The 56,879-nt window shown below is 68.6% G+C and carries 48 protein-coding genes and 1 tRNA gene (2 of these 49 running past the window's edge); 30 read left to right on the plus strand and 19 right to left on the minus strand.

The window, feature by feature from the left end; all coding sequences use genetic code 11:
* On the minus strand, positions 1 to 572 hold the 5' portion of the coding sequence (gene yaaA / locus E5P2_RS20565) for a peroxide stress protein YaaA (RefSeq protein WP_162568957.1). It extends 214 nt beyond the left edge of the window; 572 of the gene's 786 nt are visible here — the first part of the coding sequence; it begins with the start codon at positions 570 to 572; its stop codon lies beyond the left edge, outside the window.
* A gap of 95 nt (positions 573 to 667) precedes the next feature.
* On the opposite strand from yaaA, the gene E5P2_RS20570 reads away from it, so the two are divergent.
* Together E5P2_RS20570 and galU are read left to right on the plus strand one after the other, a co-directional pair.
* Positions 668 to 3,538 carry a valine--tRNA ligase gene (locus tag E5P2_RS20570; RefSeq protein ID WP_162568959.1) on the plus strand — a complete coding sequence of 957 codons (2,871 nt, stop codon included), beginning with the start codon at positions 668 to 670 and terminating at the stop codon, positions 3,536 to 3,538.
* 95 nt (positions 3,539 to 3,633) lie between these two features.
* Positions 3,634 to 4,524: a UTP--glucose-1-phosphate uridylyltransferase GalU gene (galU, locus tag E5P2_RS20575; protein WP_162568961.1), complete on the plus strand. Its 891-nt coding sequence runs from the start codon at positions 3,634 to 3,636 to the stop codon at positions 4,522 to 4,524.
* On the opposite strand, the gene E5P2_RS20580 is transcribed toward galU, so the two are convergent.
* The 4 genes from E5P2_RS20580 to cysM all read right to left on the minus strand — a co-directional run bounded on the left by E5P2_RS20580 (position 4,505) and on the right by cysM (position 7,347).
* A complete protein-coding gene (locus E5P2_RS20580; protein ID WP_232080778.1) occupies positions 4,505 to 5,530 on the minus strand; it encodes an SGNH/GDSL hydrolase family protein in 1,026 nt (341 codons plus the stop codon). The genes galU and E5P2_RS20580 overlap by 20 nt on opposite strands.
* A 100-nt stretch (positions 5,531 to 5,630) precedes the next feature.
* On the minus strand, positions 5,631 to 5,858 hold the full coding sequence (locus E5P2_RS20585; protein ID WP_162568965.1) for a sulfurtransferase TusA family protein: 228 nt from the start codon (positions 5,856 to 5,858) through the stop codon (positions 5,631 to 5,633).
* A gap of 24 nt (positions 5,859 to 5,882) precedes the next feature.
* Positions 5,883 to 6,440 (minus strand): NUDIX hydrolase, encoded by a 558-nt coding sequence (locus E5P2_RS20590; protein ID WP_162568967.1) that lies wholly within the window; start codon positions 6,438 to 6,440, stop codon positions 5,883 to 5,885.
* 4 nt (positions 6,441 to 6,444) lie between these two features.
* Positions 6,445 to 7,347: a cysteine synthase CysM gene (gene cysM, locus E5P2_RS20595; protein WP_162568969.1), complete on the minus strand. Its 903-nt coding sequence runs from the start codon at positions 7,345 to 7,347 to the stop codon at positions 6,445 to 6,447.
* Between the two features lie 41 nt (positions 7,348 to 7,388).
* Between cysM and E5P2_RS20600 the strand changes: the two genes are divergently transcribed.
* Positions 7,389 to 7,473 (plus strand) — tRNA-Leu (locus tag E5P2_RS20600).
* A gap of 19 nt (positions 7,474 to 7,492) precedes the next feature.
* Here E5P2_RS20600 and E5P2_RS20605 read toward each other — a convergent pair.
* Entirely contained in the window at positions 7,493 to 9,676 is a 2,184-nt protein-coding gene (locus E5P2_RS20605; RefSeq protein WP_162568971.1) for a PAS domain-containing hybrid sensor histidine kinase/response regulator, read from the minus strand.
* Positions 9,677 to 9,851: 175 nt separating this feature from the next.
* Between E5P2_RS20605 and E5P2_RS20610 the strand changes: the two genes are divergently transcribed.
* Positions 9,852 to 10,925 (plus strand): diguanylate cyclase domain-containing protein, encoded by a 1,074-nt coding sequence (locus tag E5P2_RS20610; RefSeq protein WP_162570581.1) that lies wholly within the window; start codon positions 9,852 to 9,854, stop codon positions 10,923 to 10,925.
* On the opposite strand, the gene E5P2_RS20615 is transcribed toward E5P2_RS20610, so the two are convergent.
* Both E5P2_RS20615 and E5P2_RS20620 read right to left on the minus strand, forming a co-directional pair.
* Positions 10,859 to 12,517 (minus strand): putative bifunctional diguanylate cyclase/phosphodiesterase, encoded by a 1,659-nt coding sequence (locus E5P2_RS20615; RefSeq protein ID WP_162568973.1) that lies wholly within the window; start codon positions 12,515 to 12,517, stop codon positions 10,859 to 10,861. The genes E5P2_RS20610 and E5P2_RS20615 overlap by 67 nt on opposite strands.
* Positions 12,518 to 12,619: 102 nt before the next feature.
* Positions 12,620 to 14,059 (minus strand): sensor domain-containing diguanylate cyclase, encoded by a 1,440-nt coding sequence (locus E5P2_RS20620; protein ID WP_232080779.1) that lies wholly within the window; start codon positions 14,057 to 14,059, stop codon positions 12,620 to 12,622.
* Positions 14,060 to 14,365: 306 nt separating this feature from the next.
* Between E5P2_RS20620 and E5P2_RS20625 the strand changes: the two genes are divergently transcribed.
* The 21 genes from E5P2_RS20625 to E5P2_RS20725 all read left to right on the plus strand — a co-directional run bounded on the left by E5P2_RS20625 (position 14,366) and on the right by E5P2_RS20725 (position 40,318).
* Positions 14,366 to 15,394, plus strand: a complete 1,029-nt coding sequence (locus E5P2_RS20625; protein ID WP_232080780.1) for a sigma 54-interacting transcriptional regulator — start codon at positions 14,366 to 14,368, stop codon at positions 15,392 to 15,394.
* A gap of 202 nt (positions 15,395 to 15,596) precedes the next feature.
* The gene (locus E5P2_RS20630) at positions 15,597 to 15,839 is read left to right on the plus strand and encodes a hypothetical protein (protein ID WP_162568975.1); all 243 of its coding nucleotides are present in this window, start codon (positions 15,597 to 15,599) and stop codon (positions 15,837 to 15,839) included.
* A gap of 40 nt (positions 15,840 to 15,879) precedes the next feature.
* Positions 15,880 to 17,403 carry a phage tail sheath family protein gene (locus E5P2_RS20635; protein WP_162568977.1) on the plus strand — a complete coding sequence of 508 codons (1,524 nt, stop codon included), beginning with the start codon at positions 15,880 to 15,882 and terminating at the stop codon, positions 17,401 to 17,403.
* Positions 17,404 to 17,413: 10 nt separating this feature from the next.
* Entirely contained in the window at positions 17,414 to 17,938 is a 525-nt protein-coding gene (locus E5P2_RS20640) for a phage tail protein (protein WP_162568979.1), read from the plus strand.
* A 12-nt stretch (positions 17,939 to 17,950) separates the two neighbouring features.
* On the plus strand, positions 17,951 to 18,634 hold the full coding sequence (locus E5P2_RS20645) for a hypothetical protein (protein ID WP_162568981.1): 684 nt from the start codon (positions 17,951 to 17,953) through the stop codon (positions 18,632 to 18,634).
* Positions 18,631 to 19,299, plus strand: a complete 669-nt coding sequence (locus E5P2_RS20650; RefSeq protein ID WP_162568983.1) for a hypothetical protein — start codon at positions 18,631 to 18,633, stop codon at positions 19,297 to 19,299. Before E5P2_RS20645 ends, E5P2_RS20650 begins: the two co-directional genes overlap by 4 nt.
* Before the next feature lie 9 nt (positions 19,300 to 19,308).
* Positions 19,309 to 20,613 carry a DUF4255 domain-containing protein gene (locus E5P2_RS20655; RefSeq protein ID WP_162568985.1) on the plus strand — a complete coding sequence of 435 codons (1,305 nt, stop codon included), beginning with the start codon at positions 19,309 to 19,311 and terminating at the stop codon, positions 20,611 to 20,613.
* Positions 20,610 to 22,508, plus strand: a complete 1,899-nt coding sequence (locus E5P2_RS20660) for an AAA family ATPase (RefSeq protein ID WP_162568987.1) — start codon at positions 20,610 to 20,612, stop codon at positions 22,506 to 22,508. Before E5P2_RS20655 ends, E5P2_RS20660 begins: the two co-directional genes overlap by 4 nt.
* Positions 22,505 to 22,750 (plus strand): hypothetical protein, encoded by a 246-nt coding sequence (locus E5P2_RS20665; RefSeq protein WP_162568989.1) that lies wholly within the window; start codon positions 22,505 to 22,507, stop codon positions 22,748 to 22,750. Before E5P2_RS20660 ends, E5P2_RS20665 begins: the two co-directional genes overlap by 4 nt.
* Entirely contained in the window at positions 22,747 to 25,305 is a 2,559-nt protein-coding gene (locus E5P2_RS20670) for an eCIS core domain-containing protein (RefSeq protein WP_197908532.1), read from the plus strand. The genes E5P2_RS20665 and E5P2_RS20670 overlap by 4 nt, the downstream gene beginning before the upstream one ends.
* A gap of 67 nt (positions 25,306 to 25,372) precedes the next feature.
* Complete coding sequence (locus tag E5P2_RS20675) at positions 25,373 to 26,035, plus strand: CIS tube protein (RefSeq protein WP_162568991.1); 663 nt, start codon at positions 25,373 to 25,375, stop codon at positions 26,033 to 26,035.
* A 13-nt stretch (positions 26,036 to 26,048) separates the two neighbouring features.
* Entirely contained in the window at positions 26,049 to 26,402 is a 354-nt protein-coding gene (locus tag E5P2_RS20680; RefSeq protein WP_162568993.1) for a Base plate wedge protein 53, read from the plus strand.
* Positions 26,403 to 26,413: 11 nt separating this feature from the next.
* Positions 26,414 to 27,544, plus strand: coding sequence for a hypothetical protein (locus tag E5P2_RS20685; protein ID WP_232080781.1), 1,131 nt, complete (start codon positions 26,414 to 26,416; stop codon positions 27,542 to 27,544).
* On the plus strand, positions 27,541 to 28,053 hold the full coding sequence (locus tag E5P2_RS20690) for a phage baseplate assembly protein V (RefSeq protein WP_162568995.1): 513 nt from the start codon (positions 27,541 to 27,543) through the stop codon (positions 28,051 to 28,053). Before E5P2_RS20685 ends, E5P2_RS20690 begins: the two co-directional genes overlap by 4 nt.
* Before the next feature lie 11 nt (positions 28,054 to 28,064).
* Entirely contained in the window at positions 28,065 to 28,382 is a 318-nt protein-coding gene (locus E5P2_RS20695; RefSeq protein WP_162568997.1) for a hypothetical protein, read from the plus strand.
* A gap of 19 nt (positions 28,383 to 28,401) precedes the next feature.
* Positions 28,402 to 28,770, plus strand: coding sequence for a GPW/gp25 family protein (locus E5P2_RS20700; RefSeq protein WP_162568999.1), 369 nt, complete (start codon positions 28,402 to 28,404; stop codon positions 28,768 to 28,770).
* A gap of 325 nt (positions 28,771 to 29,095) precedes the next feature.
* Positions 29,096 to 31,660 carry a putative baseplate assembly protein gene (locus tag E5P2_RS20705; protein ID WP_162569001.1) on the plus strand — a complete coding sequence of 855 codons (2,565 nt, stop codon included), beginning with the start codon at positions 29,096 to 29,098 and terminating at the stop codon, positions 31,658 to 31,660.
* Positions 31,657 to 34,290, plus strand: coding sequence for a baseplate J/gp47 family protein (locus E5P2_RS20710; protein ID WP_162569003.1), 2,634 nt, complete (start codon positions 31,657 to 31,659; stop codon positions 34,288 to 34,290). Before E5P2_RS20705 ends, E5P2_RS20710 begins: the two co-directional genes overlap by 4 nt.
* Before the next feature lie 82 nt (positions 34,291 to 34,372).
* Positions 34,373 to 36,490 (plus strand): hypothetical protein, encoded by a 2,118-nt coding sequence (locus E5P2_RS20715; RefSeq protein ID WP_162570586.1) that lies wholly within the window; start codon positions 34,373 to 34,375, stop codon positions 36,488 to 36,490.
* A gap of 21 nt (positions 36,491 to 36,511) precedes the next feature.
* Complete coding sequence (locus E5P2_RS20720) at positions 36,512 to 39,733, plus strand: DUF6519 domain-containing protein (protein WP_162569005.1); 3,222 nt, start codon at positions 36,512 to 36,514, stop codon at positions 39,731 to 39,733.
* A gap of 36 nt (positions 39,734 to 39,769) precedes the next feature.
* A complete protein-coding gene (locus E5P2_RS20725; protein WP_162569007.1) occupies positions 39,770 to 40,318 on the plus strand; it encodes a hypothetical protein in 549 nt (182 codons plus the stop codon).
* Between the two features lie 52 nt (positions 40,319 to 40,370).
* Here the strand turns inward: E5P2_RS20725 and E5P2_RS20730 are convergent, their stop codons facing one another.
* Entirely contained in the window at positions 40,371 to 41,327 is a 957-nt protein-coding gene (locus E5P2_RS20730; RefSeq protein WP_162569008.1) for an SDR family oxidoreductase, read from the minus strand.
* A 39-nt stretch (positions 41,328 to 41,366) separates the two neighbouring features.
* Here E5P2_RS20730 and E5P2_RS20735 point away from each other — a divergent pair, with 39 nt between their 5' ends.
* Both E5P2_RS20735 and E5P2_RS20740 read left to right on the plus strand, forming a co-directional pair.
* Positions 41,367 to 42,431, plus strand: a complete 1,065-nt coding sequence (locus E5P2_RS20735) for a CDP-6-deoxy-delta-3,4-glucoseen reductase (protein WP_162569010.1) — start codon at positions 41,367 to 41,369, stop codon at positions 42,429 to 42,431.
* Between the two features lie 75 nt (positions 42,432 to 42,506).
* The gene (locus tag E5P2_RS20740) at positions 42,507 to 43,481 is read left to right on the plus strand and encodes a Bug family tripartite tricarboxylate transporter substrate binding protein (RefSeq protein WP_162569011.1); all 975 of its coding nucleotides are present in this window, start codon (positions 42,507 to 42,509) and stop codon (positions 43,479 to 43,481) included.
* Positions 43,482 to 43,522: 41 nt separating this feature from the next.
* Here the strand turns inward: E5P2_RS20740 and E5P2_RS20745 are convergent, their stop codons facing one another.
* The 8 genes from E5P2_RS20745 to E5P2_RS20780 form a co-directional block, all read right to left on the minus strand.
* Complete coding sequence (locus E5P2_RS20745) at positions 43,523 to 44,239, minus strand: ABC transporter ATP-binding protein (RefSeq protein WP_162569013.1); 717 nt, start codon at positions 44,237 to 44,239, stop codon at positions 43,523 to 43,525.
* A gap of 1 nt (position 44,240) precedes the next feature.
* On the minus strand, positions 44,241 to 45,011 hold the full coding sequence (locus E5P2_RS20750) for an ABC transporter ATP-binding protein (protein ID WP_162569014.1): 771 nt from the start codon (positions 45,009 to 45,011) through the stop codon (positions 44,241 to 44,243).
* A 16-nt stretch (positions 45,012 to 45,027) separates the two neighbouring features.
* Entirely contained in the window at positions 45,028 to 46,215 is a 1,188-nt protein-coding gene (locus E5P2_RS20755) for an ABC transporter permease subunit (protein WP_162569016.1), read from the minus strand.
* A 10-nt stretch (positions 46,216 to 46,225) separates the two neighbouring features.
* Positions 46,226 to 47,155 carry a branched-chain amino acid ABC transporter permease gene (locus E5P2_RS20760; RefSeq protein ID WP_162569018.1) on the minus strand — a complete coding sequence of 310 codons (930 nt, stop codon included), beginning with the start codon at positions 47,153 to 47,155 and terminating at the stop codon, positions 46,226 to 46,228.
* A gap of 244 nt (positions 47,156 to 47,399) precedes the next feature.
* A complete protein-coding gene (locus E5P2_RS20765) occupies positions 47,400 to 48,701 on the minus strand; it encodes a replication-associated recombination protein A (protein WP_174262682.1) in 1,302 nt (433 codons plus the stop codon).
* Between the two features lie 31 nt (positions 48,702 to 48,732).
* A complete protein-coding gene (gene lolA, locus E5P2_RS20770) occupies positions 48,733 to 49,365 on the minus strand; it encodes an outer membrane lipoprotein chaperone LolA (protein WP_162570587.1) in 633 nt (210 codons plus the stop codon).
* A 13-nt stretch (positions 49,366 to 49,378) separates the two neighbouring features.
* Positions 49,379 to 51,766, minus strand: coding sequence for a DNA translocase FtsK (locus tag E5P2_RS20775; protein ID WP_162569022.1), 2,388 nt, complete (start codon positions 51,764 to 51,766; stop codon positions 49,379 to 49,381).
* Between the two features lie 130 nt (positions 51,767 to 51,896).
* Positions 51,897 to 52,571 (minus strand): Crp/Fnr family transcriptional regulator, encoded by a 675-nt coding sequence (locus E5P2_RS20780; RefSeq protein ID WP_162569024.1) that lies wholly within the window; start codon positions 52,569 to 52,571, stop codon positions 51,897 to 51,899.
* Positions 52,572 to 52,737: 166 nt separating this feature from the next.
* Here E5P2_RS20780 and trxB point away from each other — a divergent pair, with 166 nt between their 5' ends.
* The 3 genes from trxB to rpmG all read left to right on the plus strand — a co-directional run bounded on the left by trxB (position 52,738) and on the right by rpmG (position 54,401).
* Positions 52,738 to 53,688, plus strand: a complete 951-nt coding sequence (trxB, locus tag E5P2_RS20785; RefSeq protein ID WP_162569026.1) for a thioredoxin-disulfide reductase — start codon at positions 52,738 to 52,740, stop codon at positions 53,686 to 53,688.
* 294 nt (positions 53,689 to 53,982) lie between these two features.
* On the plus strand, positions 53,983 to 54,216 hold the full coding sequence (rpmB, locus tag E5P2_RS20790; protein ID WP_162569028.1) for a 50S ribosomal protein L28: 234 nt from the start codon (positions 53,983 to 53,985) through the stop codon (positions 54,214 to 54,216).
* An 11-nt stretch (positions 54,217 to 54,227) separates the two neighbouring features.
* The gene (gene rpmG / locus E5P2_RS20795) at positions 54,228 to 54,401 is read left to right on the plus strand and encodes a 50S ribosomal protein L33 (RefSeq protein WP_007830291.1); all 174 of its coding nucleotides are present in this window, start codon (positions 54,228 to 54,230) and stop codon (positions 54,399 to 54,401) included.
* 89 nt (positions 54,402 to 54,490) lie between these two features.
* Here the strand turns inward: rpmG and E5P2_RS20800 are convergent, their stop codons facing one another.
* Together E5P2_RS20800 and E5P2_RS20805 are read right to left on the minus strand one after the other, a co-directional pair.
* Positions 54,491 to 55,705, minus strand: a complete 1,215-nt coding sequence (locus E5P2_RS20800; RefSeq protein WP_162569030.1) for a DesA family fatty acid desaturase — start codon at positions 55,703 to 55,705, stop codon at positions 54,491 to 54,493.
* A gap of 131 nt (positions 55,706 to 55,836) precedes the next feature.
* Positions 55,837 to 56,879, minus strand: partial view of an RsmB/NOP family class I SAM-dependent RNA methyltransferase gene (locus E5P2_RS20805; protein WP_162569032.1) — the 3' portion only. 229 nt of this gene lie beyond the right edge of the window; 1,043 of the gene's 1,272 nt are visible here — the last part of the coding sequence; its start codon lies beyond the right edge, outside the window — the gene reads right to left on this strand; the stop codon is at positions 55,837 to 55,839.

The raw sequence follows: 56,879 nt of genomic DNA on the forward strand, positions 1-56,879 counted from the left end.
CGCGCCTTGAGCACCTTCCGGTCGACCGACTTGAAGTATTCCTGCGAAGCCAGGTTGATGACGACCGGCGTGCGGTCCGCCGCGAGGCGCTCGTTGAGATGTTCGGCGATCCGCGTGCCCCAGAAGGCATACAGGTCCTTGCCGCGGCGATTGGCCAGGGCCGTGCCCATTTCGAGCCGATACGGCTGGAGGCGGTCGAGCGGGCGAAGCACCCCGTAGAGTCCGCTCAGGATGCAGACATGGTCCTGCGCCCAGGCCAGCTGCGCCGCGCTCAGGGTCTTCGCGTCCAACCCGCCGTAGACGTCGCCGTCGAAGGCCAGCACCGCCTGTTTCGCGTTCTCCACCGTCCCCTTGGACGCCCAGGCCGCGTAGCGCGCCACGTTGAGCGCAGACAGCCTGTCCGACAAATGCATGAGCTCAGCAACCTGCTGCGGCGACTTCTCGCGCAGCAGCCTGATCAGTTCAGTCGATGGGCCTCTGGATCCCTCGAAGCGAGGCTGCGTGGCAGGTACCGCATCAGGTACCGGGGTGTCATAGTCGAGCGACTTGGCGGGAGACAGCAAAAAAAGCATCCACGAATTATCCGCGGGCTGCACTCGAATAAAATCCTTGGCTCATCCACCTCACGAGCGGCATCCTGCGGGATGCCGCTCGTCTTTGCACCGCCATGAGCGACACCTTGTCCCAACCCGGCCTCGAAAGCCTTTCAAAATCCTTCGAACCTGCCGCCATCGAGGCGCACTGGGGTCCCGAATGGGAGCGGCGCGGCTACGCGGTCGCGGGCTTTCGCGGCACGCAACAGCCGCAGGACGGCGCGCCCTCCTTCGCCATCCAGCTGCCGCCGCCGAACGTGACGGGCACGCTGCACATGGGCCATGCGTTCAACCAGACGATCATGGACAGCCTCGCGCGCTATCACCGCATGAAGGGCGACAACACGCTGTGGGTGCCGGGCACCGACCATGCCGGCATCGCGACGCAGATCGTGGTCGAGCGCCAGCTGCAGGAGCAGAAGATCAGCCGCCACGACCTCGGCCGCAAGAACTTCGTGGCCAAGGTGTGGGAGTGGAAGGAAAAATCCGGCAACACCATCACCAGCCAGATGCGCCGCATGGGCGACACCGTCGACTGGCGCCGCGAGTACTTCACGATGGACGAGAAGCTCTCCAAGGTCGTGACCCAGACCTTCGTGCAGCTCTACGAGGAAGGCCTGATCTACCGCGGCAAGCGGCTGGTGAACTGGGACCCGGTGCTCAAGACCGCGGTGAGCGACCTCGAGGTCGAGAGCGAAGAGGAGGACGGCTTCCTCTGGCACATCGCCTATCCCCTCGAAGACGGCTCGGGCTCGCTCACGGTGGCGACGACGCGGCCCGAAACCATGCTCGGCGACGTGGCGCTGATGGTGCACCCCGACGACGAACGCTACAGCCATCTGGTCGGCCGGCGAGTCAGGCTGCCGCTGGTGGACCGGCTGATTCCGGTCATCGCCGACGATTACGTCGACAAGGCATTCGGCACCGGCGTGGTCAAGGTCACGCCCGCGCACGACCCCAACGACTACGCTGTCGGCCAACGCCACGGACTGCCGATCATCGGCGTGCTGACGCTCGATGCCGCCATCAACGACAACGCGCCCGAAAAGTACCGCGGCCTCGACCGCTTCGTGGCGCGCAAGGCCGTGGTGGCCGATCTGCAGGCGCTCGGGCTCCTGACCGAAACCAAGAAGCACAAGCTCATGGTGCCGCGCTGCGCACGCACCGGCGCGGTGGTCGAACCGATGCTGACCGACCAATGGTTCGTCGCCATGACCAAGCCCGACGCCAGCGGCCAGTCGATCGCGCAGAAGGCCATCGACGCCGTCCGCTCGGGCGAGGTGAGCTTCGTGCCCGAGAACTGGATCAACACCTACAACCACTGGATGGAGAACATCCAGGACTGGACCATCTCGCGCCAGCTCTGGTGGGGCCATCAGATCCCGGCCTGGTACGACGAGGACGGCAAGGTCTACGTGGCACGCGACGAGGTGCAAGCACAGGCTCAGGCGCCGGGCAAGACCCTGGTGCGCGACGAGGACGTGCTCGACACCTGGTACTCGTCGGCCCTGGTTCCGTTCTCCTCCCTGGGATGGCCCGAGAAGACGCAGGATCTCGACCTCTACCTGCCGTCCAGCGTGCTGGTCACGGGCTACGACATCATCTTCTTCTGGGTCGCCCGGATGATCATGATGACCAAGCACTTCACCGGCCAGGTGCCCTTCAGGCACGTCTACATCCACGGCCTGGTGCGCGACTCGCACGGCAACAAGATGAGCAAGTCGGAGGGCAACGTGCTCGATCCGGTCGACCTGATCGACGGTATCGCACTGCCCGAGCTGCTCGACAAGCGCACGCAGGGCCTGCGCAGGCCCGAGACCGCGCCGGCGGTGCGCAAGAACACCCAGAAGGAATTCCCGGACGGCATCCCGGCCTTCGGCGCCGACGCGTTGCGCTTCACCTTCGCCTCTCTCGCATCGCTCGGGCGCAGCATCAACTTCGATGCCAAGCGCTGCGAGGGCTACCGCAACTTCTGCAACAAGCTCTGGAACGCGACGCGCTTCGTGCTGATGAACTGCGAAGGCCACGACTGCGGCCTGCGCGAACACACCAAGCAAGACTGCGAGGTCGGCGGTCCGGCCCATGGCTATCTCCAGTTCAGCCAGGCGGACCGCTGGATCGCCTCCCGGCTGCAGCGCGTCGAGGCCGACGTGGCGAAGGGCTTCGAGGACTATCGGCTCGACAACGTCGCGAACGCGATCTACCAGTTCGCATGGGACGAGTTCTGCGACTGGTACCTCGAGATCGCCAAGGTCCAGCTGCAGCAGGGCGACGACGCGCACCAGCGCGCCACGCGCCGCACGCTGATACGCACGCTCGAGACCCTGCTGCGCCTGGCGCACCCGGTGATCCCGTTCATCACCGAGGCCCTCTGGCAGAAGGTGGCGGCCGTGGCCGGCCGCGCGGGGGAATCCGTCATGATCGCGGCCTACCCGAAGAGCCAGCCCGAGAAGATCGACGAGGCGGCCGAAGCCCACGTGGCGCGGCTCAAGTCGCTCGTCGACGCCTGCCGCACGCTGCGCGGCGAGATGAACGTCTCGCCCGCAACCCGGCTGCCGCTCTATGCCGTGGCCGACGATGCCGCCGGGAGCGCCTTCCTGCGCGATGCGGCGCCCGTGCTCCAGGCGCTGGCCAAGCTCAAGGAAATGAAGGTCTTCGACGATGAGGCCGCGTGGGCCGCGGCCGCCGAAGCGGCGCCCGTTGCGGTGGTCGGCGGCGTGCGCCTGTGCCTGCACATGGAAGTCGACAAGGCTGCGGAAAAAGCCCGCATCGGCAAGGAATTGGCACGCGTCGAAGGCGAGATCGCCAAGGTCAACGGCAAACTCGGCAACGAAGCCTTTGTCGCCAAGGCGCCGGCCGCGGTGATCGATCAGGAACGCAAGCGGCTCGCCGACTTCAGCGCCACCCTCGATCGATTGCGCGATCAGCTTGTGCGCCTCGGCTGACAGACGTTCGCGGCGGCCGAGCCTTAGTATTGGACTCGGGCGGTCCCGCACACGTCCCTTCTCCGATCCATCCTCCTGACCCGACGCAAAAGCCCATGTCCATCTCCTCGACGCGCATTCGCAAGGCCGTGTTTCCCGTAGCAGGCTTTGGCACCCGTTTTCTGCCGGCCACCAAGGCACAGCCCAAGGAAATGCTTCCGGTGGTGGACAAGCCGCTGATCCAGTACGCAGTCGAAGAGGCCTACGCTGCCGGCATCCGCGACATGATCTTCGTGACAGGACGCAACAAGCGTGCGATCGAGGACCACTACGACACGGCCTACGAGCTCGAAAGCCAGCTCGAAACCAGCGGCAAGACGGAGTTGCTGCGCATCGCACGCTCGGTGATGCCCGACGACATGACCTGCTCCTACGTGCGCCAGCCGCGCATGCTGGGCCTGGGTCATGCCGTGCTGTGCGCCGAGCATCTGGTCGGCGACGAACCCTTCGCCGTGCTGCTGGCCGATGACCTGATGGTCGGCCCGGACAACGGCGAACCGGTGCTCGCGCAAATGACACGCACCTTCCAGCGCCTGGGCGGTTCGCTGCTCGCGGTGCAGGAAGTCCCGCTCGAGCAGGTCAAGCGCTATGGCATCGTCGCCGGCGACACGATCGAGGAGGGCCTGGTCAAGGTCAACCGCATGGTCGAGAAGCCGAAGCCCGAGGATGCGCCCTCCCGCCTCGGCGTGGCGGGCCGCTACATCCTCACGCCGGGCGTGTTCGACGAAATCCGCAACCAGCCCAAGGGCGCCGGCGGCGAGATCCAGTTGACCGACGGCATCGCCGCGCTCATGAAAAAGGAATCGGTCTACGCCTATGCCTACAAGGGCGTGCGCTACGACTGCGGCAGCAAGGAAGGTTTCCTGCAGGCCACGGTCGAGCTGGCACTGGCGCACCCCGAAGTGGGCGGGCAGTTCCGCAACTACCTCAAGAGCCTGGAGCTTTAGGCGGGTTCGACACCAGGGGTTCGACGAAGCGACGGATTTCGTCGTCGCTGATCGGCGTCAGCGGCAAACCGAAAGCCTCGCGCAGGCGCGCGACCAGCGATTGCGCCCACAGGGCGTTCCACACCAGCCCGGCATGGTGGTCGCCCACCAGGGCATTGTGGGGATCGTCTCCCGCCGTGTTGGTCACGCGCAGCGTCGGGCCGATCGCCACCGTCTTGTAGATCGGCTTGCCGTCGGCCGTGCGCGATCCCCAGAGCCGTTCGAACCAGGCGAGATCGTCGAAATACGCCAGGCGCGGATCCCCGACGGTGAGCTGGCGCAGCGCCGCGTTGAAATCGCCGAGCGCAATCCTGAGATTGACCGTTGCGGATGCCGATTGATAGCGGTCGAACTGCTCGGGATCATCCGTCTCGTTGGCGATGCCCACGACCAGGACGCGCGTCGTCGGGTGCGTCGCGTGGATCAATGCGATGGTGCGCTGAATTTCACCCGCACAGTAGTCGATGACGGCGCGCACACCGGGTGCCTTGGGATCGTGCGCCTGAAGGTCCAGCAGGGCGCTCCAGTTGTTGAGGCCCATGCGGATCACCACCACCCCGCGCTTCCAGCGCTCCGGCTCCTGGTCCATCAGCTCGACCAGCCGCGGCGCCTGGCGCATGCGGCTTTCCATGAGGTTGTTGCAGGTAGCGCCGGAATTGGCGAAGTTGTAGAGGTAGTCTTCCTTCTTCGGCGCCCGGGCGCCATTCAGGCCCAGCAGTTCGCGCCCGCGGGCCACGACGCCCGGCCGTCCCCAGCGCACCCACGGCCCGGAGTCCAGCTCCTTGCCGCGCAAACGCGCGAGCACCTCGGTCCACTGGAAGGTGTTGGGACGCAGAGCCCCGCCGCGGTCGGCCGACCCGGGCGGGAATGAAATGCTGTCCTGGTAGGAATGGCTGTTGGAATCACCCATGACCGCGATCGGAATCGCGGTCGGGGCAATGGGTCGATGCAGGGTGTTCGCAGGCATTCCGTCGCTCCACGTCGTCAGCGGGATCAACGTGGCCCCGACGGCCAGCGCGAGGCCCCATGCAGCAATGCGCGTGCTCCGCTTCACGGCGACACCATCGTCAGCGGCGACGCAGCACGTGGATGAAATCGCTGCCGACGGTCTGCTGCTCGACCAGGTCGTTGCCGGTCTGCCGGGCAAAGGCCTGGAAGTCGCGCACCGAGCCGGCATCCGTGGACACCACCTTCAGCAACTGGCCGCTCTGCATCTCGTTGAGCGACTTCTTGGCCTTCAGGATGGGCAGCGGACAGTTGAGTCCGCGGGTGTCGATTTCTTTGTGGATGTGCATCGCGTGTTCCTTGGCCACTCGATTCTAGGTCGTGGACACCGCATCGGACGGGGGATTCACCGGACGGGGCCACTCGACGAATTGCGGCTCGTGCCCGCGCGTGCGCAGCCAGTCGGCCAGTGCATAGCCGGTGCCCGCCGGCCAGCACTTGAGCGCCTCCAGGTCGTAGAGCTTGTAGTCGACGAGCTCGGGCGACAGCCTCACCTCGCCGTCGGCCACCGCATGGTAGGCAATGATCACCTGGTTCATGCGCTGGAAGTCGTAGACACCCACCAGCCCGAGCGCGCTCGCATCGAGGTTGGTCTCTTCCTTGATCTCGCGCGCGATGCCCTCCTCGGGCGTCTCGCCGGCTTCCATGAAGCCGGTGATCAGCGCATACATCTTGTGCTGCCACGCGGCATTGCGCGCCAGCAGCACCTGGCCGCGGTACTCGATGATCGCGGCCAGCACCGGCGTCGGGTTGTTCCAGTGCGTCCAGCCGCAGGCCGGACAGCGCAGGCGCGACTTCGGACCACCGTCCTCGGGCAGTTCGATGTGGGCGAGCGGCGTGGCGCAGGCCGGACAGAATCGATGCTCCGACATCGCGCTACGCCGGAAACACGCCGGTCGACAGATAGCGGTCGCCGCGGTCGCAGACCACGAAGACGATGGTCGCGTTCTCGACCGTCTTGGCGATCTCCAGCGCCGCCCACAGCGCGCCGGCCGCCGAGATGCCGCCGAAGATGCCCTCTTCGCGCGCCAGCCGCCGGCACATCTCCTCGGCGTTGTCCTGGCTCACGTTGACCGTTTCGTCGACGCGGCTCGGATCGTAGATCTTGGGCAGGTATTCCTTCGGCCACTTGCGGATGCCCGGAATGCGCGAGCCGTCCTCCGGCTGCGCGCCGACGATGCGCACCGCGGGGTTCTTCTCCTTGAGAAAGCGCGAGACGCCGGTGATGGTGCCGGTGGTGCCCATCGCGCTGACGAAATGCGTGATGCGTCCCTGCGTGTCGGCCCAGATCTCGGGGCCGGTGGTTTCGTAGTGGATGCGCGGGTTGTCGGGGTTGGCGAACTGGTCGAGCACGCGGCCTTTGCCCTGCGCCATCATCTGTTCGGCCAGGTCGCGCGCGTATTCCATGCCGCCGCTCTTGGGCGTCAGCATGAGCTCGGCACCGAAGGCCTTCATCGTCTGCGCGCGTTCGACGGAAAGATCCTCCGGCATGATCAGCACCATGCGATAGCCCTTGACGGCCGCCGCCATGGCGAGGGCGATGCCGGTGTTGCCCGAGGTGGCTTCGATGAGCGTGTCGCCGGGCTTGATCTCGCCGCGCTCCTCGGCGCGCTTGATCATCGAGAGGGCCGGCCGGTCTTTCACCGAACCGGCGGGATTGTTGCCTTCGAGCTTGCCGAGGATGACGTTGCCGCGTTCCGCGTTGGCGGCCGCATCGATACGCTGCAGCGCGACCAGCGGCGTTTTGCCGATCGCGTCTTCAATGGTCGGATATTGCATGGGCCCACTGTGCCATAATTTTCGGCTTCCTTCCCTTCCGTGCCCGGGTGGTGAAATTGGTAGACGCAGGGGACTCAAAATCCCCCGCCGCAAGGCGTGCCGGTTCGATTCCGGCCCCGGGCACCACCGCCGAGCGCCTGCTCGCTCAGGCCTCGTCGCCCTCGATCATCTGCGTCAGCGCCGTGTCGACGCGCTCGAGCTCGGGCTCCATCCGGCCGAAGCTGCGCTGCGCACCGGCCCAGTCATCGCGCCGCAAAGAGGCTTCCACATCCTTGGCCATCTTCGCGCCCTGGAGCGCGCCGATGGTCGAAAGCGCCCCCTTGAGGGCATGAACCTGTTCCTGCGCCGCCTTTGAATCGCCGCCGGCAATCGCATGCTGGATGGCGGGCCGGCGGAACGCCATGTCGGCGCGCATCGTGGCGGCGAGCTGGCGCACGGCATCCCAATCGCCGCCCATGGTCTGCAACAGCTGCTGCATGTCGATCGGCAACGATGGGTCGGATCCGCTGGCCGCAGGGGACGCGCCCGGCGCGCTGCCCGGCCAGGGTCCGAAATCGGTGTCGAGCAGGAATTCCCTGGGCGCCCCCGTCGCCGTCGCGCCGCGCATCGCATCGTGGATGGCTTGCGACAGCAGCGCCGGCGACACGGGCTTCGAGACATAGGCGTCCATGCCGGCGGCCAGGCACTTCTCGCGATCGCCCGCCATCGCGTGGGCCGTGAGCGCAACGATCGGCGTGCGCCCGCGGTCCGGCTCGGCCGCTTCCATCGCCCGGATCCGCGCCGTGGCGTCGAAGCCGCTGAGCACCGGCATCTGCACGTCCATCAGCACCAGGTCGAACTGCCTCGTCTTCCAGTGGCGCACGGCCTCCTCGCCATTGCGCGCGACGTTGAAGGTGCATCCCATCTCGGCGAGCAGCTTGCGCATGAGCAGTTCGTTGACCGCGTGGTCCTCCGCCAGCAGGACGTTGAGGCCGCGGGTCGCGACGGCCTCGAGCGGCGCCGGCTCGGTCAGGACGCTCATCTCGTCGGCGGCCTGTTCGAAGACTGCGGTGAAGCGAAAGGTGCTGCCCTCGCGCGGGCGGCTCGTGAGCTGGATCTCGCCGCCCATCATGCTCACCAGGCGCGCACAGATGGCCAGCCCCAACCCGGTTCCGCCGAAGCGGCGCGTGGTCGATGCATCCTCCTGCGTGAAGGCCTCGAAGATCTGCTGCTGCTTGTCGGCCGGAACGCCGACGCCGGTGTCGCGCACCACGAACAGCATCCGCAGCTGATCGCGCCGCAGGTCCGACTGCTGCGGCGCGAGACGCGCCGACACCGAGATGCGGCCGGCCTCGGTGAACTTCACGGCGTTGGACACCAGGTTGGAAATCACCTGGCGCAGCCGGCCCGGATCGCCGGCCACCTTCCACGGAACGTCGTCCGAAACATCGACCTCGAGCTGCAAGCCCTTCTTCTCGGCCGCCAGCTTGTGCAGCGCGACGGCCTCGCGCACCCAGCGCGCGATGTCGAAGCGGATCAGTTCGAACACCAGCTTGCCGGCCTCGATCTTCGACAGGTCGAGGATGTCGTTGAGCAAGGCCAGGAGCGACGCGGCCGAGTTGTCGATGAGTTCGAGATGCTGGCGCTGCTCGTCGTTCAGCGGCGACTGGTGAAGCAGCCGCGTCAGCCCCAGGACCGCGTTCAGCGGCGTGCGGACCTCGTGGCTCATGTTGGCAAGGAATTCGCTCTTGGCGCGACTGCTGGCCTCGGCCTGCGCGCGCGCCTGCTCGATCTCGTCGTGCATGCGGCGGCGGGCGGTGATGTCGGAGTTGAAGCCCGTCAGCCGCAGCGCTTTGCCGTCGGCATCGCGCTCGGTCACCATGCCGATGCTTTCGATCCAGATCCAGCCATCGGCCGCCGCGACGCGATGTTCGACCGAGTAGCGGTCGGCCTTGCCGCCGAGCGCATCGTCCAGCGCCTGCCGCACGGCCGGCACGTCGTCCGGGTGCACGCGGGCCAACAGGTCGCGCAGCGGCCAGCGGTTGTTCTCGGCGGCCGCACCGATCATTTCCTCCCATCGCGCACTGAGGAAGACGGAACCGCTGGCGATATCCCATTCCCATTGGGCCAGCCGCACCACGTCGGTCACCAGCAGATGGCGACGCGTGGCGTCCAGCGTCCTGCGCAAGCTGCCGATCTCCTCGGCCTGGCGATTCGCCTTGACCGTCAGCCGGTCGCGGTCGCGCGTGAGTTCAACCACACGCCGCAGGAGCTCGAGCTGCCGTTGATTGGCCGCCTCCAGCCGCGATTGCGCATCCTGCGGGGCCTCGTCGCCGGGCGCTTCGGTCATTTCAGCGACCGCGGGCAAGGCTTTTGCCGAACCGGCCGGCCGAGCCGCGATAATGCAGCCGCGTCGTACGGGCATCCGACCGGTTTCCGAATCCTTCCCGCACCCTGGCACGTCACCAGATCATGGCCAAACTTACCCATGCCCATTCCGTCCTCGCGTTCATCTGCCGATGAGTATGCACGTGAACGCCGGATTTGAAGAAGGTGGCGCCGATCGCCAGCAGGCCACCACCGTGCTGCTGGTGGACGACCAGCCGCTCATCGCGATGGTGGTCGGCAAGATGCTCTCCGTCGATTCTTCCATCGCCTTCCACGCCTGTGCGAACGCGAGCGAAGCCCTGGCCACGGCCTGCAAGGTGCACCCGACGGTGATCCTGCAGGACCTGGTCATGCCCGGCGCGGATGGGCTGGACCTCGTGCGGGCTTACCGGTCGACGCCGCAAACGCGCAACGTCCCGATCATCGTGCTGTCGTCCAACGACGAGCCGATCATGAAGAAATCGGCGTTCGCGATCGGCGCCAACGACTACCTGGTCAAGCTGCCCGAGCCGATCGAGCTGGTCGCACGCATCCGCTACCACTCGCGCTCCTACATGGCGCTGATCCAGCGCGACAACGCGTACCGCGCCCTGCGCCTGAGCGAGCAACAGCTGCTCGAGAGCAACCAGGAGCTGCGCCGGCTCACCAATTCCGACGGCCTCACGGGCCTGTCGAACCGCAGGTTCTTCGACGAGTACATGGCGCAGGAATGGAAGGCGTCGCTGGAGAACCAGTCGCCGTTGTCACTGCTGATGATCGATGTCGACTGCTTCAAGAACTACAACGACCGGCTCGGCCACCTTGCGGGCGACGACGCCCTGCGGCGCGTCGCGAGCGCGATCCGCGAGACGCCCTGCGCGCCGCCCGCCGTGGCCGCGCGCTTCGGCGGCGAGGAGTTCGCGCTGGTGCTGCCGTCCCTCTGCGCCGCGGACGCAGAGGCGGTCGCACAGAAATTGCGCGCCGATATCGAGGCCCTGGCGTTGCCGCATCCGGCGTCCGACGGCGGGCCCTGCCTCACGGTCAGCATCGGCGTCGCCACCACGACCGCGATGCCCGGCAGCGCGCCGGATCGATTGATCCAGATGGCCGACGCGCGGCTCTACGAAGCCAAGTCCGCAGGACGCAACCGGGTCGTCGGCGGCGGTCAGCAGCCGGGCGCCCTGCCCCAGGGCGGCGCGCGTTCGAAGCCGGCGATCCAGTCCGGCACCTGATCGGGCGGCAGCGGCCGCGCGATGCCGTAGCCCTGGCCCAGCGTGCAGCCCAGCGCCATCAGCGCGTCGCCATGGGCCACCGATTCGACGCCCTCGGCGATCGCCTTGCGTCCGAGACCATGCGCCATCACCAGGATGCCCTTGACGATCGCCTGGTCCTCCGCGTCCTCCAGCATGCCGCGCACGAAGGAATGGTCCAGCTTGAGCGCCGCGACCGGCAGCTGCCGCAGGTAGGTCAACGACGAATAGCCGGTGCCGAAATCGTCCATCGTGACCGGCACGCCCAGCTCCTTGCAGGCACCGATGAATTCGGCGACTGCGCTGAAGTCCTTGATCGCGGTGGTCTCGAGGATTTCCAGTTCGAGCACGCCGGCATGCAGTTGCGGGAAGCGCCCGAGATGGAAGGCCAGCCGCTCGATGAAATCCGGACGCAGCAGATGGCGCGGGCTGATGTTGACGCTGACCGAGGTCTGCACGCCGGCTGCAAGCCACTGCGCGGCCTGGCGCACCGACTCGCCGAGCGCCCAGTCGCCCAGGCGCTCCACCAGTTCGTGGTCCTCGATCATCGGCACGAACGCGGCCGGCTGCAGCAGGCCGCGCTCGGGATGCTGCCAGCGCACCAGCGCCTCGAAGCCGATGACGGTGCCGCAGCGCATGTCCACCTTGGGCTGATAAGCGAGGATGAACTCGTGCTGCGCCAGGCCTTCGCGGATGCGCTGGCGGATCTGCTGCTCCTGCTGCTCCTCCAACGCCTGGTCGGCGTCGAAGAAATGCATCTGGCTGCCACCGGCCCGCTTGGCGAAGAAGACCGCGTGCTGGGCATGCTGCAGCATCACCTCCGTCGGCTGCGCGCCGTGCGCCATCAGCGCCACGCCGACGCTGGCGCGCAGGCGGGCCGACCGGTCCTGCAGCCGGAACGGATGCGCCAGCCGCGCCAGGATTTGCCGCAGCAGCGCGCGGCACTGCTCTTCGCTGGAGAGTGGCAGCACCAGCGCGAATTCGTCGCCGCCGACCCGCGCCACCGTGGCGTCGTGCGGCACCGCGGCCTTCAGGCGCCGCGCCACCTCGCGCAGCACTGCGTCGCCGCCCACCGGGCCGAAGCTGTCGTTGATGTCGCGGAAGCGATCGAGGTCCAGGTAGCACACCGCCAGCAGGCGGCCGGCATTGCCGTCGTGCGGATGCGGCGTCTGGCTCAGTTCCTCGACCGAGGGAATGCGGTTCGGCAGCCGCGTGAGCGCATCGTGGCGGGACAGCACGTCGAGCCGCTCGCCGCGCACGCCGCGCACCGCCAGCTTGAAGCTCCACAGGATGCAGAGGTCGTCCATGCGTTCGCCACGCATGTCGGTCAGCAGGGTGCCGCCCTGCTGCCCCTGCAGGGTGACGCGCTCGTAGTAGATGGCGCCGAGCGCCGGGACCTGCATCGCGCCGCCTTCCGGACCCGGCGCGTCCTGCTCGTTCGCCAGCACGTCGGCGAAGGGCATGTCCGCCAGTGCGCCGAGCGGATAGCCCAGCAGGTTGTGCGCGTCTTCGTCGGCCCAGACGATCTGTCCATCGCAGATCTTGAGATGGCCGGCCAGGTTGCGGTTGGACATGGTGGGAATCGGTGAAGGGCCGCCGCGCGGCCCTTGGAGGATGGAGGCCGCTATTGTTCACTCAAAACGGCGCAATCCGCTCGCTCAGGCGTAGCCCGGCGCTCAGTGCCCGTCGTAATGGCGTGCCTTGTCCTCGTACATCGCCTTGTCCGCGCGCATCAGCGCCAGGTCCAGCTGGTCGCCGGCGCTGCAGGTCGCCTGGCCGATCGCCAGGCTCAGCACATGGCCGTTCTGGCCCGCATAGAACTGGTTGTTCAGGTCGAGCAGCGACATGACGCGCTCGCGCATCGCCTCCGCGCCTCGCTCGTCGGTCATCGGCAGCAGGATCGCGAACTCGTCGCCGCCGATGCGTGCGGGCCAGGACGGCGCATCGACCGCCTTGCTCAGCACCTCGCCCACGCGGCGCAGCAGCGCATCGCCGGCGGCATGGCCTTCCTCGTCGTTGATGTTCTTCAGGCCGTTGAGGTCGATCGCCAGCACCGACACCGGCCACGGCCCCTTGCGCGACAGCCGGTTGAGCTCCTCGGTGTAGAAGGTGCGGTTGTGCAACTGCGTCAGCACGTCGTGCTTGCCGAGGTATTCGAGGTAAGCCTCGGCCTTCTTGCGCGCGGTGATGTCCACCAGCGATACCAGCACCAGGTCCCAGGTGTCCAGATGGTCCTCCAGCACCGCGAACTGCATGTGGATGTTCACCGGCTCGCCCGACAGCGAATAGTTGAGCACCTCGCGCTGCTGCAGCGTCTTGCCGTTCCACAGGTCCTGCAGCTGGTCGCCGAAGGACTCGCGCATCTCGTCGCGGAAGATGCGCGAGATGTGCTTGAGCAGCGTGTTCTTGTCGGCCGCCGCGAACATGCGCAGCGTCTCGTGGTTGACGTCGATCACGCGGATCTCCTGCATGCACCGCGTCACGAACTCCGGATGGACCTTGATGAAGGTCGCGAAATCGCTGATGCCGCGCGCCCGGATGTCGTCCAGCAAGGTCTTGACCGCGCTGAAGTCCTCGACCCAGAGCGACACCGGCGAATGGTCGAACAGGCCGCGCGCGTAGCGCTCGCTTTCCGCGCGCTGCCGCTCGGCCTGCACGCGCTCGGTGACGTCGTGCAGCGAAACCAGCACGCGATCCCAGGCGGCCTCGTGGCCGGGCAGCACGCGCACATGGACGTGCACGTCGAGCCGGCGTCCGTCCAGCGCATAGTTGACGGTCTGGTTGTCGAAACTGAGCTGGCCGCGCCACAGCAGGTCGAGCTCGTGGATCACCGAATCGGCCATGTCGCCGCGAAAGACACTGTCCAGGCGCGACAGCAGCTCTTCCTGGGTGGCGGCGCCGAACAGCGCCAGCGTGCTCTGGTTGACCCGCATCACCTGCAACCGGGACATGCACTCCTGCACGCGCCCGGGCTCGGCCCCGAGATGGGCCACCAGATCCTCCACGCCCTGCGCGCGCCACTGGTCGAACAGGCGCTTGAGCCCGCTGTAGTCCTCGAGCCAGAGCGACACGGGGGCAAGATCGAACATCGATTCGAGATCGGAGGCGGACGACATGGGTTTTCTATACCTCGGACATGGGATGTGTTGCGCAAGCGCCCATTGTCCACGCGCGCACCGGCCGCCTCCGCTCCCGCAGCAGCTGCATGCGCCCCGAATCCGAACTTTTCCACATCGGGCCGCTCCACCCGACCTTCGGTATGAATACTTGAGTTTTCAATGCATGCCGCGCGCCCAGGCTGCGGTACGCCGTCAGTCATATTGCGCTCCACGGTCAGCCGGGTAGATTCGTTCTCGAAGGCCGGCGAGGGCCTTCATCCATCCCAGGACACGGACACCGTTACCCTCGACACGCGCAGCCCCATGTCTTCGCCCCCGATCCCCGAAGCGATGTGCACCTCCGAAGGATGGAAGCGACTTCACGATGAAATCATCGGCGCCTCGGCCGCGCATGCGCGCATGGTCGCGCAGCTCGAGCGCATCGCCGCCACCGAGGCACCGGCGCTGATCGAGGGCGAGACCGGTTCCGGCAAGGAACTGGCCGCGCGCGTCATCCACTACGGCGGCCTGCGCAGCGAACGGCCCTTCGTGCCCGTCAACTGCGGCGCGCTGCCCGAGACGCTGATCGAATCCGAACTCTTCGGCCACGAGCGCGGCGCCTTCACGGACGCACGCCACGCGCGCGCCGGCCTGGTCGCCGAGGCCAACGGCGGCACGCTCTTCCTCGACGAGGTCGATGCGCTGAGCGGCAAGGCGCAGGTGACGCTGCTGCGCTTTCTGCAGGACCAGCGCTACCGGCCGCTGGGCACCTCGCGCGAACTCACGGGCGACGTGCGCGTGGTCGCGGCCTCCAACCGCCCGCTGGCCGCGCTGGTGGCCGAGGGTGGCTTCCGCGCCGACCTGATGTACCGGCTCAAGATCCTGCACCTCGTGCTGCCGCCGCTGCGCGAGCGCGCCGGCGACATCGAACTCCTGGCTGCGCATTTCATCCGGCGCTTCAGCGCCAAGTACGGCCTGCCCGCCAAGGCGCTGCCGCACGACACGCTGCAATGGCTTCGCAGCCAGCCCTGGCCCGGCAACATCCGCGAACTCGAGAACTGGGTGCATCGCGAATTCCTCATGGGCGGCGGCATCGCGCTGCGTGAAGACGCCGCGCCGCATGCGGCCCCGGCCGCCGAGGACTGGGACGACAGCGGCCTGATGCGCTTCCAGCTCGCCAAGGCCGAGGCAGTGCGGCAGTTCGAGCAGGACTATCTGCAGCGCGCACTGCGCCAGGCCGAAGGCAACGTCACGCGCGCCGCGCAGATGGTCGGCAAGGAACGGCGTGCGTTCGGCAAGCTGCTGAAGAAGCACGGCATCGGGCGCGACGCCGCCTCCGACCACCTCGCCTGAATCACCGCCGCCAACACCGCGCGCTGCGCGCTTCGCCATGGGCCGTCGATGCCCCGGCGGGTGGATTGCGACCCTGCCGCATCCGCCATCGCCGGGTCGCTGGCGACCCACCGCGACATGCCGCGCAGGGTCCGCGCCAAGGCACGGCGCGCATGCAGGTCCCTTGCGCGTGCGCTGGCACCGAGCTTGCAACGCGAGCCCCATGAAACACCCGGCTGCGCATGTCCGCGACGGCGTCGAACGGCTCATCGTGGACTACCTCAAGGCGCATCCGCGCGCCGCCGATTCGGCCGAAGGCATCCGGCGCTGGTGGCTCGGCGACAGCGGTGCCGCAGCCTCGGCCGAGGAGATCGAGCGCGCGCTGGCGCAGCTGGTCGGCGAGGGCCTGATGCGGCGCGTGAGCCTGGCGGACGGAACGCAGCTGTATTCGAGGGGAGTGGAGTGATGAGCCAACCGCGCCGCGCGCGCACGAGAAGGAGCATGGCATGCCATCGGCACTGACTTTTCCAGGCGTCTACATCGAAGAGGTGTCGAGCGGCGTCCGCACGATCACCGGCGTGGCCACGTCGATCACCGCGTTCGTCGGCCGCGCGCTGCGCGGGCCGCTGGACAACGATCCGCAGAACCAGAGCCCGGTGCGCATCCACAGCTTCGCCGACTACCAGCGCATCTTCGGCGGCCTGTGGGACGACAGTCCGATGTCCTTCGCGGTGAACCAGTATTTCCAGAACGGCGGCAGCGATGCGCTGATCGTGCGCGTGGCCGGCGCCAACATGGCGACCGCATCGATCACCAACAACGGCCTCACGCTGTCGGCGGCCAACCCGGGCTCGTGGGGCGGACTGGTCGAGGTCACGGTGACGCTGGACGACGGCTCGGGCGGCGCGCTGCCGGCGCCCTTCTTCAACCTCACGGTGCACGACACCGACACCGACCTGCGCGAGGTCTACTTCGGCCTCTCCACCAGCCCGGCCGATGCGCGCTACGTGCAGCGCGTGCTGCTCGGCAGCGCGCTGGTGCGCGCGACCGCGGTGCCGGCGGCGCCCGCGCGGCCGGCCGCGGCCGCGGCCACGCTGCTGACCGTCGCGGCGACGGCCGATGGCGATGCGGTCGATGCCACCGTCATCAGCGCGCCCGGCCTCGAAGCGACGCGCCAAGGGATCTTCGCGCTCGAACGCGCCGATCTCTTCAACATCCTCGTCATCCCGCCCTACGCGCCGGATGCCGACGTGCAGCCGGCCGACCTCGGCGGCGTGCTGAGCTACTGCGCGCGCCGCCGCGCCATCCTGCTGGTCGATCCGCCATCGGACGTCGACACCATCGACGAAGCCATCACCCATGCGAACGCGGTCGGCCGCGACATCAACGCGGCCTTCTTCTTCCCGCGCGTGAGCGCGCCCAACCCGCTGCGCGCGAACCAGTTGCAGGACTTCGTGCCCAGCGGCGCGGTCGCCGGCGTGATGGCGCGCACCGATGCCGCGCGCGGCGTCTGGAAGTCGGCCGCCGGCACCGAGGCCACGCTGACCGGCGTGAGCGCACTGACCGTCAAGCTCACCGACCTGCAGAACGGCGACCTCAATCCGATGGGCATCAACTGCCTGCGCGATTTCCCCGTCTACGGCCGCGTGGTGTGGGGCTCTCGCACGCTGGCCGGCGCCGATCCGCTGGCCTCGGAATGGAAGTACCTCGCGGTGCGCCGCATGGCGCTGTTCCTCGAGGAGAGCCTGTACCGCGGCACGCAGTGGGTGGTGTTCGAGCCCAACGACGAGCCGCTGTGGGCGCAGATCCGCCTGAACATCGGCGCCTTCCTGCAGGGCCTGTTCCGCCAGGGCGCGTTCCAGGGCAAGACGCCCAAGGAAGCGTACTTCGTCAAGTGCGACAGCGAGACCACCACGCAGGCCGACATCGACCTCGGCATCGTCAACATCTTCGTCGGCTTCGCACCGCTGAAGCCGGCCGAGTTCGTGGTGCTCAAGCTGCAGCAGATCGCCGGCGACATCCCGACCTAGGAGCACAGACATGGCCCAGTTTTCCGTCAATGCGCAGCGCTTCGATCCCTACAAGAACTTCAAATTCAGGGTCAAGTGGGATGGCCGCTACGTGGCCGGCGTCTGCAAGATCTCCGCGCTCAAGCGCACGACCGAGGTGGTCGAACACCGCGAGGGCGGCGACCCGTCGACCGGCCGCAAGTCGCCGGGCCGCACCAAGTACGAAGCGATCACGCTGGAGCGCGGCGTCACGCACGACACCGAGTTCGAGAAGTGGGCCAACAAGGTCTGGAACTTCGGCAGCGGCCTCGGCGCCGAGGTGTCGCTCAAGGACTTCCGCAAGGACCTGATCATCGAGATCTACAACGAGGCCGGCCAGCTCGCCATCGCCTACAAGGTGTACCGCTGCTGGGTCAGCGAGTTCCAGGCCGAAGCCGATCTCGATGCCAATGCCAATGCCGTGCTGATCCAGAGCATCAAGCTCGAGAACGAGGGCTGGGAGCGCGACCAGGACGTGACCGAGCCGAGCGAGCCGAGCTTCACCGAACCGGCCTGAGGACGATCGCGCATGGGCCTCGCCGATCTTCAATGCCTCGCGCTCCGGGAGCGCGGCGCAGAGCGCCATCCACTCGACCGCGCGCTGCTGCTCGCGGCCGCGGCGGCGCCCGAGATCGCCTGGGCCGACCGGCCGCTGGGTGCACGCGATGCGGCATTGCTGACGCTGCGCTGCGAATGGTTCGGGGCTGCCTTCGAGGCGCAAGTTGGCTGCCCCGCGTGCGGCGAAGCGTTGACCTTCACGCTGGATCTCAACGACTTCGCGCAACGCGCGCCGCGAGACGAGGCGCCCGTGACGGTCGGCGCCGCGCGTTTCCGGCGCCCGACCTCGCGCGATCTCGCGGCGCTGGTCGATGCGGTCGACGTCGACGCCGCCGCGCAGCGTTTGCTCGAACGCCTCGCGCTCGATGGCGTGCGCGCATGGAGCGCCGAGGAGCGCACCGCGATCGAAGCCGCGCTCGACGCGGCCGATCCGCTCGCGCATGTCACCCTCGACCTCGCCTGCACATATTGCGCACACCCATGGTCGGCGCCGCTCGACATCGCCGCCAGCCTGTGGGACGAGCTCGCCGCGCAGGCCGACCGGCTGCTCGACGACGTGCACCTGCTGGCCGGCGCCTATGGCTGGAGCGAGTCCGAGATCCTCGCGTTGCCGCCCGCACGACGGCAGCGCTACATCGAACGCGTGCTGTCATGAGCTTGCTGCGCGGCCTCGCTGAACGTGCGCTCGGCGCGGCGCGGCCGGTGCGCTCGCAGCGCGCGAGTCCGCTGCATGCGTTGCAACGCGACGAGTCCGTCGCCGAGCTCGCGCCGGCTTCCGAGCCCGCTTCGATGACGCAGCCGCTGATCGGCGCACCGGCACCCGTCATGTCGTCACAGCCGGACGTGGCAGCGACGGTGGCACGCGCAGCGCCGATGCACATGGCCACGCAGGCACATGTTCTGCCTCTCGTCATCACGCACCGCGCCGAGCCCGATGCCACACCGCCGAGGCGCGCCATGACCAAGGCCGCTCGCCATGCCGAAGCCGCGTCGCCATCGCGGCGCAACGCAGCGCGCGATCCATCGCCGCCAGCGCATGCCGATGCCTCGATGCCCGACCCCGAGCCGCTGGTGACCCACCAGGCACCGCAGCCAGGGGAATCGCCGCCGCTGCGCGGCATGCACGCGACACCGCCGCGCCGCGAGCGGCAGCCCGCACGCGCTGCCGCCGTGCCGGCACCGACCGAGGTCCACGTGAGCATCGGCCGTGTCGAACTCACCGCGCTGCCGGCTGCAGCGCCGCCGCGTGCCGCGCGTCCGCGCGACGCCAATGCGCGCGGCCTGGGCGATTACCTGCGCGGATCGCGCGGCAGGTCGTAGGCGCTCGCCATGAGCAATGCCCTTGCCCTCGCCGGTGTCACCGCGGTGTTGAAGGACCTGATCGACACCGGCCTGATCGATCACCAGGTCACCGACGCGATGGGCGCCGGCGTCACCGTCTCCTCGATGCCGCCCGATGCCGTGCCGCTCGAAGGGCCGGACGCGGTGCCGCGCGTCAACCTCTTCCTGCATCAGGTCACGCCCAATGCGGCCTGGCGCAATGTCGCACTGCCCTCGCGCGACAGCCGCGGCGCGCGCAGCACCGACCCGCCGCTCGCGCTCGACCTGCATTACCTGCTGAGCGCCTATGGCTTCGAGGAGTTGCAGGCCGAGGTGCTGCTCGGCTATGCGCTGCAGCTGCTGCACGAGAACCCGATGCTCGGGCGCGCGCAGATCCGCACCGCACTCAATCCCTCGCCGGTCAGCGGCGCGCTGCTGCCTACCGTGTACCAGTCGCTGCGCAGCGCCGACCTCGCCGAGCAGGTCGAGATGCTGAGGATCACGCCCACCGCGATGGGCGGCGAAGAGATGTCGCGGCTGTGGACCGCGCTGCAGGCGCGCTACCGCCCGACCACCAACTTCGTGGTCTCGGTGGTGCTGATCGAAGCGCGGCGGCCCGCGGTCTCGCCGCTGCCGGTGCTGCGGCGCGGCGATCTCGACCAGGGCGTGTTCGTCAATCCGGATCTGGTGCCGCCCTTCCCCACGCTCGACAGCCTGATCGCGCCTGCGCACCAGACACCCTCGGCGCTGCGCCTGGGCGACGCGGTCGATGCGAGCGGCCATCATCTGGGCGGCACGGCGCGCGCACTGCTGCTCGGCAACGACCGCTTCGGCATCGCGCAGGAGATCGCGCTGGCCGACAGCAGCGACGATGCGGCCTTCAGCTTCAACCTCGCCCTGCCGCCCGCCGCGCTGCCGGCCGGCGTCTACCAGGCCGCGCTGCGCGTGCTGCGCCCTGGCGATACCGCGCCGCGCACCAGCAACACGCTGCCGATCGCGATCGCACCGGCCATCACCAGCTTCCCGCCGCTCGCGATGGCGCGCAGCGCGGCCAACGTGTTGTCGCTCACGCTGGGCTGCGCACCCGTGGTGCGCGTCGGCCAGGCCGTGACGCTGGTGATGGACACGCGCGAGACGCCGGCATTGCCCTTCGCCGCCGACACGGCGCAGCTCGACTTCGCGTTCGCCGATGCGCCGCCGGCCGGCGGCACGCCGCTCCTGCGCCTGAAGATCGACGGCATCGAGAGCGTGGTGGTCAACCGCGGCGCCACGCCGCCCGCGTTCTTCAACGACCGCATCACGCTGCCGCCATGAACGCGAAACTCCCGCTCGCCTGGCCCGAGGCCAACCAGCGCCTGCTGGCGGCCGAGTTCGCGCAATTGCGCCGCCGTCTCGGCGACAGCGGCGCGCCGGCCGTGCCGAGCCCCGTGGAAGCCGGTGCCGCGCTGCCCGAACCCGCAGCCATCGATCAGATCACGGCCACCTTCGGCCTCAGCGATTTCGAGCGCAGCCTGCTGCTGCTGGCCGCGGGCATCGAAATGGATTCGGCACTCGCAGCGCGGGTGCCGCGCCTGAGTTTCGGCCTCGCGCTCGGCGCGCTGCCCGGCGCGCACTGGAGCGCGCTGACGCCGCGCGCACCGCTGCGCGCATGGCGACTGCTGGAGATCGAGGACGGCAGCCCGAGCCAGGCCCGCCTGCGCATCGACGAACGCGTTCTGCATCACCTCGCCGGCCTCAACCAGCTCGACGCGCGCCTCGTGCCCTTGCTGCGCGAGCATCCCGCGCCGTCGTTGATGGCCGATGCCCATCGCCGCCTGGCCGACGCACTGGCCGCCGAGATCGCAGCCAGCGGCATCGCGCAGCCGCTCACGCTGCTCGCCGGCGACGATGCCGACGGCCAGTGCGACGTCGCGGCCGCGGTGGCCGCGCGCCTCGGCCGCGTGCTGTTCGTGCTCGCACAGGCCGACGTGCCCGCGCAGGCCGGCGAGCAGGAAGCGCTGGCCACGCTCTGGCAGCGCGAGGCGGTGCTGCTGCCCGCGGCCCTGCTGATCGAAAGCCGTGATGCCGCCGGCGGCGATGCGTCCGCGCTCGCGCGGCTGGTGGCGCGCCTCGGCGGCCCGGTGTTCGTCGCCGCGCGCGAAAGACCGCCGCTGCCCGCGGCCTTCGGCGGCCGCGTCGACAAGCCCGACGGCGACGGCCAGCGCGCGCTCTGGCTGGCGGCGCTGGGCACCGACTGCACGCCCGCGTTGCGCAGCGCGATCGATGCCGTGGCCTCGCAGTTCAGGCTTTCCGCGGCAGCGATCGCGCGCCGCACGGCGCCCTGGCGCGACGCGGCCGATCCAAAGCCGCTGGCCGATCGCCTGTGGCACGCGTGCTGCGAGCAGGCGCGCCCGCGCCTCGAAGAACTCGCGCAGCGCATCGAGCCGGTCGCCGACTGGCAGGCGCTGGTGCTGCCCGAAGCGCAACTCGCGATCCTGCGCCAGCTCGCGGCGCAGGTGCGTCAGCGCATTCGCGTCCATGCCGACTGGGGTTTCGGCGCGCAGGGCCAGCGCGGCCTGGGCATCAGCGCGCTCTTCTTCGGCGAGAGCGGCGTCGGCAAGACCATGGCCTGCGAAGTGCTCGCGAAAGAACTCGCGCTCGACCTCTACCGCATCGACCTGTCGAGCGTGGTCAGCAAGTACATCGGCGAGACCGAGAAGAACCTGCGCCGCGTCTTCGATGCGGCCGAGGACTCGGGCGCGATCCTGCTGTTCGACGAGGCCGATGCGCTGTTCGGCAAGCGCAGCGAGGTCAAGGACAGCCACGACCGCTACGCCAACATCGAGGTCGGCTACCTGCTGCAGCGCATGGAGAGTTACCGCGGCCTCGCGGTGCTGACCACCAACCAGCGCGCCGCGCTCGATCCGGCCTTCCTGCGCCGGCTGCGCTTCGTGCTGCAGTTCCCCTTCCCCGACCTCGCGCAACGCGAAGCCATCTGGCGCCGCGTGTTCCCCGACGCCATGCCACGCGGCGCGCTCGACTATGCGCGCCTCGCGCGGCTGCCGATGGCCGGCGGCCACATCCGCAACATCGCGCTCAATGCGGCCTTCCTCGCGGCCGAGGGCGGCGAGCCGCTCGCGATGGCGCACCTCGCGCGCGCCGCGCACCACGAGGCGGCCAAGCACGAACGGCCGCTGGCCGAATCGCAGACGCGAGGGTGGGCGTCATGACCAAGGTCGTTCTGCACATCGATCGCCTGGTGCTGCGCGGCGTGCCGGCGGCAGAGCGCGACGCGGTCGTCGCCGGCCTCAAGGCCGCGCTGGCGCGAGAGTTCGCGCTGCCCGGCGTGGCCGAACAGCTTGCGAACACGGGGCATCGCGACGCGGTGCGTGCACGTTTCGCCGCGCCCGCCGGCGCGCAGGCACTGGGCCGCGATGCGGGCCGGCACATGGCCGCGGGAGTGCGTCGATGAAGGCGCCGGCCGCCACCGCCGTTCGCAACGCGAAGCCGGCCGCCGCGCCCTCCGGCGCGATGCGCGAGCGCGTGGTCGGCGCGGTCAACGATCCGCTGGAAGGCGAAGCGGATCGGATCGCGGCGCGGGTGCTCGCGGCGCCCGCAACACTTGCACCGCGCGGCACGGCGCTCGCGCCGGCGCGAGACGCACGGTCCGCACGCTCCACATCGGAAGCTGTGCCCGCGAGCGTAGACGGAGTGCTGGCGAGTCCGGGCACGCCCCTGACACCGGCGCTGCGGCAAGACATGGAACAGCGCTTCGGCCACGACTTCGCGTCGGTGCGCGTGCATGCCGATGGCGCGGCCGCGCGCTCGGCACGGGACCTGAACGCGCATGCCTACACGGCGGGCCGCGACATCGCGTTCGCTGCCGGCCGCTATGCGCCGGGCACCGGCGAAGGACGCCACCTGATCGCGCACGAGTTGACGCACGTGCTGCAGCAGACAAGCCCCGGTGCAGCACACGCCCCCGGCACGCTGCTGCAGCGCCAACCCGCGACGACCGGCACCGGCACGCCGAACGCAGTCCCCGCGGCGACGCCCGACAGAAAGTGGGCTGCTGCCTGGAGCGATTTCGGGGTCGCCAAGGTCTCGGACACGAAGCGCGTGCCGGCGCTGATCGATGAACTGCTGGCGATCGCCGACGCGTCGGGCTACGACATCGACGTGCTCGACCAGGGCATCCAGCTGGTGGAGGAACTCGAGCAGCGCCAGGAGTTCGCGAAGGCGGACCGCCTGAGGGAAACGCTGCAGCGCAAGTTCTTCATCGCCTTCACCGTCGGCCGCGACCTCCCGCGCGGCGGGCAGCTGAGCACGAAGAGCAGTTCGGTCATGGGTGATCCCGGCGGACTCGTCAGGCTCGGCGAGGACGCGGCGAGGCGCGGCGACCACGAGCGGGCCTTCGGCTACTTCGGCGCCGCGCATGAAATCCTCTCCTACTACGCGCTGCAGGCGACCGAGAAATCGAAGGCCACGGCCGACGTGTCGCACCGCGACCGCCGCTACCACCAGCTCGAAGGCATCTACGACGAGATGCGCGAGATCTACGGCTTCTACGCCGGCCTCGAAGCCGCGGCGCGCGCCGCCGGCGATGCGAAGCGCGCCGACGCGCTGCGCGACAAGGGCGTCGCATTGCGCGCGGACCTGAAGGCGAACCACACGCCCTTCGGCGACGCGCCGGCGGAGATCGCGGAGACCAGCCAGGTGAAGACGGCCACCGGCCGGCCGGCCTTCCGCTACCACGGTGCCAACCAGGCAGAGACCGATCTGACCGAGCTGCCCGGCCATCCCTTCTCGGCCGACATGCTGCAGACCGGCGAAGGCCAGGACCCGCAGAACCTCGACCTGGTGCAGGGCGCGCTGATGGGGCAGGCCGACTTCCAGGCCGAGATCGCACGCGAGCCCGAGATCCGCAAGGCCTTCCGCGACCAGCCCGTGGACCTCAACGACAGCGCGCAGCGCCTGAAAGCCTGGTCGATCATGTACGGCATCTACCAGCGCCGCGGCCCGGGCGCGCTCGGCGCGCTGATGGCGCTGATGGGCCGCTACCTCAAGGCCTACACCTACCACACGGGCTACAACGTCCGCGACTTCGGGACCAACTACATCGACTCGAAGATGCCGAGCGACCTGGCCGGACGGCTGGTGCGCGACTGCGGCGTGTACGCGCTGACGGTGGCGCAGGACGTCCTCGAAACCGCGAGGAAGAGCGACGCGAAACTCAGGCTCGACTTCACGCTCGCGACGCTGCTCGATCACATCATCCTGATCATCACGGACGATGCGACCGGCGACACCTACCTGGTCAACAACGACCTGATCACGCAATTCAGCAAACCGAAGGGCTATGCGCCGCAGTTCACGCGTCCGCCGGGCCTGCCCGCGAACGTCGACCTGTTCCTCGAAGACCCCGAGACGCCGCCGCCCAAGCCCTTCGACCGGGACGAGGAAGTGGGCAAGCAGTACGCCCAGCTGCGCAACATTCCCTACCTCGTCACGCCGGTCAACTACACGCCCATCGGCTCGACGAAGGACAGCGGCGAGACCTTCAAGAACAAGGCCTGGTCCATCTATGGCAAGACCACCGACTACATGGCGAAGGTGCCCGTCGACATCGGCATGCTGGAGGATTTCTCGAAGAGCTCGCAGACGCTCGACACGCTCATCGACGAACTCGCACCGCAGGCCGGCAGCGCTGCGGCGATCAGCGCATGGCTCGACGCGGGCTGGCCGGAGATCAACTCGCTGCTGGTTCGCTTCGAACAGGTCGGGCCGCAGGCCTTCAACCGAATCAAGCCGCCGGCGGCCAAGCCCGCAGGATCGACCAATGGCGGCGCGTTCCGCTGGACAGGCAGCAACCATCCGCTGGTGCGCGTCGCGCTGATCCTGCTGCGCCTGCAGAGTCTGGGCCAGCCGCTGACGCGCGCCCAGCAGCAGTACCTGAACTACTTCGAGAAGGCCTTCAAGGACCTGCTGGACAAGAGCCGCGCGGACGCGCTGGCGGGGCGCTTCTGAAGTCCGGACCTGGAGCCACAACCATGAACCCGACCCCCATCCGCATCCCTTCGCACCGGAGGCAGGCATGAGTTCCTTTCCGGGCAGCCCGCGCCTGATCAAGGGCGGCCTCGTCGTGCTCGCACCCGGCGGCGGCGCGGTGCAGCGCACGATCGCACTGCAATACAACCCCGACACGCTCACGCGCAGCTACCAGGTGCAGGGCGTCGGCGGCGACGGCGGCGGCGAGCGCGCGCAACCCTTCCGCCTCAAGGGGCCGGCGATCGAATCGATCAAGCTCGAAGCCGAGATCGATGCCACCGACCAGCTCGAGCATCCGGACAGCAACGCCAATGCCGTCGCCTACGGCATCGCGCCGCAGCTCGCGGTGCTGGAGGCGCTGGTCAATCCGAGCGTCGAGGAACTGCTCTCGGTCGCCACGCAGGGCGCCAACGGCACGCTCGAGATCCTGCCGCCCGAAGCGCCGCTGGTGCTCTTCATCTGGAGCACCAGCCGCGTGGTGCCGGTGCGCGTGACCGACATCTCGATCACCGAGGAAGCCTTCGACCCGGCGCTCAATCCGCTGCGCGCCAAGGTTTCGCTGGGCCTGCGCGTGATGAGCACCGACGACCTCGGCTTCCAGCACAAGGGCGGCACGATCTTCCTGAGCCACCTGCGCGTGCGCGAGGCGCTGGCCGCACGCGCCGGCACCGCGACGCTGGCCTCGCTGGGCCTCGGCAACCTGCCGTGAAGGAGCCCTCGGCATGACCACCACCGATCCGGTCCAGCTGCTCATCGACGCGGGCGCGATCCCGGCCAGCCCGTTCACGCCGAACAGCCGCTACGACGGCGTGCCGCTCGGCCGCCTGGTGCGCGCGCCTGGCGACCCGGGCGTGCCCTATGTGCTGCGCCGCTTCATCCCGCAGCGGCGCGACATCGCGATCGCAGCCGAACACGTGGTGACCAGCGGCGAGCGCCCCGACCTGCTGGCCTCGCAGGCACTCGGCGACCCCGAGCTCTACTGGCGCATCGCCGATGCCAACGCGGTCACCGATCCGTTCGAACTCAGCGACACGCCCGGCGCGCGCGTGCGCATTCCGCAGCCTCCGGGCTTCTGACGGCAAAGGCCATGGCCATGCCCGGCGGCGTCCAGCTTTCGCTCCTGATCGGCCCGGTGCCCGTGCCCGCGCCGCGCGAGGTGGTGGACGCGCTGGTGCACGTGAAGGTCGAGGACGGCTCGGGCGAAACGCAGAGCGGCTTCGAGCTGAACTTCGAATTGCCGCTGCGCTCGCCGCTGCGCACGCTGTTCCTGCTCACCGGCGGCGGCGGCGTGCCGCTGATGCGCGTGGTGCTGGTGGTGACTTTGAACGGCAGTGCGCAGTCGATCATCGACGGCGTGATGACCAACGTCGAGACGCGGCCCGGCGAAGGCGGCGTCGGCAAGCTGGTGGTCAAGGGCAAGGACCTGTCGGCGCTGATGGACATCATCGAGCTGCCGGGCATTCCGTTCCCCGCCATGCCGCCTTCGGCGCGCGTGCTGCTGGTGCTGGCCAAGTACGCGGCGCTCGGTGTGGTCCCGATGGTGATCCCGAGCGTGCTCGACATTCCGCCGCTGCCCGTGCAGCAGATCCCGCAGCAGCGCGGCAGCGACTATGCCTACGTGAAGAAGCTGGCCGGCGAGGCGGGCTACGTGTTCTACCTCGAGCCCGGTCCTGCGCCCGGCACCTCGAAAGCCTACTGGGGCCCGGAGATCCGCTTCGGCCAGCCGCAGCCCGCGCTCACCACCGGCATGGACGCGCGGAACAATGTCGACCAGCTGTCCTTCGATTTCGACAAGGAGCGCAAGACGACGCCGATCGTCTTCTTCCAGGAGCCGGTCAGCAAGGCGCCGATCGGCATCCCGATCCCCGACATCACGCCGATGAACCCGCCGCTCGGCCTGGTGCCGCCGCTGCCGCCGAAGGTCGTCAAGCTCGACAAGACCGCGCACCTGTCGGCGCCCGAGGCGCTGATGGCCGGGCTGGCCTATGCGAGCCAGCACAGCGACTCCGTGTTCGGCCACGGGCGGCTCGATGTCGCCAAGTACGGGCGTCTGCTCAGGTCGCGCCAGCTGGTCGGCGTGCGCGGCGCCGGCCTGCCCTTCGACGGCCTCTACTACGTGAAGAGCGTGACGCACGAGATCGAGCGCGGTGCCTACAAGCAGGGCTTCACGCTGGCGCGCAACGGGCTGGTCTCGACATTTCCGACGGTACCGACATGAGCGACTCACCCCTCTACGGCAAGTACCGCGGCACGGTCGTCGACAACGTCGACCCGCTGCAGATCGGCCGCATCCAGGCGATGGTGCCCGACCTCGCCGGCGTCATCCCCGGCACCTGGGCCATGCCCTGCGTACCGGCCGCGGGCATCAACACCGGCTTCTTCACCGTGCCGATGATCGGTGCCGGCGTGTGGATCGAGTTCGAGCGCGGCGACCCCGACTACCCGATCTGGGTCGGCGGCTACTGGGGCAGCGCGGCCGAAGTGCCCACGCTCGCGCGCGCAGTGCCGCCGGGCGTCACCGGCTTCGTGCTGCAGACGCCGCTGAACAACGGCCTCGTGATCAGCGACCTGCCCGGCCCGACCGGCGGCATCCTGATCCAGACCACGACGGGCGCGATGATCTCGGTGAGCGACGCGGGCATCGTTATCTCCAACGGCCAGGGCGCGGTGATCAACATGACCGGGCCGACGGTCGACCTCAACCTCGGCGCGCTGACGGTGGTCTAGGAGCCCACGCGATGCCCTCGCCCATCCTCCACGTCGGCGCCACCGTGATGTGCGCGCATGCGGGCCAGGCCACGCCGATGACGCCCTTCCCGCGCGTGACCGTGAGCGGCCAGCCGGTGGTGACGCTGAGCAGCCCGTATGCGGTCGCGGCCTGCGGCTTGAGCGGTTCGGGATCGCCGCCCTGCGCCACGGCGCAGTGGGTGGTCGGCGCGACACGCGTGATGGCCGGCGGCGCGCCGGTGCTGACGATGACCGGGCAGTCGGTGTGCGTGCCGACCGGCACGCCGCTGATGCCGGTGGCCGCGCAGACGCGCGCGCTCGCAACCTGAGAGCCAAAGGGATGCAGCCATGAGCGATCTCGATTTCCCCTACCGTTTCGACAGCCTCGGCCGCACGGCGACGACGGCGCGCGACGACCACATCCGCGACCTGATCGAGCAGGTGCTGTTCACCGCACCGGGCGAGCGCGTGATGCGCCCCGACTTCGGCAGCGGCCTGCTCGCGCTGGTGTTCGAGCCCAACAGCAGCACGCTGGCCGCGACCACGCAGATGCTGGTGCAGGGCGCGCTGCAGCAGTACCTGTCGGACCTGATCGCGGTGCAGTCGGTGCAGGTGGTCAACGACGATTCGGCGCTGCGGGTCGATGTGAGCTATGTGGTGCTGCTGGATCGCAGCACGCATGTGGAGAGTTTTGCGGTGCCTGGGAGTGCGACGTGAATGCGCTGCGGCCCCCGCTACCGCCCGGCGCCCTCACCCCAGCCCTCTCCCGGAGGGAGAGGGGGCAATACACCGGCGCCGCGGGCGGAAGCAGCGCTCGCACACCCCCAAGCCCGGTCTGCGCTGCGGGATGGTCGGCCCCTCTGCGCCGCCGAGGAGCGCAGCCTTTCGCGGATCAGGGCTCGCGACTGTCTGAGCCGAAGGCGAGTTTGAGCGAGACCCCGCGAAAGGCGAGCACCGCAGGGCAGCCCCGAAGGGGCCGGCGCAGTGGGGTCGAGCAGCCCGCAGCGCGGACCGGGCGCCCCTCCATGGGAAGGACGCACCCATGACCACGACAACTTTCCATTGCTGCGACGAACGAAGACTGGAAGTGATCCAGCAAAGCGGCACCGCCAACGCCATCGCGTTCATCGAAGTCCTCGACCGCGCCGCACCGCCCGGCGTGCCGCGCCAACAGACGCTCTTCGTCCGCCTCTTGCGCCCCGGCTTCGTGCTCGGCCCCGACAACCTGCGCATCGACGGCGGCGAGCGCATCCGGAGCGTCGGCATCGTCTGGTGCGCCGGCGCCGATGCGCTGCCGCCGCAGGCCGAGCCCGGCCTCGTCGATACCGTCGACGATCTGCCGCGGACCCTCGTCGTGCGCACCGACGGCAGCGGCGACTTCTCGCGCTACACCTTCAGCATCCTCGCCAACGCCGGCAGCGACGATCCACCGGCCGGCTTCGATCCGCGCTTGTCCAGCATCGTGTTCTCGTTCAAGGTCGAATGCCCCTCCGACTTCGACTGCGCACAGCCGCCCTCCTGCCCGCCCGAACAAGGCGCGCAGCCCGGCATCGACTACCTCGCCAAGGACTACCAGGGCTTTCGCCGACTGATGCTCGACCGCCTGAGCCTGCAGGTCCCCGGCTGGACAGAACGCTCCGCCGCCGACCTCGGCATCACGCTGGTCGAACTGCTTGCCTACGCGGCCGACAACCTCTCGTACCGGCAGGACGCCATCGCCAACGAGGCCTACCTCGCCACCGCGCGCCAGCGCATCTCCGTGCGGCGCCATGCGCGGCTGGTCGATTACTTCCTGCACGAAGGCTGCAACGCGCGCGCCTTCGTGCACCTCGACGTCGCCGGCCAGGGCATCGCGCTCGCGCGCGGCACGCGGCTGCTCACGCGTGTCCCGCGCGCCGACACCGTGCTCGCGCCGGACAGCGACACGCTGCGCAGCGCGCTCGCCGGCGGTGCGCAGGTCTTCGAGACCGCGCACGACGCCGTGCTCGACGAGCGGCTCAACCAGCTGCGCTTCTACGCCTGGGGCGACCAGGGCTGCTGTCTGCCGCGCGGCACCATCAACGCCACGCTGCGCGGCCATGTCGACACCTTGAAGGTCGGCGACATCCTCGTCTTCGGCGAAGTGATGAGCCCCACCACCTTCCAGCCCGAGGACGCCGACCGCACCCACCGCTGGGCCGTGCGGCTCACGGCCGTCACGCTGTCGAGCGATCCTTCGGGCGGCCTGTTCGAGCCGGTGCCGGTCGACGCGCCGCTCGACGTCACCGAGATCGCATGGGATGCCGCCGATGCCCTGCCCTTCGCGCTGTGCCTCTCGGTCACCGAACGTCCGGGCATCGACATCAGCATCGCGCTCGGCAACATCGTGCTCGCCGACCACGGCATGACCATCGCCGATGAAGACCTCGGCATCGTCGTCGCGTCGGGGCTGCGCGTGGCCAGCGCCGTGCCCAGCGGCTCGTGCGACAAGCCCGCGCCCGTCGACGTGCCGCCGCGCTTTCGCCCGGTGCTCGCACAGGCGCCGCTCTCGCACGGCTTCGACCTCGCGACGCTGCTTGCGGTGCCGATCGGCGACGACCAGGCCTGGTGGCCCGCGAGCGCGCTGCTGGCCATCGACCCGCGCACCGCTGCGCCGCGCATCACGTCGCTCACCGGCACCGCCGACGTGCCCGCCGCGCTGCCCGAAGCCTGGACGCCGCAGCGTGACCTGCTGGCCAGCGCCGCCGATGCGACCGACTTCGTGGTCGAGATCGACGACGACGCGCGTGCACGCCTGCGCTTCGGCGACGACGTGCAGGGCCAGCGACCGGCCATCGGCACCCGCTTCGCCGCGACCTACCGCGTCGGCAACGGCCCCGCGGGCAATGTCGGCACCGAGGCCATCGCGCACATCGTGAGCGCGACCAGCGGCGTCTTCACCGCGGTCTTCAATCCGATGCCGGCCGCGGGCGGCACGAGCCCCGAGGACATCGAGGCCGCGCGGCGCGATGCGCCCGAGGCCTTCCGCACGCAGGAGCGCGCCGTCACGCCGGCCGACTACGCGGCCGCGGCCGAGCGCCGGCCCGACGTGCAGCGCGCGGCCGCCACCTTCCGCTGGACCGGCAGCTGGTACACCGTGTTCGTCACGCCCGACCGCTTCGGCGGCGGCCCGGTCGATGCGGCTTTCGGCACGCGGCTGCGCAGCTTTCTCGAACGCTTCCGCATGGCCGGCTACGACCTCGACGTCAACGCACCGCGCTATGTGCCGCTCGATGTCGCGCTGCACGTGTGCGTGAACGCGGCGTACTTTCGCGCCGACGTGCTGCAGAACGTGCAGGCCGTGCTGTCGAGCCGGGTGCTGGCCGACGGCACGCTGGGCCTGTTCCATCCGGACAACTTCACTTTCGGCCAGCCGGTGTACCTGAGCCGCGTGATCGCGGCGGCGCAGTCGGTCGAGGGCGTGGACTCGGTGCGCGCCGATCGCTTCGCGCGGATGGGCGTGCCCAACTCGACCTCGCTCGCGCAGGGCGTGATCGCGATCGGCGCGCTGGAGATCGCGCAGCTGGCCAACAACCCGAGCTTCCCCGAGCGCGGGCGGTTGACCGTCGATGCAGGAGGTGGCCAATGAGCACACCCGTCCCCGACCTCAAGCCGCACGTGCCGCCGCTGCCGCCCGGCAGCGAAGCCTGCGGCTGCTGCGACGGCCTCGCGGCCGAGACACCGCAGGGCCTCTCGAACCGCGCCGGCCTCTCGGCCATCCGCTACCGCATCGGCGACTACGCGCAGTTCCGCGCCAGCCTGCAAGCCGCGCTCTCGTCCTCCGACTTCGCGCCGCTCGCGAACCTGCGCACGCGCGATGACGACGATTTCTCGATCGGCCTCATCGATGCCTTCGCCTGCTCGGCCGACGTGCTGACTTTCTACCAGGAGCGCCTCGCCAACGAGTCCTTCCTGCGCACCGCCACCGAGCGCGTGTCGCTGCAGGAGCTGGGCAAGCTGGTCGGCTACCGGCTGCGGCCCGGCGTCGCGGCCGAGACCTGGCTCGCCTTCGCGCTCGACACGCCCCCCGCGCCGCCGGCCAGCCTTGCGCCCGAGCCCGGCAATTTCGTGACCGGCGTGCCGGCCGCGCTGTCGCTGGACACCGGGCTCAAGGTGCAGAGCGTGCCCGGTCCGAACGAGACGCCGCAGACCTTCGAGACGGTCGAATCGCTGCCCGACGCGCGCCCCGCATGGAACGCGATGCGCCCGTGGATGAGCGAGGTGCGCACGCCGGTGCGCAACGACACCCTCACCTACCTCGCGGGCGTGCGCAACAACCTGAAGTCCGGCGATGCGCTGCTGATGCTCGGCAACGAATTCGTCAACAACGCCAACCGGAACAACTGGGACTTCCGCGTGATCGACAGCGTCGAGCTGCAGGTCGATGCCGACCGCACGCTGGTGCGCTGGAAGCGCGGCCTGGGCTCGATCGTGCCGCCGATGACGCCGGCCGCACAGAGCCCGCAGGTGCATGTGCTGCGCAAGCGCGCAGCGGGCTTCGGCCACAACGCGCCGATGTGGGGCAGCCTGCCGATCGAGTTCCGCGACAACTATCCCGCAGGCAAGGGCGCGACCGAATGGCCCGGCTTCGCGCTGTGGCCTTTGGCGCTGCCGGCGGGCACGGCGATGGTCGATCTCGATGCGGTCTATGCCGAGGTCCACAACGGCAGCTACGTGGTGCTCGCCAAGGGTGGCTTCAACTATGCGAGCGAGCCCGCGCCGGCGAACACCTACGTCGAGCTCTATGCGGTGAGCAATGTCGCCGAGGTGGCGCGCGCCGAGTTCGCGCTCGCCGGCAGGCTCACGCGCCTGCAGCTGCGCGGCGACAGCTTCGAGACCCAGTTCCGCCAGCAGCTGCGCGCGACGGTGGCCTTCGTTCAATCGGAAGCGCTGGCCTTCGCGCCCTACCCGGTCGACGATGCGGTCGCGGGCGCGCTGATTCCGGTTGCAGCCACGGCCGATGGTCTGTTGCCCGGCCGGCGGTTGATCGTGCGCGGCACGCGCGCCGCCGACGGCGCGGTGGTTGCGGTGCAGGCCACGCTGGTCGCGGCACATGCACTCGACGCCGTGCGCTGCACGCTCGAGATCGCGCCGCCGCTCGCCGATGCGCTGGTGCGCAGCAGCGTGGTGGTGCATGCCAACGTGGCGCTGGCCTCGCATGGCGAATCGGTTTCGCAGATCCTCGGCAGCGGCGATGCGGGCACTGCGTTCCAGCGCTTCGAACTCAAGCAACTGCCGCTGACCTGGCGCGCCGCGGCCAACGATCTCGGCGCCGCACCCGAACTCACGGTGCGCATCGGTGACATCGCTTGGACAGCGCAGAGCACGCTCTACGGCGCGGCGTCCGATGCGCGCGCCTACGCGCTCGCGACCGACGAGCAGGGCCGCAACTTCGTGGTCTTCGGCGACGGCGTCAGCGGCGCGCGGCTACCCAGTCGACCGAACAACGTGCGCGCCGCGTACCGCAAGGGCCTCGGCGTGGACGGCAATGTCGCGTCCGACAAGCTCACGCAGCTGATGAGCCGGCCGCTGGGCCTGAAGAGCGTGAGCAATCCGATCGCGGCCGAGGGCGGCACCGATCCCGAGGCGGCCGATGCGGCGCGCGACAGCATCCCGCTCACCACGCGCACGCTGGGCCGCGCGGTCTCGGTGCTCGACTACGAGGACTTCGCGCGCGCCTTCAGCGGCATCGCGAAGGCGCAGGCACAGGTGCTGCAATTGCGCGCAGGGCCGGTGGTGGCCCTCGCGATCGCCGGGCCCGAAGGTGCGGCACTCGATGCGGCCAGTCCGGTGTGGAACAACCTGCTTGCGGCGCTGAAGGCGAGCGGCGATCCGCATGTCGCGGTGCGCCTGCTGGCCTGTCGGCAGAGCACGTTCCGGCTCGGGCTCAAGGTCAAGCGCGATCCCGCGTGGGACATCGGCACGGTGCTCGCCGCGGTCGAAGCGGCACTGCGCGCGCACTACGCCTTCGATGTGCGCGCGCTCGCGCAGCCGGTGCAGCAATCGGAGGTGATCGCGGTCGCGCAGGCCGTGCCGGGCGTGGTCGCGGTCGACATCACGCGCCTGTACGGCGGCACGCAACCGGCCTCGCAGACGCTGCCCTCGGTGCAGGTGCGCTTGCTGGCCTCCACGCTGCGCGTGGCCGGCGGCGTGGCATTGCCGGCCGAACTGCTGACGCTCGACACGGCGCCCTTCGATCAGCTGGAGGAGATGACATGAGCGCAGCGCCGAACCGCTTCAAGCAAGCGAACGCCCCCTCGGGGGGCAGCGAGGACACGAAGTGCCGAGCGTGGGGGTCGACATGAGCCTCGATGCCGATCGTCTCTACGCGCTGCTGCCCGCGGTCTACCGCATCCGCGATGCCGACCAGGGCGAGCCGCTCAAGGCGCTGCTCGCGGCCTTCGCGCAGGAGTTCGCGGCGCTGGAAGAAAACCTCGCGCAGCTCTACGACGACCAGTTCATCGAGACCTGCGCCGACTGGGTCGCACCCTACATCGGCGACCTGATCGGCTACCGGCCGCTGCATGGCGTGGCGCCGAAGATCGCCTCGCCGCGGCCCGAGGTTGCCAACACCATCGGCTACCGTCGCCGCAAGGGCACGGCGCTGATGCTGGAGCAGCTCGCGAGCGACGTCACCGACTGGCCCGCGCATGCGGTCGAGTTCTTCGAGCAGCTCGCCACCACGCAGTACATGAACCACGTGCGCCTGTATGCGCCGGCGTCCGCCGATCTGCGCGACACCGGCGCCATGTTCGCGCAGGGCGGCGCCTTCAACGCGGTCGCGCACACGGCCGAGATGCGCCGGCCCGAGACCGGGGCCGGGCGCTACAACATCCCGAACATCGGCATCTTCCTGTGGCGGCTGCTGTCGATGCGGCTGAGCGCGGTGCCGCTCACGCCCGATCCGGGCGATGCGAGCGGACGCAGGTTCCGCGTCGATCCGCTGGGCGCCGACCTGCAGCTGTTCCGCCATGCGCAGACCGAGGACGACATCAGCCATCTGGCCGAAGCGATCAACGTGCCCGAGCCGTTGTCGGTGCGGCGCATGGCGCTTGCGGTGCGCGCGGCGCAGGCCAGCACCGTGCCCGCGCCCGATGCGCGGCGGGACGACGACTACGGCGAAGGCGAGAGCCTTGTCTTCCTGCGGCCCGGCAATCCGCCGACGCCGGTGTCGGTCACCGCGGTGCGCGTGTGCGACCTGCGCGACATCCTTGATGGAGGCGGCAACGTGACCGGCTGGAACCACGAGGATTCGGTGCCCGCAGGCATCATCGGTTTCGATCCCGAACGCGGGCGCGTGCTGCTCGGCGCGGCCAGCGACGGGCCGCTGCTCGCGACCTTCCATTACGGCACGGTGCGCGCGATCGGCGGCGGCGAGTACGAGCGCACGCCGGAGGGCGATGACGACGCGACGCAGCTCAGCGTGATCGGCGGCGCCGCGCTGCAGCCGCAGCTCGATGCGCTCGCGGCCGGCGGGCGCCTCCTGATCGGCGACAGCCTGCGCTATGAAGAGACGCCCGTCTTCAGGATCGACGACGTGCTCGCGCCCGGCGCACCCGGCATCGGCGTGGTGGTGGCCGCGCGCAATCCGGCGCGGCCGCTGATCGCGGCGAGCGGCGATGTCACGCTGGCCATCGGCGCGCGCGGCCGGCTGGTGATCGATGGCCTGGTCTTCAGCGGCGGTGCGCTGCGGCTCGCGGCAGCGGCCGACGACGAGCCGCGCGAGCTGGTGCTGCGCGACTGCACGCTGGCGCCCGGCCTGGCGCTGAATGCCGACGGCAGCGCGGTCTCGCCCGGCGCGCCGAGCCTGATCGTCGAGAACCCCTTCGCGAAGATCACGCTGCAGCGCTGCATCACCGGCCCGCTCCAGATCGTCGGCGATGCGCAAGTGACGCTCGACAACTGCATCGTCGATGCCGGCGCGACACAGAACGTCGCCTATGACGCCGACGGCACGGGCGCACCCGGCGGCGTGCTCACCGTCACCGAATGCACGGTGGTCGGCAAGCTGCACACCAAGCTGCTGCAGCTCGCCTCCGACAGCATCTTCTTCGCCGCGCTCGGCGACGCACCCGGCGAGACCTGGTCCGCGCCGCTGATCGCGGAGCGCCGCCAGCAGGGCTGCGTGCGCTTCTGCTGTCTGCCCGCGGGTGCGATCACGCCGCGCCGCTTTCATTGCGTGCCCGATGCCGACCATCCGGACGTGCTGCCGCATTTCACCTCGCTGCGCTACGGCACGCCGGGTTACGGACAGCTGCGTCCCGTGACCGACGCGTCGATCCGCGAAGGCGCGGACGACGGCTGCGAGATGGGCGTGCTGCATGCGCTGTTCCAGCCGCAGCGCGAGACCAACCTGCGCATCCGGCTCGACGAGTACCTGCGCTTCGGCCTGCACGCGGGCTTTTTCTACGCCAGCTGACAACCTGTTTGGAGACACGCCATGGGTGCCGATCTTTCCAGAGTGCGCTTGAACCCGCTGCTCGACTACGCGGGCGTCGAACTCAAGCAGGGCGGCGTGCTGCTGGACGCCGATGCCAACGAGCTGGTCGCGATCCTCGACCGGCGGCTGCGGGCGCTCGCGAGCGACACGCTGGGCCGCGCGACGGTGTCGTCCAACACGCCCGATGCCTTCAAGATCACGGCGGTCGCGGGCGCCTTGCAGATCGGCCGCGGGCGGCTCTATGTCGATGGTCTGCTGGCCGAGAACCACGGAGCCGCTTCAACTCAAGCCGCGCAGCGCGCCTTCGACGACCTGATGGCGGAGCGCGTGTTCACGCAGCCGATCCCTTACGCATCGCAGCCCTACCTGCCGGGCGCACCGGCCTTGCCGACGGCCGGCGTGCACCTGGTCTACCTCGATGTGTGGGACCGCGAGGTCACGGCGCTGGAACAGCCCGCGCTGGTCGAGAGCGCGGTCGGCGTCGACACCAGCTCGCGCCGGCAGACCGTGTGGCAGGTGCGCGTGCTGGCCAACGATGCGGGCCCGGGCGCGAGCTGTGCCTCGCCCGATGGCGACATCCCCGGCTGGAGCGCGCTGACCGCATCCTCGACCGGCGTGCTGACGACCGGCACCTTCGACGTCGCGGTGGTCGACGATCCTTGCGAACTGCCGCCCACCGGCGGCTACCGCGGGCTGGAGAACCAGCTCTACCGCGTCGAGATCTACGACCCCGGCCAGCCCGGCGGCACCGCGACCTTCCGCTGGTCCAGCAACAACGGCTGCGTGGCCTCGCGCGTGAGCAGCATGATCTCGGCCACGCAGCTCGAACTCGAGACGCTGGGCCGCGACGATGTGCTGCGCATCAACAGCGGCGACTGGGTCGAGATCACCGACGACGTGCGCGAGTTCTCGCAGGCGCCGGGCGAGATGCGGCGGGTGACGGTCGACGACGCGACGCGGCGCATCAGCTTCGCGCTGGGACTGCCGGCCGCGATGCTGCCCGCGAGCTTCCCGAACAGCGATTGGCCCGCGGCACGCAACCTGCGCGTGCGCAAGTGGGATCAGAAGGGCCTGGTGTTCCGCACCGACCCCAGCGGCACGCCGGTGCAGGTGCAGGACCTCGACGCGCCGGGCTCGACCGGCGTGATCAAGGTGCCGGCAACGGGCACCACGCTGCTGCTCGAGAACGGTGTGACGGTGAACTTCGACTCGACCGGCGCCACCGGTTTTCGCAGCGGCGACCACTGGGAGTTCGCGGCGCGCACGGCCGATGCCTCGGTCGAGCTGCTCGACCGCGCGCCGCCGCGCGGCATCCATCACCACTATGCGCGGCTCGGCTTCTGGGACGTGGCGGCCGGCACGGTCAGCGACTGCCGGCATCACTGGCCACCGGCCGAAGGCGGCGCGGACTGCGGCTGCACCGCCTGCGTGACGCCGGAATCGCATGCGAGCGGACAGCTCACGATCCAGGGTGCGATCGACCAGGTGCGCGACACCGGCGGCACCGTGTGCCTGCATGCGGGCCCCTACACGCTGAGCGAGGCGGTGCGCATCACCGGCGCGCGCTCGGTGCGCGTCCATGGCCAGGGACCGGCCACGGTGATCACCGCATCGGGCAGCGCCTTCGTGATCGAGCGCAGCGCGGCGATCGCGCTGCAGGACATGACGCTGGTCTCGCTCGGCCAGCAATCGGCCGTCAGCGTGCGCAGCGTGATCGGGCTGGCGCTGCGGCAACTGGTGATCGCGGTGCTCGGCAGCACCGATGCGCCCGGCGCCGCGATCGCACTCACCGGCGTGGCGGCCGGCGTGTCGATCATGGACAACCTGCTGATCGCGCCCGACGGCATCCGCGCCGGCGAGACCAGCGATCAAACCGCGCCGACCTTCCTCGTCACGGCCGTGCTGCGCATCGCCGGCAACGTGCTGTGGTGCCAGCGCACGGGCGTGACGATGAGCGGACGCGTCGCGCATCTCTACGACACGCGCATCGGCGACAACCAGCTCCTGGGCTGCCGCACGCAGGGCATCGGCGTGCTCGGCATCGCGCTGCCCGGCGCGGCGATGCGCATCGCCGGCAACGGCCTGAGCGTGAACGGCGACGGCATCGCCTGCGCGGTGGACGGCGCGTGGATCGAGGCCAACAAGCTGAGCGCGGTGCGCCAGGGCGATCGCGCACCGACCGGCGCCGCGATCCGGCTGGTGGTCGGACTGGACCCGAGCGGCAGCGACCAGTGCCAGGTGCTGGCCAACCAGATCGGCGGCTTTCCCGATGCGGGCGTGCTGGTGCAGGCACCGGCCCTGGACCTGGTGATCGCGCAGAACGTGATCGAGGATTGCGGCAACGGGATCCTGATGGTCGACACGGCGCGCGCGGGTTCGCTCTCGATCACGGGCAACCAGCTGCGCGCGATCGGCAGCGACAAGGCCGATGCGTCGATCGCGGCGCTGGTGTTCGGCATCGGCATCCTGCGCACCCAGGCCGCGACGCTGTCGGGCAACACCGTGCGCCAGGTCGGCCTGAGCCCGCAGCAGAACCAGCAGCTCATCGCCGGCCTGTTCGGCATGTCGGTGCAGCGCATGCGCCTGGCGAACAACGAGGTGACCGAGATCGGACCGGCCGGCGAATTCGGCGGCACGGTCGCCGGCATCATGCTGCGCGCGCCCTATGCGCAGGCCGCGATCGCGCACAACCATGTCGAGCGCGACGCGACGCCGAGCGAACAGCCCAGCCCCACGGCCTGGTGGGCGCTGCTGATCGACGAGCCCGATGCCAAATTGCGCCTTCTGTCGCGCGTCGCCGCCTACACCGCGGTGCGCGTCGACGAGGCGCGCACGCTGGTGCTGGCCGGCAACCGCGCCTGGCTGGACGCGGGCCAGACCACGGTCGACGCGGCCGGCGCGGTGGTGGTGCGCGGCGCCAGCGCCTCGGTGCTCGGCAACACGCTGCTCGCGCGCGGCCGCGTGTCGGCGGTCGACGTGAGTGCCAGCGGCGACCTGATGTTCGGCGACAACCGCTGCGAGCTGCGCGCCAACACCAACATCGATGCCGTGCGCCTCGCGTCGCCACTCGCCGTGGTCAGCGCCAACCGCGTGCGCGGCGGCAAGCCGTCGATGACGATCTCGCCGCAGAACGCGGTGGTGACGGCCATCGGCAACATCAGCACCAGCGGCGTCGCCGGGCCGATCAAGCCCGAGATGCAGCCCCTCAACCTGCTCGGCTGAAGCCGCGCGCTTTCATCACATTCACGGAGCACCGCCATGCGCCTCGTCGTCCTCAAGGCCAGCAGCCTGCAGAAGTTCAGCACCCAGTTGGCCAAGGCCGCCGCCGGCGGCAGCGGCGCGTCGCTCGAACGGCTGCAGGCACTCAATCCGCACATCGACTTCACCGCGCTGAGCGCCGGCATGGCCATCTTCCTGCCGGATACGCCGGGGCTCGCGGCGACCGACAGCAGCTCGCTCGACGGCGGCGCCTTCGATGCCTTCGCGGCCGACCTGGCCAACGGCATGCAGGCGGCCGCGGCGCGCGCCAAGGCCGGCACCGACCAGCTCGCGGCCGATCGCAGCGACGTGGCTGCGATGCTGAAGACGGCGACGCTCAAGCGGCTGCTGGACGGCGACGCCACGCTGAAGGCGCAGGTCGACGACGTCAACGCGCAGTTCGCGAAGGACCAGCGCAATGCGCAGGACGGTCTCCAGCAGATCGGTGCGATGCAGCAGGACGCCGCGGCCGAGATGGCGGCGCTGGGCAAGCTGTTCGGCCAGGCACAAGGTCTTGCTCCCTCTCCCTCTGGGAGAGGCCTGGGGTGAGGGCTTCCGGGCCTTTGATTTGTACGTTGCTGTTGATTGGAGGCCGGCGCCCTCACCCCAACCCTCTCCCAGAGGGAGAGGGAGCAAGAGCGCTCAGCCCCGCCGCAACGGTCGGATGCCGCAGCCGCAATCGCAGCTCGCGCTTCATGCGCGTGTTGTCGAGGCGCCGCGATTCGCCCATGAAGCTCAGCAGCGACAAGGGCAGCTGTGCCTGCGCCGCATCGCGTGCGATGCGCGGCGGGCGCGCGACGCCGTACAGGTCGGCGGCGAGATCGACGTAGTCGCCCATCTTGAGTTCGCTGTCGTCGCTGACGTGGAACGCACGCTGCGGGCCGCCGCGCCACAGCGCCGCCACGCAGGCGCGCGCGAGGTCGTCGGCATGGATGTGGTTGGTGTAGACGTCGTCCTCGGCGCGCAGCACCGGCGTGCCCTTCTTCAGCCGCTCGCGCGGCGTGCCGCCCTCGCGGTCGGGCGCGTAGATGCCGGGGATGCGCAGGATGCGCACGGCGATGCCCGCGCGGCCGAGCCAGCGCACCGTGCGCTCGGCATCGACGCGGCGGTGCGCACGCGGCGTGTCGGGGCGCAGCGCGCGCGTCTCGGTGATGCGCGCTCCGCCGCAGTCGCCGTAGACGCCGCTGGTCGATGCATAGACCAGCGCGGCCGGCAGGGTGCGCAGCCGCAGCGCGCGCGCCAGCCCCAGCGTGCGCGCATCGCGCCACCATCGCGCGCCTTCGACGCGCGCGGGCGGCGCCAGGTGCAGCACGCGGGTGGCGAGGCCGGAGAGCCGGCGCAGGCTCGCTGGCGCGTCGAGATCGGCGACGACCGGCGTCAGGCCGGCCTGACGCAAGGCGGGCACGCGCTCGGGCGACGAGGTCAGCGCGACGAGCCGCACCCGGCCGCGCAGCAGGCGCGCCGCCCGGAGGCCGACGTCGCCGCATCCGACCACGAGCACGCGCTCGCGCCGGAAGCGCGCGGGCCTCGCGCCGAGGGGGCTGTTGATTGAAGGCAAAATCCAGTTCCCTTTTCCAAATCAGAGCAAAGAATACCCATGACCAGCGCAGCGCCGAGCGAGGCGGGCTTTCAGATCACGGTCGAGCCGAGCGGACGCCACTTCATGGCGCAGGCCGACGAGACCATTCTCGCGGCCGGCATCCGCCAGGGCATCGGCCTGCCCTACGGCTGCAAGGACGGCGCCTGCGGCTCGTGCAAGTGCAGGAAGCTGTCCGGCAGCGTGATCCTGGCCTCGCACCAGAGCAAGGCGCTGAGTGCCGAGGAAGAACTGGCCGGCTTCGTGCTGACCTGCCGCGCACATGCGGAGAGCGACGTGGTGCTCGAATCGCGCCAGGTGAGCGAGGCCGGCGCCTTCCCGATCCGCAAGATGCCCGCGCGGGTGCAGGCGCTCGCGAAGCAGTCGCACGACGTGCTGATGCTGCGGCTGCAGCTGCCGGCCGGCGAGCCGCTGCAGTTCCATGCGGGGCAATACATCGAATTCATCCTGCGCGACGGCACGCGGCGCAGCTACTCGATGGCCAATGCACCGCACACGCTGCAGACGCCGGGCACCGGCATCGAGCTGCACATCCGCCATCTGCCGGGCGGCAAGTTCACCGACCACGTGTTCGGCGCGATGAAGGAAAAGGAAATCCTGCGCATCGAAGGGCCGTACGGCAGCTTCTTCCTGCGCGAGGATTCCGACAAGCCGATGGTGCTGCTGGCCTCGGGCACGGGCTTCGCACCGATCAAGGCGCTGCTCGAACATATGCGCTTCAAGGCCATCGAGCGGCCGGCGACGCTGTACTGGGGCGGCCGCCGGCCCGAGGATCTGTACATGGACGACTGGGTGCGCACCCAAGTCGCAGAGATGCCCCACCTGCGCTACGTGCCGGTGATCTCCAATGCCGTGCCGGAGGACAACTGGACCGGCCGCACGGGCTTCGTCCATCGCGCGGTGATGGAAGACTTCGCGGACCTCTCGGGTCACCAGGTGTATGCCTGCGGCGCGCCGGTGGTGGTGGACTCCGCCAAGCGGGACTACGTGGCCGAGCGCGGCCTGTCGGAGGATGAGTTCTACGCGGATGCGTTCACGACCGAGGCGGACAAGGCATTGCCCTAGCAAGGCGGTGGGCCGCACGCCGGCTCAGGGATCGCACGGTCACGGGCCGGAGCGGGCCGAAGCACAATCGGATACATGACTACCCGACGCTTACTTCTCACCCTCCTCTCCACCGCCGCGCTGCTGGCCGCCGCGAGCGCCACGGCGCAGCAGCAGCGGCCGATTCGCCTCGTCGTGCCCTATGCGGCCGGCGGCCCGATCGACGTCACGGCCCGCGCGCTCGCCGAACGCGTGCGCGACACGCTGGGCCCGGTCATCATCGACAACAAGCCCGGTGCGGGCGGCAACATCGGCGCCGACATCGTGGCCAAGGCGGCGCCCGACGGCTACACGATCGGCATCGCGGCGACCGCGACCAATGCGGTCAATCCGTGGCTCTACAGCAAGATCCCGTTCAACGCCGCGACCGACTTCGCGCCGATCACGCAGATGGTCCGCGTGCCCAACGTGCTGGTGATGAACGCCGAGACGGCCAAGCGCCTGAAGATCGACAGCGTGCGCGACCTGATCGCCTACGCCAAGGCCAACCCCGCCAAGCTCAACTACGGCAGCGGCGGCAACGGCAGCGCCGGCCACCTGGCCGGGGAAATGTTCAAGAAGGAAGCCGGCATCTTCGCCGTGCACATCCCCTACAACGGCGGCAACCCGGCGCAGCTCGCGCTGCTGTCGGGCCAGGTCGATTTCAACTTCGACAACCTCGCGACCGCGGCACCGAACATCCGCTCGGGCAAGCTCAAGGCGCTCGCGGTGACCACCGCCGAACGCAGCAGCATGCTGCCCGAAGTGCCGACCGTGGCCGCCACGCTGAAGGGCTTCTCGGTCGACACCTGGTGGGGCCTGATGGCGCCGGCCGGCACGCCGCCGGAGGTGATCGCGAAGCTCAACAAGGCTTTCGTCGATGCGCTTCATTCACCGGAAACCAAGACACGCTTCGCATCGCTCTTGGCCGAGCCGGTGGGCAATTCGCCCGAGCAGTTCGGGGCGTTCATGAAGAGCGAGTTGGCGAAGTACGAGAAGGTGGTGAAGGCGACTGGAGCGCACGTCGATTGAGCGCTCTTGCTCCCTCCTCCTCCGGGGGAGGGAGCAACGGCCTATTCGCCCAGATAGGCGGCGCGCACTTTGGGATCGCTCAGCATCACCTTCGCATCCCCGCTCATCGTGATGAGCCCCGACTCCATCACATAGCCGCGATCGGCCAGCTGCAGCGCGCGGCTGGCGTTCTGCTCGACCAGCAGCACCGTCACGCCCTGGTCGTAGACCTGCTTGACCACTTCGAAGATCTTGTCGACCATGATCGGCGACAGGCCCATCGATGGCTCGTCGAGCAGGAGCACCTTGGGCCGCGCCATCAGCGCGCGTCCCATCGCCAGCATCTGCTGTTCGCCGCCCGACATGGTGCCGGCCAGCTGCGTGGCGCGCTCCTTCAGGCGCGGGAAGGTCGAGAACACGCGGTCCATGTCCTTCGCGATCTCGGCCTTGTCCTTTCGGATGTAGGCGCCGATCTGCAGGTTCTCGGTGATGCTCATGCGCGTGAAGACGCCACGGCCCTCGGGCACCATCACCAGGCCTTCGGCGACCAGGTCCCACGCACCGCGGCCCTTGATGCTCTTGCCGAGGAATTCGATGTCGCCGGCGAGGTAGGGCTGCGATCCCGTGATCGCTTTCATGGTGGTGGTCTTGCCGGCGCCGTTGGAGCCGATCAGCGACACCAGCTCGCCTTCGCGCACTTCGAAATCGATGCCCTTGACGGCCTGGATGCCGCCGTAGGCCACCTTCAGGCCGCTGACTTTCAAAAGTGTTTGCGCCATCTCAATGTCCTCCGGTGCCGAGGTAGGCCTCGATCACCTTCTCGTTCTTCTGTACGTCCGCAGGGGTTCCCTCGGCGATCTGCTTGCCGTAGTCGAGCACCGTGACGCGGTCGCACAGGCCCATCACGAGCTTCACGTCGTGCTCGATGAGCAGGATGGTGCGGTTGTCCTTGCGGATGCGGTCGATCAGCTCGCGCAGCATGACCTTCTCGGTCGCGTTCATGCCGGCGGCCGGCTCGTCGAGCGCGATCAGTTGCGGGTCGGTCGCCAGCGCGCGGGCGATCTCGAGGCGGCGCTGGTCGCCGTAGCTGAGCGTGCGCGCCTTGTAGTCGGCGAACTTGCCGATGCCGACATACTCGAGCAGCTCGTGGGCGCGCTCGGTGATGGCGGCCTCTTCGGCCTTGAAGCCGCTGCCGCGGAAGATCGCGCCGAACAGGCCCGAATGGGTGCGCACGTGGCGCCCGACCATGACGTTCTCGAGCGCGGTCATTTCCTGGAACAGGCGGATGTTCTGGAAGGTGCGCGCGATGCCGGCCTTGGCGACCTCGTGCACGGCGGTCGGCCGGTAGGGCTTGCCGGCGAGCTCGAAGCTTCCGCTGTCGGGCGAGTAGAGGCCCGTGATGACATTGAAGAAGGTGGTCTTGCCGGCGCCGTTGGGACCGATGAGGCCGTAGACCTGCCCGCGCTGGATCTTGATGCCGACGTCCGACAGCGCCTGCAGGCCGCCGAAACGCTTGGAGATGCCGTGGACATCGAGGATGGTTTCAGTCATTTTTCTTCGCCCTCGCTCACGGGTTGATCGACATCGGCCGCGATGCGTCGCCCGGCATTTCGTCCGACGGCGTCTCGATGCCCGGCGCTGCCGCCGGCATGCCGGAAGCGGGTGCGGCCACAACGCCCCTGCGCGCGAGCGACTTGCCGTGCTCGGGTGAAGGCCAGAGGCCGCGCGGCCGCACCAGCATGATGATGATCATGGCCAGCGCGATGAAGAGCTGGCGCAGGATCGAGGCATCGAGCCGGCCGTCGGTCATTTCCTGCAGCGGCCCGGCGACGTAGCGCAGCACCTCGGGCAGCGCGGACAGCAGCACGGCGCCGAGGATCACGCCCGGCAGGTGGCCGATGCCGCCCAGCACCACCATCGAGACGATCATCACCGACTCCATCAGGCTGAAGGACTCGGGCGAGACGAAGCCCTGGAAGGACGCGAACATCGCGCCCGACACGCCGCCGAAGCTCGCGCCCATGCCGAAGGCCAGGAGCTTCATGTTGCGGGTGTTGATGCCCATCGCCTTGGCGGCGATCTCGTCCTCGCGGATGGCCATCCACGCGCGGCCGATGCGCGACGTCTGCATGCGGTGCGAGACGAGGATGGTGAAGACCACGAACAGCAGGAACAGGTAGTAGTAGAGCGTGACCGAGGAGATCGTGAAGCCGTCGATCTTGAGCGGCCGGCCGAGGTCGAGCCCCCAGAACTTGACCGAGTCGATCCCGGTGATGCCCTTCGGACCGTTGGTGATGTTGACCGGCTGGTCGAGGTTGTTGAGGAACACGCGGATGATCTCGCCGAAGCCGAGCGTCACGATCGCGAGGTAGTCGCCGCGCAGCTTCAGCGTGGGCGCACCCAGCAGCGCGCCGAACATCGCGGCGACGACCAGCGCCAGCGGCACCACGACCAGCAGCGAGACATGCAGCCCGTGCGGGAACATGGCCTTGATGGCGGGGAAGGTGTCGGTGAGCTGCGGTGAACCCAGCAGCGCGTACAGGTAGGCGCCGATGGCGAAGAAGGCGACGTAGCCGAGGTCGAGCAGGCCGGCGTAGCCCACGACGATGTTGAGGCCGAGCGCCAGCATCACGTAGAGCAGCGCGATGTCGGCGATGCGCACCCAGGCGTTGCCCTGGCTCTGCAGGATCAGCGGCAGCACGAGCACGGCGATGATGCCGATCACGGTGAGGACGAGGTTCTTGCTGTTCTTCATGTCGCGCTCCTCAGGCCCGGTCCGCCACACGCTCGCCGAGCAGACCCGAGGGCCGCAGCGTGAGCATGATGATCAGCACGATGAAGGCGAAGATATCGCTGTAGTGGCTGCCCAGCACGTCGCCGGTGAGCGCGCCGATGTAGCCCGAGCCGATGGCCTCGATCAGGCCCAGCAGGATGCCGCCGACGACCGCGCCGGCCAGGTTGCCGATGCCGCCGAAGACCGCCGCGGTGAAGGCCTTGAGGCCGGGAATGAAGCCCATCGCGTGCTGCGCGATGCCGTAGTTGGAGGCGTACATCACGCCGGCGATCGCGGCCAGCACCGCGCCGATGATGAAGGTGGCCGAGATGACCATGTCGGGCCGGATGCCCATCAGCGCGGCGACGCGCGGGTTCTCGGCGGTGGCGCGCATGGCGCGTCCGAGCTTGGTGTAGTTGACCAGCCAGCTGAGGATCGCCAGGCAGATCGCGGTGACGCCCAGGATCATGACCTGCGTGGGCGAGATCACGGCGCCGCCCAGGTGGATCGGCGTGGTCGACAGCAGGTTGGGATAGGCCTTGTTGGTCGGCTTCCAGATGATCATGGCCAGCGTCTGCAGCAGGATCGACATGCCGATGGCGGTGATCAGCGGCGCCAGCTTGGGGCTGTTGCGCAGCGGCCGGTAGGCGACCTTCTCGATCACGAAGTTGAGCGTGGCCGCGACGATGCAGGCGATGATGAGCGAGACGATCAGGATGAGCCAGCCGGGCGCGTGCGGCCACGCATCCTGCATGAGGCCGATGATGGTCCAGCTGGTCAGCGCCCCGACCATGAGGACTTCCCCGTGCGCGAAATTGATGAGGTTGATGATGCCGTACACCATGGTGTAGCCCAAGGCTATCAAGGCGTACATGCTGCCGAGAACCAGACCGTTGATGATCTGCTGCAGCAAGATGTCCATAGCGAACTTCCCTTTTTGTTGGCGACACCCTCGAGAGATGCCTGACGCTGACCGCGCGCCGGGTCGGCGCCGTGGTTTCCCCTTAGCAAAAAACCCGCCAGCATGTGTCGGCGGCGGGTTTGTGGGCGGGATTGTAGTCACGCGGGCGCGCCAATCCGGTGCCCAAACGACGGGGTTTTCCCGCTGGCGCAAGGCGCGCCGGCGGTGGCGGTGCAAGCCGGTATCGGCGAGCGGAGGCTGCGTATCAACCGCCGGTGTCGGCGTTGCGCTTTCGCAGTTCGCGCAGCTTCTCCGCAATGCGGATTTCGAGGCCGCGCTCGACCGGCCGATAGAAGGGCTGCGGTTCGAGGCCCTCGGGCATGTAGCGCTCGCCGGCCGCGAAGCCGCCCTCCTCGTCGTGCGCGTAGCGGTAGCCCTTGCCGTAGTCGAGTTGCTTCATCAGCTTCGTCGGCGCATTGCGCAGATGCATGGGCACCGGCCGCGTGCCGTCGGACTTGATGAGTGCGCGGACCTCGTTGTAGGCCTTGTAAACCGCGTTCGACTTGGGCGCGATCGCGAGGTAGACCACGCATTCGGCGAGTGCCAGTTCACCCTCGGGCGTGCCGAGGCGCTCGTACACCTCGGCGGCATCGAGCGCGAGCCGCAATGCGCGCGGGTCGGCCAGGCCGATGTCCTCGCTGGCCATGCGCACCAGCCGGCGCGCCATGTAGCGCGGGTCGGCGCCGCCGTCGAGCATGCGCACGAACCAGTAGAGCGACGCGTCGGGATCGCTGCCGCGCACGGATTTGTGCAGCGCGGAGATGGTGTCGTAGAACTGCTCGCCGCCCTTGTCGTAGCGGCGCATGCGCTCGCCCAGGACGCGCAGCAGCCATTCATCGGTGATGTGGTCGAGCTTCTCGGCGCCGGCTGCGACGGCGAGCGTCTCGAGGGTGTTGAGCAGCCGCCGCGCGTCGCCGTCCGCATAGGCCACGAGCCGGTCGATGGCTGGCGCATCGATGGCAGGCACGGCCTGGATGGCCTGGGCGCGCGCCACGATCTGCTTCAGGTCGCCTTCGTCGAGCGGCTGCAGCACGTAGACCGCCGCGCGCGACAGCAGCGCCGAATTGACCTCGAAGGACGGGTTCTCGGTGGTCGCGCCGATGAAGGTGAAGAGGCCCGACTCCACGTGCGGCAGGAACGCATCCTGCTGGCTCTTGTTGAAGCGGTGGACCTCGTCGACGAAGACGATGGTGCGGCGCTGCTCCAGCCCATCGCGTGCGGCCGTCGCGCGTTCGACCGCCTCGCGGATGTCCTTCACGCCGCCGAGCACCGCGCTGATGCTGAGGAACTGCGCATCGAAGGCATCGGCCATCAGGCGCGCGATGGTGGTCTTGCCGGTGCCGGGCGGGCCCCAGAGGATGCACGAGTGCGGCCGCCCCGACTCGAAGGCGATGCGCAGCGGCATGCCGGGGCCGAGCAGTTGCTGCTGGCCGATGACCTCGCCCAGGGTCTTGGGACGCAGGCGTTCGGCCAGGGGTTGGTGGGCAGGTGCGGCCACGGGCGGCATCCTCAGCGAAGACCGTTCGGCCTCGAGGCGCTCACTCGCGCAGCACGTCCGCGCCGGCCGGCGCCTTGAACGAGAAGGTGCCGGCGGGCAGCGCAGGATTGACCTCGACCTTGCTGAACTTCAGCACCGAGCGCTGGCCGAAGTTGTCGAGAATCTCTAGCGCGGCAAGCGCATCGCCCTGGAAGCCGATCTGGACGCTCTGCAGCTGGCCGTCCTTGTTCTTCGGCGTGGCCTTCACCCATTGCAGGCCGTCGCGCTCGGGCGCAGCCTCGAGCGTGAAATCGGCCTGCAGGGCACGCAGGTCGGGCGCGGCGGCGATCAGCGCTGCCGGCGTCGAGCCCAATGCCTGCGACTGCTTGCGCTGCGTGACCTGGTTCAGGTCGGCGTCGTAGAGCCAGAGCGTCCGGCCATCGGCGACGATGCTCTGGGCGAAGGGTTTCTTGTAATCGAACTTGAACTTGCCGGGACGCTGGAATTCGAAGGTGCCGCTCGACACCTTGTCACGCGAGGCCTGGCCGTCCCTGGACGGCGCCGTCACGGTCTGCGTGAACTCGGCACGGCCCGATTTGGCGGTCTTCACGAAAGCTTCGAGGCTTTCCATGCCGCCGGCCCACGCGCCGCCGGCCAGCGCGGCGAGCATCGCAGCGGCCATCCACTTCATCATCATCATCGACATGTCATTCCGTTCTCGAAGGAACCAGGATCTCGCGCTGGCCGCTGCCGCTCATCGCGCTCACCAACCCGGCGTTCTCCATGTCCTCGACCAGGCGCGCGGCGCGGTTGTAGCCGATCTTGAGGTGACGCTGCACGAGCGAGATGCTGGCCTTGCGGTTCTTGAGCACGACCTCGACCGCCTGGTCGTACATCGGGTCCTTCTCGCCGCCATCGCTGCCGCCCTCGCCCAACAGATCGCCATCGCCGTCCACGGTGCCACCTTCGAGCACGCCTTCGATGTAGTCCGGTTCCCCTTGCGACTTGAGGTAGGCGACGACACGGTGCACCTCTTCGTCGCTCACGAAGGCGCCGTGCACGCGCACGGGCAGCCCGGTGCCGCTGGGCATGTAGAGCATGTCGCCCATGCCGAGCAGCGCCTCGGCGCCCATCTGGTCGAGGATGGTGCGCGAGTCGATCTTGCTGGACACCTGGAAGGCGATGCGCGTCGGGATGTTGGCCTTGATGAGGCCGGTGATGACGTCGACGCTGGGCCGCTGCGTGGCGAGGATCAGGTGGATGCCGGCCGCACGGGCCTTCTGCGCGAGGCGGGCGATGAGTTCCTCGATCTTCTTGCCGACCACCATCATCAGGTCGGCGAGCTCGTCGATCACGACCACGATGTGCGGCTCACGCCCGAGCGGCTCGGGGCTGTCGGGCGTGAGACTGAAGGGGTTGTAGATGAACTCCTCGCGTGCCTTGGCCTCGTCGATCTTGACGTTGTAGCCCGCGAGGTTGCGCACGCCCAGCTTGCTCATGAGCTTGTAGCGGCGCTCCATCTCGGCCACGCACCAGTTGAGGCCGTGGGCGGCCTGGCGCATGTCGGTGACCACCGGGGCCAGCAGGTGCGGAATGCCTTCGTAGACCGACATTTCGAGCATCTTGGGATCGATCATCAGAAGCCGGACGTCGCGCGCTTCGGCCTTGTACAGCAGGCTCAGGATCATCGCGTTGATGCCGACCGACTTGCCCGAACCCGTGGTGCCCGCGACCAGCACGTGCGGCATCTTCGCAAGATCGGCCACCACCGGGTTGCCGACGATGTCCTTGCCGAGGCCCATGGTGAGCATCGACTTGCCTTCGTTGTAGATCTGCGAGCCGAGGATTTCGCTGAGCTTGATCGACTGCCGCTTGGCATTGGGCAGTTCGAGCGCCATGAAATTCTTGCCGGGGATGGTCTCGACCACGCGGATCGACACCAGCGAGAGCGAGCGTGCGAGGTCTTTCGCGAGGTTGACGATCTGCGAGCCCTTGACGCCGGTGGCCGGTTCGATCTCGTAGCGCGTGATCACCGGACCGGGCGAAGCGAGCACCACGCGGACCTCGACGCCGAAGTCCTTGAGCTTCTTCTCGATCAGGCGCGAGGTCATCTCCAGCGTGTCGGCCGAGACGGTTTCCTGGCGCGTCTGCGCGGCGTCGAGCAGGTCGACCTGCGGCAGCTTGCTGTCGGGCAGTTCGCGGAACAGCGGCTTCTGGCGTTCCTTGGCGACGCGGTCGCTGCGCGGCACCTCGACCAGGGCGGGCTCGATCTGCACTGGCGGCGAAGGGGCGCGGCGCTTGGCGCGCGGCACGACGCGCAGTTCTTCGTCGGGCGACTCGAGTTCGCCGCCGTGGAAGCCGGAAGCCACTTCCTCGCGTTCGCGCACGGCCTGCCTGCCCATCGCGATGTCCTGGGCGATCTCGCGCTTCTCGCGCCGCGACTCGAAGAGCGAATAGACGCGCGAGCCGATGCGTTCGGCGATCTGGCTCCACGAAAAGCGGAACACCAGTGCCGAGCCGATCACGCCGCCCGCGATGGCGATCAGCGCCGAGCCGGTGAAGCCCATCCACTTCACGCTCAGCGGCCCGACGAAGTAGCCGAGGATGCCGCCGCCATGGCCGGGCAGGCGGAATTCGAGCCGGTAGAGACGCGACCATTCGAGCACCGCACTGGCGCACAGCAGCAGCAGCAGGCCGAACCAGAATGCCAGGCGGCTGCGATTGAAACGGCCGCGGGACGGCTGGTCGGCAGGCGCCGTCTCGCCGCCGCGCAGCCATCCGGCCAGCGACGACAGCCACACGCGCAGGCCGGCCGCCAGGCACCACCAGACCGAGTAGCCGGCCAGAAAATAGCTCGCATCGGCCAGCCATGCGCCGATGCGGCCGCCCCAGTTCTTGATGTCACCGCCGGTGCCCGATGTCGACCAGGCCGCATCCGAAGGCGTGAAGCTCAGCATGGCGAGCAGCCAGAACAGGAGGAGGACGAAGCCGGCGATCAGCGTGATCTCGTGCGCGAAGCGCATCGCGCGCTGCCGCACCGGCTGCGACTCGGCAGACGACGATGTCTGTTGAAGGGTATTGAGCGAGTAGGTCATGGGCGACAGGACGACCGGCCCGCGCGCGCGAGCCGATGACCTATGGAAACTACAACGAAGTCGATCGCGGCCGCGTTGTCAGGGCCGGCGACATGAAGGCCGGTGCGCTGCAGCGCCGCCGGCCGGAGAATCAGGCGAGCGATGAGAGTCGTTCCTTGACGATCATCGACCCGTCGGGTTGGGTCTGCACGAAGCCGCGCTCCTCGAGGTCCTTCATGACGCGGCTCACCATTTCGCGCGAGGCGCCGACCATCTTGGCCAGATCCTGGCGCGAGATCTTGTCGCGCACCTTGAGATTGCCGGCGCCATCGTCGATCGCGAACTCGAGCAGGGAACGCGCCACGCGGCCGTAGACGTCCATCAGCGCGAGGGATTCGATCTTGCGATCCGCATGGCGCAGGCGCGCGACCAGGCCGCGCATGATGTTGTACGACATCGAGGAATTCTCGGGCAGGCAGCGCGCGAACGCCTCGCGGCCGAGCATGAGCACGTCGGTCTGCACTTCGGTGCGCACGGTCGCGGAATGCGGCTCGTCGTCGATCATGCTCATTTCCCCGATATAGTCGCCAGGCTGCAGTGTGGCGAGGATCACCTCGCGGCCGCGGCTGTCGGTGCTCATCACGCGGGCTCGCCCGGTCAGGATGATGTAGAGCGCATCGGACTTCTTGCCCTGCTCGACCACCACCTCGGCGCGCTTGAAGCGTTTCTTGATGATCGCATCCGCAATGCTCGCGGATTGCGTTGGCGTCAACGCAGCGAACAGCGGCACGCGGCGAAGCAATTCAAGGTTGGAAAGCATCGACATTCATCAATCCCCGAGTACCGTGCGATTCGCAAACCCATGGATTAATACAATCGCACGCATTGAAAACACCCCACGCCCGGTCTTGAACCGAACGGTGATACTCCATATCTATCACCCTGAAAATGTACACGCTGCTGCAGCGTAACTGATAGGTTTTCTACGCATCATGTCCACCCCACGCCACGCGAAGGTCCTCATTCTCGGCTCCGGCCCGGCCGGCTATACCGCGGCCGTCTATGCGGCCCGTGCCAATCTTCAACCCATGCTGATCACCGGTATCGCCCAGGGCGGCCAGCTCATGACGACGACCGAGGTCGACAACTGGCCGGCCGACGTCCACGGCGTGCAGGGACCGGATCTGATGCAGCGCTTCCTGGAACATGCCGAGCGCTTCAAGACGCAGATCGTCTTCGACCACATCAACAAGGTCGACCTGAGCAAGCGCCCGTTCACCCTCAGCGGCGATACCGACACCTACACCTGCGACGCGCTGGTGATCGCCACCGGCGCCTCGGCCAAGTACCTGGGGCTCGACTCCGAGCAGCACTTCATGGGCCGCGGCGTGTCGGGCTGCGCCACCTGCGACGGCTTCTTCTACCGCGACCAGGAAGTCTGCGTGATCGGCGGCGGCAACACGGCCGTCGAAGAGGCGCTGTATCTGTCGAACATCGCCAGCAAGGTCACGCTGGTCCATCGGCGTGACAAGTTCAGGGCCGAGCCGATCCTGATCGACAAGCTCAACGAAAAGGCGGCAGAGGGCAAGATCGAGCTCAAGGTTCACAACACGCTGGACGAGGTGCTGGGCGACGACTCGGGCGTGACCGGCATCCGCCTCAAGAACACCCAGACCGGCGCCACAGAACAGCTCGACCTCAAGGGCTGCTTCATCGCCATCGGCCACCATCCGAATACCGACATCTTCCAGGGCCAGCTGGAAATGAAGGACGGCTACATCCTGACCAAGGCGGGCCTGCAGGGCTTTGCGACCATGACCAGCGTGCCTGGCGTGTTCGCGGCGGGCGACGTGCAGGACCACGTGTACCGGCAGGCGATCACCAGCGCGGGCACGGGCTGCATGGCGGCGCTCGATGCGCAGCGCTTCCTCGAACAAGAATAGAGCTCGCCCCCAGGCTGCGCGCACTTCGTGTCGCTTCGCCTACCCCCTGCCGGGGGCCACACCGGCGGACCGGCTGAGCCGGATCCGCGGTGTTTCACCAGCGGGCCTGACTGCGCCGGCCGTAGCTGCATGACGGGTCGGCTATAATCTTTGGCTTTGCTGAATCTGGCGCCTTGATGCGCCCCGGCAAATCGGGGTACCGCCACCCGTTTCTGGCGAGGTCAAGCTGCAAACCACCCCGAACGCCCACAGCGTTCCGTCAAAGGTGCCAGCTGTTCAAGAAAGAGTGTCCTCATGGCACGCGTATGCGAAGTAACGGGCAAGGGCCCGATGGTCGGAAACAACGTTTCCCACGCCAACAACAAAACCAAGCGCCGGTTCCTGCCGAACCTGCAATACCGTCGTTTCTGGGTCGAGACCGAAAATCGCTGGGTTCGCCTGCGTGTTTCGAGCGCCGCATTGCGGCTGATCGACAAGAACGGCATCGACGCCGTGCTCGCAGACATGCGCGCACGCGGCCAAGCCTAAGGAGCTGAATCATGGCAACGAGCAAAGGCGGACGCGAAAAGATCAAGCTGGAATCCACCGCGGGTACCGGCCACTTCTATACCACCAGCAAGAACAAGAAGACGATGCCTGAAAAGATGTCGATCATGAAGTTCGACCCCAAGGCACGCAAGCACGTCGAATACAAGGAAATCAAGCTGAAGTAATTCGGCTGGCTCCAATAAAAAACCCGCTGAGATCCAGCGGGTTTTTTATTGGCCGCCACGTTCGTGGCCGGCGAAGCCTGGGGCGAGCGTCAAGCTCTTGCGGAACGCAGACGGGTGGAAAACTCCCGCAAGCCGGCGATGCCACTGGCTTCCGCACGATGGCACCAGGCGGCCAGATCGGCCGCGAGTTGCTCGCGCGATTGCGAGGTGTTGAGCCACAGCTGCCGCAGCTCTTCGCGCATCGTCACCATCTTGTCGAGCACCGGGTGGGCGGCACGTGCCTGCACCAGGTGCGAACGCGCGGCGGCGGGCACCTTGTCGTCGTCGCGGTGCAGCCAGCGCTTGGCAGCCTTCAGCACCGACAGGTCGGCGCCCTTGGCCTTGAGTTGCGCCAGTTCGCCCTTGGTGGTGCGGCGCATTTCACGCGCATAGCGCGCCATGACTTCGTAGCGGTTGGCGATGACGGCCTCGAGAGTCTGCGCGTCGGCCACCGGCTGGATATCGCCGATCTGCAGCTTCGGCGGCACCTTCTTGACCTTGGCCCAGCCGATCTTCTGCATCATGCAGATGTAGATCCAGCCGATGTCGAATTCGTACTTCTTGACCGAGAACTTCGCCGAAGTCGGATAGGTGTGGTGATTGTTGTGCAGCTCTTCACCACCGATGATCACGCCCCAGGGCGACACGTTGCGGCTCGCGTCGGGTGCCTCGAAATTGCGATAGCCCCAGTAGTGCCCAATGCCGTTGATGATGCCGGCCGCGGTGATCGGGATCCAGAGCATCTGGACCGCCCAGACCGCCATGCCGAGCGCACCGAAGAGTGCCAGGTTGATGATCAGCATCAGGCCCACGCCCTGCCAGCTGTAGCGCTCGTACAGATTGCGCTCGAGCCAGTCGTCCGGCGTGCCGTGGCCGTAGCGCTCCATCGTTTCCTTGTTCTTCGACTCGGCGCGATACAGCTCGGCGCCGCGCCACAGCACTTCGTCGATGCCCTTGACCTGCGGGCTGTGCGGGTCTTCCTCGGTTTCGCATTTGGCGTGGTGCTTGCGATGGATCGCCACCCATTCCTTGGTGACCATGCCGGTCCCGAGCCAAAGCCAGAAACGGAAGAAATGCGAGGGAATCGGGCCGAGATCCATGGCCCGGTGCGTTTGCGTGCGGTGCAGGAAGATCGTGACCGCCGCGATCGTGATGTGCGTGGTGACAAGCGTGTACAGCACGACCTGCCACCAGGTGAGGTCCCACAAGCCGTGTCCGAGCCAGTCGATGGCCGCGCTCAGAACGGCAGAATCAGGGGGCAACATTGAGTTCGGTACTCCATGGCCGCACGAAGGTGCAGCCTTCAGGTAATCGGTAATTTTAAAGGTTCAGCCCCGAAAAGGGGTCTAAATCCTTGATCGATTGTGAGTTTTCCCTCTTCTTTGGGGCCGCGCCCCTACTTCCGGTTCCACACGGCGGCAAAGAAACCGTCGGTGGCGTGGCGGTCCGGCCAGAGACGCAGGTAGCGCGTGCCGGCGTCACCGCCCGCGCACAGGCCTTCGGCGGCAGCCACCTTGAGGCCGGTCAGCAACGGCGCGACCTCCTGAACCTCGAAATCGGGGTTCGCGGCGCCAAAGGCCTCGGCAATGGCTTCGTTTTCTTCCGGCAGCAGGCTGCAGGTCGCATAAACCAACCGGCCACCGGCTTTCACGAGGCGCGAGGCGCTCTGCAGGATGGCGGTCTGCTTGGCGGTCAACTCCTGGACCGACTGCGGCGACTGGCGCCATTTCAGGTCGGGATTGCGCCGCAGCGTGCCGAGGCCCGAACAGGGCGCATCGACCAGCACGCGGTCGATCTTGCCCGCCAGCCGCTTGACCCGGTCGTCGCGCTCATGGGCAATCGCGGCGGGATGGACGTTCGAGAGCTTGCTGCGCGCCAGGCGGGGCTTGAGCGCATCGAGCCGATGGCCGGACGTGTCGAAGGCATAGAGCCGGCCCGTGTTGCGCATCGTGGCGCCGATCGCCAGCGTCTTGCCGCCTGCGCCGGCGCAAAAATCCACCACCATTTCACCGCGCTTGGCGTCGAGCAGCAGTGCGAGCAGCTGGGAGCCTTCGTCCTGGACCTCGACCGCGCCGCGCACGAAGGCATCGAGCTTGGTGAGGGCCGGCTTGCCTTCGATGCGAAGTCCCCAGGGCGAGAACGGCGTCGCTGCGGCCGGGATGGCGGCCTGCGCAAGTTCCTTCTGCACGTCGGGGCGCTTGTCGGTGAGCGCGTTGACGCGCAGGTCGAGCGGTGCCGGCTGCTGCAGGCTGCGCACCAGCGGCCAGAACTCGGCGCCGAGTTGCGCCTTGAGCGGCGCCACCAGCCATTCCGGCAGGTTGTGGCGGTGGCGTTCGAGGAGATCGTCCTCCTTGACGCCGTCGCAGTTGTCGAGCCAGCGCCTCTCTGTATCGTTGAGCGCGCTCTTGAGGAAATCGCGCGGGCCGTGAAAGCCCAGAA

The sequence above is a fragment of the Variovorax sp. SRS16 genome (assembly GCF_901827165.1).
Classification (GTDB): Bacteria; Pseudomonadota; Gammaproteobacteria; order Burkholderiales; family Burkholderiaceae_C; genus Variovorax.

What these genes read in the sequence shown, in the direction of transcription:
- E5P2_RS20570 (WP_162568959.1), top strand. Translation starts at nt 668, where the DNA reads ATGAGCGACACCTTGTCCCAACCCGGCCTCGAAAGCCTTTCAAAATCC.
- galU (WP_162568961.1), top strand. Translation starts at nt 3,634, where the DNA reads ATGTCCATCTCCTCGACGCGCATTCGCAAGGCCGTGTTTCCCGTAGCA.
- E5P2_RS20580 (WP_232080778.1), bottom strand. Translation starts at nt 5,530, where the DNA reads ATGCCTGCGAACACCCTGCATCGACCCATTGCCCCGACCGCGATTCCG.
- E5P2_RS20585 (WP_162568965.1), bottom strand. Translation starts at nt 5,858, where the DNA reads ATGCACATCCACAAAGAAATCGACACCCGCGGACTCAACTGTCCGCTG.
- E5P2_RS20590 (WP_162568967.1), bottom strand. Translation starts at nt 6,440, where the DNA reads ATGTCGGAGCATCGATTCTGTCCGGCCTGCGCCACGCCGCTCGCCCAC.
- cysM (WP_162568969.1), bottom strand. Translation starts at nt 7,347, where the DNA reads ATGCAATATCCGACCATTGAAGACGCGATCGGCAAAACGCCGCTGGTC.
- E5P2_RS20605 (WP_162568971.1), bottom strand. Translation starts at nt 9,676, where the DNA reads ATGACCGAAGCGCCCGGCGACGAGGCCCCGCAGGATGCGCAATCGCGG.
- E5P2_RS20610 (WP_162570581.1), top strand. Translation starts at nt 9,852, where the DNA reads ATGCACGTGAACGCCGGATTTGAAGAAGGTGGCGCCGATCGCCAGCAG.
- E5P2_RS20615 (WP_162568973.1), bottom strand. Translation starts at nt 12,517, where the DNA reads ATGTCCAACCGCAACCTGGCCGGCCATCTCAAGATCTGCGATGGACAG.
- E5P2_RS20620 (WP_232080779.1), bottom strand. Translation starts at nt 14,059, where the DNA reads ATGTCGTCCGCCTCCGATCTCGAATCGATGTTCGATCTTGCCCCCGTG.
- E5P2_RS20625 (WP_232080780.1), top strand. Translation starts at nt 14,366, where the DNA reads ATGTCTTCGCCCCCGATCCCCGAAGCGATGTGCACCTCCGAAGGATGG.
- E5P2_RS20630 (WP_162568975.1), top strand. Translation starts at nt 15,597, where the DNA reads ATGAAACACCCGGCTGCGCATGTCCGCGACGGCGTCGAACGGCTCATC.
- E5P2_RS20635 (WP_162568977.1), top strand. Translation starts at nt 15,880, where the DNA reads ATGCCATCGGCACTGACTTTTCCAGGCGTCTACATCGAAGAGGTGTCG.
- E5P2_RS20640 (WP_162568979.1), top strand. Translation starts at nt 17,414, where the DNA reads ATGGCCCAGTTTTCCGTCAATGCGCAGCGCTTCGATCCCTACAAGAAC.
- E5P2_RS20645 (WP_162568981.1), top strand. Translation starts at nt 17,951, where the DNA reads ATGGGCCTCGCCGATCTTCAATGCCTCGCGCTCCGGGAGCGCGGCGCA.
- E5P2_RS20650 (WP_162568983.1), top strand. Translation starts at nt 18,631, where the DNA reads ATGAGCTTGCTGCGCGGCCTCGCTGAACGTGCGCTCGGCGCGGCGCGG.
- E5P2_RS20655 (WP_162568985.1), top strand. Translation starts at nt 19,309, where the DNA reads ATGAGCAATGCCCTTGCCCTCGCCGGTGTCACCGCGGTGTTGAAGGAC.
- E5P2_RS20660 (WP_162568987.1), top strand. Translation starts at nt 20,610, where the DNA reads ATGAACGCGAAACTCCCGCTCGCCTGGCCCGAGGCCAACCAGCGCCTG.
- E5P2_RS20665 (WP_162568989.1), top strand. Translation starts at nt 22,505, where the DNA reads ATGACCAAGGTCGTTCTGCACATCGATCGCCTGGTGCTGCGCGGCGTG.
- E5P2_RS20670 (WP_197908532.1), top strand. Translation starts at nt 22,747, where the DNA reads ATGAAGGCGCCGGCCGCCACCGCCGTTCGCAACGCGAAGCCGGCCGCC.
- E5P2_RS20675 (WP_162568991.1), top strand. Translation starts at nt 25,373, where the DNA reads ATGAGTTCCTTTCCGGGCAGCCCGCGCCTGATCAAGGGCGGCCTCGTC.
- E5P2_RS20680 (WP_162568993.1), top strand. Translation starts at nt 26,049, where the DNA reads ATGACCACCACCGATCCGGTCCAGCTGCTCATCGACGCGGGCGCGATC.
- E5P2_RS20685 (WP_232080781.1), top strand. Translation starts at nt 26,414, where the DNA reads ATGGCCATGCCCGGCGGCGTCCAGCTTTCGCTCCTGATCGGCCCGGTG.
- E5P2_RS20690 (WP_162568995.1), top strand. Translation starts at nt 27,541, where the DNA reads ATGAGCGACTCACCCCTCTACGGCAAGTACCGCGGCACGGTCGTCGAC.
- E5P2_RS20695 (WP_162568997.1), top strand. Translation starts at nt 28,065, where the DNA reads ATGCCCTCGCCCATCCTCCACGTCGGCGCCACCGTGATGTGCGCGCAT.
- E5P2_RS20700 (WP_162568999.1), top strand. Translation starts at nt 28,402, where the DNA reads ATGAGCGATCTCGATTTCCCCTACCGTTTCGACAGCCTCGGCCGCACG.
- E5P2_RS20705 (WP_162569001.1), top strand. Translation starts at nt 29,096, where the DNA reads ATGACCACGACAACTTTCCATTGCTGCGACGAACGAAGACTGGAAGTG.
- E5P2_RS20710 (WP_162569003.1), top strand. Translation starts at nt 31,657, where the DNA reads ATGAGCACACCCGTCCCCGACCTCAAGCCGCACGTGCCGCCGCTGCCG.
- E5P2_RS20715 (WP_162570586.1), top strand. Translation starts at nt 34,373, where the DNA reads ATGAGCCTCGATGCCGATCGTCTCTACGCGCTGCTGCCCGCGGTCTAC.
- E5P2_RS20720 (WP_162569005.1), top strand. Translation starts at nt 36,512, where the DNA reads ATGGGTGCCGATCTTTCCAGAGTGCGCTTGAACCCGCTGCTCGACTAC.
- E5P2_RS20725 (WP_162569007.1), top strand. Translation starts at nt 39,770, where the DNA reads ATGCGCCTCGTCGTCCTCAAGGCCAGCAGCCTGCAGAAGTTCAGCACC.
- E5P2_RS20735 (WP_162569010.1), top strand. Translation starts at nt 41,367, where the DNA reads ATGACCAGCGCAGCGCCGAGCGAGGCGGGCTTTCAGATCACGGTCGAG.
- E5P2_RS20740 (WP_162569011.1), top strand. Translation starts at nt 42,507, where the DNA reads ATGACTACCCGACGCTTACTTCTCACCCTCCTCTCCACCGCCGCGCTG.
- E5P2_RS20745 (WP_162569013.1), bottom strand. Translation starts at nt 44,239, where the DNA reads ATGGCGCAAACACTTTTGAAAGTCAGCGGCCTGAAGGTGGCCTACGGC.
- E5P2_RS20750 (WP_162569014.1), bottom strand. Translation starts at nt 45,011, where the DNA reads ATGACTGAAACCATCCTCGATGTCCACGGCATCTCCAAGCGTTTCGGC.
- E5P2_RS20755 (WP_162569016.1), bottom strand. Translation starts at nt 46,215, where the DNA reads ATGAAGAACAGCAAGAACCTCGTCCTCACCGTGATCGGCATCATCGCC.
- E5P2_RS20760 (WP_162569018.1), bottom strand. Translation starts at nt 47,155, where the DNA reads ATGGACATCTTGCTGCAGCAGATCATCAACGGTCTGGTTCTCGGCAGC.
- E5P2_RS20765 (WP_174262682.1), bottom strand. Translation starts at nt 48,701, where the DNA reads ATGCCGCCCGTGGCCGCACCTGCCCACCAACCCCTGGCCGAACGCCTG.
- lolA (WP_162570587.1), bottom strand. Translation starts at nt 49,365, where the DNA reads ATGATGAAGTGGATGGCCGCTGCGATGCTCGCCGCGCTGGCCGGCGGC.
- E5P2_RS20775 (WP_162569022.1), bottom strand. Translation starts at nt 51,766, where the DNA reads ATGACCTACTCGCTCAATACCCTTCAACAGACATCGTCGTCTGCCGAG.
- E5P2_RS20780 (WP_162569024.1), bottom strand. Translation starts at nt 52,571, where the DNA reads ATGTCGATGCTTTCCAACCTTGAATTGCTTCGCCGCGTGCCGCTGTTC.
- trxB (WP_162569026.1), top strand. Translation starts at nt 52,738, where the DNA reads ATGTCCACCCCACGCCACGCGAAGGTCCTCATTCTCGGCTCCGGCCCG.
- rpmB (WP_162569028.1), top strand. Translation starts at nt 53,983, where the DNA reads ATGGCACGCGTATGCGAAGTAACGGGCAAGGGCCCGATGGTCGGAAAC.
- rpmG (WP_007830291.1), top strand. Translation starts at nt 54,228, where the DNA reads ATGGCAACGAGCAAAGGCGGACGCGAAAAGATCAAGCTGGAATCCACC.
- E5P2_RS20800 (WP_162569030.1), bottom strand. Translation starts at nt 55,705, where the DNA reads ATGTTGCCCCCTGATTCTGCCGTTCTGAGCGCGGCCATCGACTGGCTC.